We start from the raw sequence: 57,671 nt of genomic DNA, 5'->3' as shown, positions 1-57,671 counted from the left end.
GCCGAAACATAAACCTTTCCGAAGCCCATGAAGGTGCCCGTCTGCCCCGCAGTGACTGTTACGCCAGCGACGGGTGCACCGGTGTCCGCGTCCGTGATTCGCCCACTGACCGGCTTCGAGGGACCGGCGGCAAACGTGAATTTGTGGGGATAGACCGTGTCGCTTCTCTCAGCCCCGCCCATGGTACGGTCGGAGAATTCGCCGAAGCGGAGAATTTCGCCAGCGCGGGTGCGCGTTTTTACCAGGCTGGCTTCAATGTCGGGCCCCTGAATTAGCAATTTCGCGACGCGTTCCCGTCCGATGCCGCGAACGGTGAATCGTCCCTCGGCGTCGGTTTTGACATCAGGCACGATCGACGGCAGTTGCCAGGTGTTGATATTGACCGGAAGATGTTGATTGCGCAGCGTGTAAAAGTTTGCCTTGCTGTCGACGGCCGCCTGCTCCCAAGAGTCGAGAGTTCCGCCCCCCTTCGCGATGCTATTGAGCATCACGTCATGCAAGCGCACCCGAGCGCCGGCGACCGGCTTGCCTTCGATCGTCAGCACTTGCCCCACCAGAGGAACGTCGTCCCGCACCAATTGCAGCACGGATGGACCTTGTTCGGACCGACGGGCGCGAACGTTCTCGACGACTTCGGGTGACAGATGTTTTATGGCTTCGCCCGTGGTTTCGAAGTCGATCGAACGTCCCTGGGCAAAGCCACTGCCTGGGGCCGTGGCTACGATACCGCACGAATAGCGAGAGTTCTCGGCAAGTGCGTCAAAGTCCGACGTCCTGGTCGTGAAATCGAACCAACCGTCGGCGTCTGTAACTGCCAGCGGGGCCAGATCGCCGCGTGGCGCTGCTCCCTGTACCCAGTAGTGAAAGAATATCTTGGCGCCCGCCGCGGGTCGGCCGTCGGGATCAACCACGCGGCCACGATAGCGGAGCGTGAGGTCGGGCTCGGGCGTGATGACGGCCGCGATCGGCGGCGCTGCGGTAGAGTTTTCGTTCGGTGCTGATTTGGGATTAACGTCGGCTGGCTTCTTGAATTCCACGGCCGGTGGCGGATTGAGTATCACCGGCTCAGCATCAGCGTTGTCAGCAGTGCCACTAGCGGCTGCTGGGGCCGCATCCTTCGATTTGTTCGCCGACGATGCGCCTACCGCTACTTTTACAACCGGCTTCGACTTTTCGTCAGGCGGAACGAGGGTTATGTCTCCCAGGTCTTTCGTCTCGCCGGCCGTTAGGCTGAGATCGGCGAAGACCCGGCCGAGATCGTATATGTTTTCGCGTGCTTCGACGGTGTACTTTCGGCCTGGCGCTAAACCTTGAATATGGAAGCGGCCTTCCTCGTCGGTGCCGCCGCGGAAGTCTCGCTCGTCGAAGCGCGACGAGCAGATCCCCTCGCCGACGAAAGAGATGCCGGTCGCTGGTTCCCCTTGGCCATTCAACAAGCGACCTTGGACGCTGGCCGCGGGCTGTAATTGAATCGTCAGATCGTGCGGCGCCTCGCCCGCCAGGTGATAGTGCGCGGCCAGGTTCCGTTCGGGGTGGAAGAAATACAGGTCGCGCGGCTCGTCAGGATAGTAGGCCGAGACTTCGAACGAGTCTTTCTCGACCTCTCGCCACACTCCACTCAGGACCTGTCCGTTCATTACGCATCCCGGCAAGGGCTTGCCAGCGGGATCGACGATTCGTCCCGCGAATGTGGCGCCGGGAACAAGCGAAAGATTGGCAACGACCTCAGCCGCGTCAGGGGCAACGTCGATCTGCTTTACTAGATGCTTATTGTGTGAGAACAGGCCATGCGGGACGACCGGGTAGGATCGCATCATCTCGCGCTGCGAGTCCGCCGCGTGCGTCACGCTTTCGACGCCAGCCCCGCGCCGAAATCGGTCGTGCTCGCGGGCCATAAAGCCCAGGATGCCGGCGCCAGGCGGAACGGCGATCTGGAAGTTGCCCTGCTCGTCCGGCCGGCAACCATATTCGCCGCGGAATCGCGAGAAGCCCCGATAGTCCGACAGATGCGGGTTATCCCTGAACGCGTAATAGGCCACCTCGCCATCGAGCGGCTGCCCAGTGCCGGCCTCGCTGACGCGACCGCGCACCCAGATGCCGCGTCGCAACGTAAAGTCGCGCGTGGTCGGTCCTGTGCCGCTGGTCGTCACATCATCGCCGGCTGGCAAGTAGGCCGTCGCCTTCGAAGGCGTGATGTACAGCTTCGTTTCTTCGCCAATCGTCAGCCCTTCGAGCGAATATCGTCCCTCTGCGTCGGTCGTGGACGAGATATACGACTTGCCACTGCCAAGGAACATGCCGAAATGTCCGGCACTAACCTTTACGTCAGCGATCGGTGCGCCGGTTTCCACATCGGTGATGCGTCCGACGACGGGTTGAGCCGGCGCAATGACTTGCAGGAAGTCATTGGCCAGGTAGATCTCGGGGCGACTGCTGGCCGAGCCTTTGCGTTCCGACTCCCGCCACTGGTGCGGAACTTCGACCGTGTGTCCGGCCCGAGTTCGTGCGTGAATCGAAACCGTCTCTAGCCCCGGTCCGGCGATCAACAGGTCCACGACGCGCTCGCGGCCGATGCCATGCAGCGTGAAGCGTCCCTCCGCATCGGTTGTGGCGGGCAGGACAACGGGAAGCCGACTCACGCCCGCAAACAGCGGCACGACATTACGGAGTGAATAATAGTCCGCGCGATCTTCTTTCGCGGCCGCATCCCATGGCGCTAAATCACCCGCGGCGTTATACCAGACCGTTTGAACGGCCACGGTAACGTCCGCGAGTGGTTTGCCCTCCGTCGAAACTAATCGGCCCGTCAGCGGCGCGTCATCGCGCGCCAATTGCAGAACGTTGCCATGTTTTTCCGTTCCGAATTCTTCGAGCTTCTTGTCGTAATCGGAAAGTCGCTTCTGCGCTTCGCCCGTCGTTTCAAAATCCGCCGACGAGCCAGCGGCACAGCCGAAACCGTTAGCCGCGACAGTCAGCCGCGGCGAAAGCCATTGCTTGCCGATATCCAGCGGGAAGTCAGACTTTCGGGTGCTGAAGTCGAACCAGCCATCGTCCCCCGTGACAGGGCGCGGCCGCGCCATGTCATTCGGGTTGTCCTGATCGTGGAAGGAAAGCAGGAAAACTTTCGCCCCGGTCACCGGCTTACCGTCAGGGTCCAACACCCGCCCCCGATAGTGCAGCACTAGCTCGGCTTCGGGGAAATCGGCCGCCTTGGTTGTGTCATTAACCTCTTCCGCAGCCTTCGTCAGCTCGGTCGTGCCTACGGCCTCAAGCCTGACATCACCTAGGTCCTTCGCCTCGCCCGCGGCCACTGGAGAATCAAAGACCAGGTCGCCGAAAATCACGTTCGTCGCAGCACGAGCCATGTACCGCCGGCCGGGAACGAGACCTCGGATGCGAAATCTACCGTCGTCATCCGTCGAGATGGCGAGTTGTCCCAGTCGATCTTTAGGGATATCGAACCAACCGAGCCCCACGTGCGGCAGCGCGGCGCCGCTTTCGTCGAACAAGCGGCCGCGCACGCTAGCGGCCGGCGTCAAGACGACCGTTAATTCCTTGGGAGCCGGTCCTTCCAATCGATGGTAGGCAGCCAGATCTCGGTCCGAGTCATAAAAGAATAGATCGCGAGGCTCGGTTGGGTAGTACGCCAGAACATCGAAGCCTTTGCCATCGACCGTCTCCCAGTATCCGTCGCGATACGTGCTGCCGCACTCAACCTGCGACAGCGCACGCCCTTCACGATCCACAAGACGTACGGATATCGTGGCGCCGGCCTCGGGCAGAAGGTTTACGTCGACGCTCTTTGCGTCGTCGGCGGGATTTACCTGCGCGAGAATCGTGCAGTCTTCCGGCATAAAAAGGCTCGGCACGGCGGCATAGGTCGGCGGGTTGCCAGGACTCATGCGCGGCGGACGCGTGATCGTTTCGACTCCCGCGCCGCGGCGGAAGCGCTTGTAATCGGTCGCCATAAACGAAATAACGCCCGGCCCCGGCGGAATCGCGAGTTGATAATTGCCGGCTTCGTCAGGGTGGCATCGGTGTTCAGAGCTCAGCCAGATGAATCCGGGATACAGCGACAAACTGAGGTTGTTCGCGAACGCGCGATAAGTCAGGACCCCCTCCAGCGGTTGCCCGGACTGCTTCTCAGTGACTTTGCCGCGCAGCCAGACACCGCGTCGCAGTGCAAAATCACACGTCGCCGGCTTTTGGAGCGCCGTGGTGACGCGGGCTCCGATCGGTACATACGGCTCGCCGCCCGGCGGCGTGACGTGCAAAACCTCTTCCTGCCCGACGATCAGGCCGTGCAACGTGTAACGCCCTTGGTCGTCGGTCTGCGTCGTGATGCGCGGTTGAATTCCGCCCGGGCGAAGGTCAAACTTGCCACCGCTGACCAGGACCTGGGCCATCGGCTTTCGCGTTTGCGCATCAATCACGCGCCCTGAAACGGGCTGCGCGTAGGGAATAACCTGCAGGAAATCATTTCCTAAATAAACCTGTCGCGGTTCTAAAGCGCGCGGCGTGGCCGCCCATCGATACGGCAGCGTAACTGCATCTCCGTTGCGCGTGCGCACGTGCAATGGAGTGGCTTCCAACGCATCTCCCGTGATTTCGATATCCGCCAAGCGTTCGCGACCCACGCCATGCAGAGTAAAACGTCCGTCGCGATCCGTAATAGCCGCTGGCAAAATCGATACCATATCATTGGGAAAGCCGCCACGCGGGACGGCGCGATACTGCGCATCCGCGTCGGCCTTGGGCTGGCGGACACCCGTCTCCCAAGCATCCAGGATTCCCTCGGTATTGTAGTAGACGCGCCTCGCGACGACGCGTGCGCCGACAAGGGGCTTACCTTCGGTCGAGACTAACCTTCCGGTCAGTGGTGCGTCGTCGCGCACCAATCGCACGATCGGATCATGCTCGACTAATTGCTCGTCGACCCGACGTCGCGCAACATCTGACATTCGCTTGCGCGCTTCGCCCGTGGTTTCGAAGGCCAGGGACGCCGCCTGAGCGCAACCAAAGCCGTCGGCCGTGATCACGACTCCGGGCGCAAGCCAGCTTGTCGCGACATTAGGCTCGAAGTCGCTGCGGCGGGTTTGGAAATCGAACCAGCCGTCGGCGCCAGTTGCCGCCATACGTCGTGAGGTGCGATCGAGCTGCCGCCCCCAATCGTCGAACGTGAAGAAGACCGCCGCCCCGGCCAGCGGCTTGCCGTCAGGATCCAACACCCGCCCCCGATAGTGCAGCACTAGGTTTGCGTCGGGCACGGCGGCGACTGCCGTGGGAGGCGTGCCGGACGCGACACTCTTTTCGTCTGCATTCTCATCGTTAAGGGGCGCGGTCGCGGATTCGGCGTCGGTCTCAGGGGCCGGAATGCTCTCTTCGGCATTCGTGGATTCAGACGAAGTCCCTCTTCCTGCCGGCCCCAATGCTCCGGTACCCACGGTCGCCGCCAGCCCGCCGCCGACGATCAACGCCAATGCGGTCAAGCTGACCGAAAGTGACAGCCGCCGCGTGCCGTCGAGAATCCGCGCCACGCGCCGCCCCAACAGTGAACGAAACGTCACCAGCGGCACCACGGCGGACGACGCCGGCAGCCACGCGCGCTCGGCCAAACTCACCAGGATATCTGCATAGGCAGTCCGGTCCGCGCCGTGCTGGACGACATAGTCGTCGCACACTTCTTCGGCCGTGGTTTCCATGCGTCGCGACAATCGCCAGACGAGCGGCTGAAAGAATAACAGTGCCGACACCGCCTGACGCGCGACATTCCAAAAACAATCGCGCCGCCGCAAGTGCGCAAGCTCGTGAACGAAGACCGTCGCCAGCGGAACGTCAGGTAGTTCGTCCGGCAGCAGGATCGTAGAGTGCAGCACGCCGGCCAGGCACGGCCCCGGTACGAAGGGGCTCGTCAGCACGGCAGGTGGCCAGACGCCCATCTTTTCAGCGAGTTCCCAACAGAGCTGCTGTTGCTCGGCGATTGCCGGCACTGCTGCTCGACGCAGTCGCAACAAGGCGACGTGGGCAGCAGTCAGACGTAGTAGCAAATGGAATGCGCCGAAAAGCCATACAAGCGCAACCGAAGCGACGATCGTGGCCATCGACGGGTTAATGACCAATGTTGGCACCATTTCGACAATCATGTCGGCCGATTCGGCCGCGGGTCGCGTGTCGATAGGCGGGACGGCAGCCGGAGTTGGTTCGAGCATCGATCCCGGTGCGGGCGATGGCGAGCTTTCGGGTGAAAGTCCAAAGGATTGAGCTTGCTCCGTCGTCGGGCGACGTTCTGTATCAGGCGATTCATCCTCGGTACGTGACAAGCCCGCTAAATCCGGCGCTGTCGAGGGCCAGGTTTCAGACGGATTGCCGGGCTCAATCGGCGGCGACTGCGCGACGCTTACTGGATCCGCCTGGTGGTAGACGGCCACCTGTTGGATCGATGCCACACGCAAGGCGGGCAGCGAAGCGATGCCCAGCGTCAGGCCAAATTGCATCAGCAGCCATGTTGCGAGGGGACAAAGCACGGCCGCGACGAGAGCCGTGCGGTAAATGACCGATGTAAATGCGGCGCCGCGATTAGCGAAACACCGTCCGGCAAGCAAACCGACACCGATCAGCAGTGTGGATTGTACGAACCAATGCCCGGCCAGCTCGCAGATTGTGGCGGCCGATTCGAGCAGCTCGATCCACATGGACGCAAGCATCATCGCAGCGACCCTTATTTGCGTGACTGTTCGTTGACCAGGCGACGAATTTCCTTCAATTCCTCAGGCGAAACTTTTTCGTTTTTAAGCAGATAGGCGACCGTTTCGCTGACGCTGCCGCCGAAGACGCGATCGACCAACTCGCGCGTGACACTGCGGGCGACCTGACCTTCGCGCACCAGAGGAAAGAAGATGAAGGTTCGCCCCTCGACGTCATGGCCGACGGCCTGCTTGACCTCTAAACCGCGCAGCAGCGTCTGCACCGTGCTATGAGCGATTGGCTCATCGACGTTGAGGGTGTCGGTAATTTCCTTCGCCGTCGCACGGCTCTGGTTCCAGAGCACCTGCATAATGCGCAATTGCACGCGCCCGAGCCTGACAGTCATGAGAATCCCTCCTGAAATACCCTCGCCGCTACATCATCTAGTAGACTAGATTTACCAAATAAGATGATAGCCTGCAAGGAAAATTCTTAGAAAGTTTCGCGGCGTCTCAACACGCGACGCTGCCACTGCTACAGAGACGCATTATCTAGCCGAAGTAGCAGGCGACCGGATCATGGTTCGGGCGTTTATTGCCAGAACTTAATGTGAATCGCGCCGGGTTACCTGGCACGCAATCACGGGGCTGCGCGACGATACGGATGACTTTTTAGCAAGCCAGCCGTGGAGATGTCCCAGATCGGAATGCCGAGTTGTCGCGCTGGCGATTCGGGCCGCAAACGTAGATCGCCGTGATCGACGTCCACAAACAGCGGATCCGCCGACAAGCTGTGAAGCTCGGCACCGCTCGGGCGTTGTTCGTCGATATGCCTTTGCCCCCACTGAGGATCGGCAGGGCACCAGTACAAGTTGTAATCGGTGCTGGTGTTCTTCAGACGGTCGCCGGCGCCCGTGGAAAGACTGCGATGCTCGACGATCGGCCAATAATCCGCGCGCGGCGACCAAATGATGTTGCGACTGATCCGAGCTCCCTCGATCGGCCAGGTTGGGTCTGGAATCGAAATATACCCGTGGACGATGTTCGGCTTTGTGATTGGCCGGCGGCTGGGGATCACATCGACGATGATGTTGTTGATGATGTGATTCGTCTCGGTCGTCGAAATGCCTGACTGAGCGCTGCGGACTTTGTACAACACGTTGCCGTCGACGATCGTCTCGTACTGGTCGTTGTCGCAGCGGATGCCCGAGGCCACGCCGTCTCCGTCAAGATGGTGAACATAATTCTGGTAGATGTGGTTCTCTTTGCCGGTGCCGGAGATATAAATCCCGTTGCCGTCCCCCATGGTTTCCATCACGTCGTGGATATCGTTCCAGGCCACGAGATTTTTGCGGCCGTGCATGTATTTCTCTCGGGCCTGCCACCACTCGCGGTGGACGGCATTCGAACCAGTGCCGGCGCTGGGCAAGCTGTCGTAAGCCGGCAGGTCGACTTCATGCGCGCGGAATGTGGCGTCCGACTCAGCAGGCCAGCCGGTCCGGCCGCTGACCGTGATGCCCGAGTATGGCGTGTTGTGAATCAGATTGTGCGTGACCCGGTTTTCGCCGCTTTGCCACACCATGATGGCCGGCGAGGCCCAGTATATTTCACCGATGTGATGCACCCAGTTGTTTGACACGTCGTTGTGATGATTTACATCCTTCGTGCCCGGGCCGTAACCGGCGACGAGGATTCCGACCCCGCCGGTATGGGCGACCTCGTTGTCAATCACACGATTGTCCTGGCAGGTGAGATCCAGCCGCAGGCCGGTTCCACCGGTGTCGACGAACCGGCACCTCTGAACGGTACATTGTTGAGCGCCGCGCAGACGCAGCAGGGCGCTCGGCGCATCAAAATGCTCCCACTTGTGCTGCAGCCCTCCCTTGGTGTCGCCATGCCAAGGCAAACGCTCGGCACCGGTGAATGTCAGGCCTTGGAAAACGAGGCCGGTGACGGGCTTATCGGCAGGGCCTTCGTAGTCAATTTCGCCTTCGACTCGCAGCAACTCGGTGAGCAGGGGAGCGATGATTGCCTCGGACGGCGTTCCATCGACAGGCCAGAGATACAGTTTCCGATCGGTTGCATCAATGACCCATTCACCGGGCTCGTCCAGCACCTCGAGGACGTTCTCGACCCAGGCTGTTTCGTCCATGAACTTTACCCTCCCCATCGGTCGCGACGCCGGAACCGCGGTCGTGGCTATGGCGGCCGTTTCATCCACTGCGGCCAGCGGAAGCAGGCACATTTCATAATCACAGGAGGGAATGATACGAAGGTCCGCATTCTTGAGGTCGGGCCATTTCTTCATAGCCCCCGCGGGAAATGCGAATCGATTCGGTGGCGTGTTCGGCGGCACGTACGCGACCGGCGCAAAAGGTTTCGACGACGCTCGGCGAAGACGCTTTTGCCCGTCGTACATTGTGAGTACGTTCGACAACGGTGCCGGAACGTCGGCAATCCAAACGGCGTCACGAGCGACCGGGGGCAGCAGCGGCGACCGCCGTTCTGGCTTGTGCCAGCCGACAATCGGAACGCCCGACGTGAAAGTTGGCGTCTCGTCCCCATAGGCCGCATAAGTGATTGTGCCGTCGGCCGGCGCCGAATCGTCGAGTGAAAAGACGATGGTGCTATCCAAACGATAGACGCCGCCACGGACCAGCACTCGGATCTGCTTGTTATCGCCTAGTTGTTTTAAGGCTCGCACAGCGTCGCGTGCCCTGACGAGCGTGGCGAAGGGGCCATCGCTGCGGTCCGGATTGGGAGCGTTCAACTTGCCCGACCATTGGTCAGAGCCATCCGCGGCGACAAAGAAATCCGCAGCTGTTTGCTCTGCTTCGGCTAATTGGCCGACAACCGAGCTGGCCGGCATCACAACAAACAATTGGCCGCAAACCAGGACGGCAAACAACAGTGGGCACAAGTATCGTCGCAAATCAGCACCTTCCCTATTCGGAAGACAGTTCAAGTTCGCCGCGTGCCGCGGGGAATGCTCCAATTTGGCGTTACTCGATGACGCGGCTTGAGCGATATTTAATCGACTTTAGCAGAACCTATGACCTGCAGCCTTCCCTCACCTATCGCACCGCGTATTGCACCGGCGCAGTGTTCACGACCTCGGGCGGAGACCACTGGCCGGTGACCACTTCGTCTTCCGGCCAATAGACCCGCAAATAGAGCGAGAACTTCCCCGCCGGTGCGGGCAGCCAGTTATCCTGCCACTGGTCGGGCGGCGCGTTCTGCTGCACCAGGATCGTGACCGAGCCATCGGGCTCTGACTGAATCTGCGGTGTTGCAACCCCGACCGAATGCCGGTTCAAGATGTTGGGATGCAAGGTGTGGTTTTCGTTGTAGAGTGTGAGCGACCAGTGGCCTTTGGTAGGGGGGAGTTGCCCGGCCGGGAACGTGATCCGATAGCTATTGTCTCCGCTTAGCCGTTGCCCTTCGGAATCCAGATCCTGATAAAAATACTTCGTCTCCGTGGGCTGATTCACGAAGATATTCGACTTAGCGACGGCGGCGCGCGTCAGATAGTCCGCGCCGAACGTGGCGCCGTTGACCGTGGTGGTCCAATTGTGCTTCGCCGGTTGACCAAGCCGTCGAAATTCGAACAACGGCTCGATCAGCTCCTGTTCCGCGACCACGGCCGTGTCGGTTAGCAACTGTCGGACCCGCTCATCGCCTGCGGCGCGCTCGATTAACTCGCCGAAATACGCATAGAGTGATTCCTCGCCGGGCAGCGGAGGAACTGTTGCCAGCACCTCGGGAAGGACTTCGAAGAAGTTCTTCGGCACGACGCGACCGCGCGGCTTGCCACCGGACAGGCTCGGTAACCAACGCTTTCGTGACCAATCGCACGATTCGAGTCGGCCACGAAACTGGCTCAGAGGATAGATCTGGATCTGCCCGAGCGTCTTGTCCAGCGAATCCGTCTTCGAGGATTCGTCCGAAAGCAAAACTCTCGGCAGCACATAACCGATTTTCGTGGGGCAGCGCAGCACTCCGGTCACACTCGGCGGCGCGACTCCTTGCCAATCGGGGCCGGCGATCAAGTAAAAGCCGGGCTTGGTTCCGTACATCTTGCCGACCTGGGCAAAACCGTCGGTGCGCTGGTCGCCGAGTTGAAACAACCAAAATCGCTCGCCGAAATCCGGAACCTGCAGAATCACAGGGTCCTCTTGCAGGTCCAATATCCCAAATCCATAGATCACATCGGGATTCGGGCAGGCGACCGCTGTCATGCTGGACTTCACTCGATCCGTCAGCATGCAGAGGCGATTCGGGGGCGCGACGGGCGCGCCACCGCTTATGCCGCTGGTCCGCAGCCACGATAGTGCAGCGTGGCAATTCCGCACGTAGACCATGGGCCACGCCCAAAGATACGCCTGTCGTGCCGCATTGCGCAGCGCGGTATCGGAGTCCAACTTCGGAAAATTGTTTTCAGAGATCAATTGCTGAAGAGATTCAGCGACTTGCGCGGCGTTCGCCGCGCGACCAGAAACGGATTCAGCCGCGAAAACGCTTGCCGACTGCTGACCGATTGCTGGAATCACCAGCAAAGAGAACAAGATACGCGGGTGCATGTGTGTTGTAACCGTGGTAGCCGAGGAAATGACCAACGCAGGCGTTGACTACTTCTGGGCTACAACAACAACGAAACATGGCAGTTCGCGTAACGTCAGGTGATTAGGAGGTAAATTGCCTCAGCGCCGACCGGGAAGTGGTGCCCCCGCTGTCGGTCCGCAACTTTACTATACTTCGAGTGCTAGCTGAGTAAGCTTAAGACCCCTTGGAAAATGTCTTTTCGATCCGCTCGGGATCGCGGGGCGGGGTTTCCCCCAGATAGGCGGCAATTTCGCTGCGGCAAGGAGAGAGCTCCTTCCCCGGACATGCCGCTATGGAAGTTGAATCAGGTTGCGGAGTTCGTCTCGTTGACGAGCAGCGCTCGGACGACCTCTACGTCGTTGCCAACCTGCAGCTTCGTCAGCACCTTGGCCCGATGCTTGGCGGCCGTTTGAAAACTGATTCCCAGTTCCGAGGCGATACGCTTCTGCGATTTTCCGCTGACAATCGCATCCATGACTTCCCGCTCGCGCGGGGTGAGGGTCGCCAATCGTTTGCTGATTTCCGTCCTATGCACCTCTTGTTGACGGCGCTCAATGTCGGTGGCAATGGCCTGCTGGACGCGGGCGATCAGGAATTCGTCGTCGGCTGGCTTCTCGATGAAGTCGAAGGCTCCATTGCGGAAGGACTCGGTGCAGGTCGGCACGTCCGAGTGGCCGGTCATGATAATGATCGGCAATTCGATGTTGCGCTCCTTTAAGAGGCTCTGCAATTGCAAACCGGTCATCTGCGGCATGCGCACGTCGAGGATCAGGCAGCCTGGTCGCCGTGGATCGTACGCTTCCAAAAACGAAGCGGCCGAGTTCAGAGGTTTGGCAGCGAGGCTGGCCGACTCGACCAACCAATGCAACGACTTGAGGACGGCGGGGTCGTCGTCCACGAGATAAACGACCGCGTCAGTCGTCATGTTTGCCACCATCTTCACAAGACAATTGAAATCGGAATGTGGCCCCACCGCACTCGTTCGTCTCGGCGGTGAGCTGGCCGCCGTGGGCTTCGATCAGCGAGCGACTGATGGCCAGCCCCATTCCCAAGCCGTCGATCTTCGTGGTCATGAAAGCCTCGAAGACATCCACGCCATCCAGGGTGGGCAGACCGCAACCATTGTCGATGACCCGCACTTCGACCTGCCCTTTCTCCGTCCTGTTGGCCTCGATCAGCAGTAGTTTGGCGTGCGTCACGTCGTCCAGGGCGTCGAGGGCGTTAGTCAGCAAGTTAACCATTACCTGTTCGATCTGTATCGCGTCTCCCATGACCTGCAGCCGATGTCCGGAGCCATCAAAGACGACTTCCACCCCACGTTCATGTGCCTGGCCGGCGATGATTCGTAGCGCGCTCTCGACGACTTCGTTGACGTCGACAGGCACCCGTTTCGGTTCTTGCTTTCTGACGAATCGCTTGACGCTGCGAATAATCTCCGAGGCGCGCACCGCTTCTTCGGCAATGGAATCGATGACGGGCATCAACTCGTCCGTTTTGGCCACGCCGCGGTTCATTCTTCGCGCTGCACCCCGGGCGTAATTGGCTATCGCGGATAATGGCTGATTCAATTCGTGGGCAATGCCCGCGGCCATCTCGGACATGGTGTTCAGTCGCAGCATCTGCGCTAGTTCATTACGATGACTTGCCAGGTGCTCGACCGCCGTAAGCCGTCGATGCGTTTCATCGGCATGGTTCCATTGCGTCAAGTCGCGAATCGCACAGCAGACATGTGGTACCTCATCGACCTCGATCAGGCTGAGACTAATCTCGACGGGAACTTCGCCGCCGTCCTTACGCCGCGCGTACAGCTTCGTTCCCACGCCCATGCCGCGCACGCGGGGGCTGGCGAAATAACGGTCGCGATGTGCCGGATGTTCGCCTCGAAAGCGCTCGGGTAGCAGCATCTCGACTGGCTGACCTAGCATTTCGTCGGCGTGGTAGCCAAAGTAAGCCTGCGCCTGTGCATTCACGAGTACAATTCTGCCCTGCCGATTCGCGATAATCATCGCGTCAGGAGCCGACTCCAGCAGGGCATGGAACGTCGCTTCGGCACGCCGGCGATCGGTTATGTCCTGCAACTGCGCGATGAAGTAGCAAGGCTGCTGCGCGTCATCATAGACCAGTGACACGCTCAGCAAGATCCATAGCGCGTGTCCCTGCTTATGCACGTATCGCTTTTCGATATGGAAGTGCTCGCGTTTGCCGGCGAGCAATTCGCTGATCAGGCCAAAATCAAAGGGAATATCTTGAGGATGCAAGTTAGCGTCGAAGCGTAGGGACACCAATTCGTCCCGTTGGTAACCGAGGATCTGGCAAAGCGCGCGATTCGCACTCAGCAACTTTCCATTCAGCCCGACCAGTGCCATGCCAATGGCGGCATGTTCGAACGCGGCCTCGTACGCGGATGCACGCTCGGGAGATCCCTGCGACCAAGGCGACGGTATTCCATCTCTCTCAGGCTGGTCCGTTCGTAAGGCGCCGAGCAATGGTGTCAATGACTGGCTCTTCGACATTTGCATTCCCGGGACGCAGCCCACATCCCCGTTGTTGCCTCTTGATCCGTACTGCGCCGTTGCGGATGTCGCTCACGGTCGAGCTTTGGAAAAACTACGGTCGACGTGTGTCATGGCTCGTGCGGCAAATCTCGGACGCTATGGCTGCCGTCGGGGGGCCACACTAACGTCGAGCCAGTAATCCACGGGCAAGGTCGAAACTGTTCGCATTGCGAAACGTCCGGCCCGCTGATGAGCCGTTGGGGGGCGAACAATCTTCTTCGCCCTGGCGCTAGTACTACTACAAGCTACGCCTTGGCTCAATCGAGATTCGCGATGCGAAATATTCGCATATCATTGCCGGTGCCGCAAATGGGCACCAGGACGAACGCGGCGGCCGGCAATTTCCCGCCCAATCCGACGAATCAGAAAAGGCCCCCGCGTTACCGAGAAACTTGCGCCTACCGCCTGGTGGCGCCTACATTGGCGCGAATGTACTCGTCGTACTCTCGGCTAACGTCTCCCGGGGAACGAACCGCCCGAGCCAGCGTGGCCGGTGGCCGCGATTCGACGGCCTGGGCCGGATGCGAATTGCCCAGGATCCATTGCTCGCAGGCACGGATCGCCTGTGAGAGTAGCCTCTGCGCGCTGTGGCGAATCATTGACACGTTGCCCGCCTTTTTAGCTGGAAATGCCGTGGGCCTTACTGTTCGCTATTTCTCAGCCTAATCGGACGGACCGCAAATACAACAGCCAGCGGAGTATGCTACCCGCCTGCCCCGGCACCGCGTCTGATTGGGGGGCAGTCGTTCTCGAAAGTGCGAAACATTCGCATCGCAGCCATGTCCTAGGTTTGCGCAAGCGTTTTCACAAAACCAACTCGAGTTCGGGAACAAAATGACAGTCATCGACAGCCCCCTGACGCCCGGCGCGGTCCTTTACGACCTTCTGCGTGAGGCACGCGACAGCTACGAAACCGAGACACGTATCGAGATGCGCTACTCGTTCTGCAGGCTGGTATCCATTCGCGTGGGCGATACCCGCTATCCCGGTATGAGCCGCGAGATCTCGCAGTCCGGCATCGGACTGTTGCATCCCGAGAAACTGCCGCTGGAAGAGGTCGAGGTTTGTATCCGCAGCGAAGACACCGACATCTTGCTGCGGGCGCAGATCCAGTGGTGCAAGCCTCTCGGCGAGGGGTGGTATATCAGCGGCGGCGCGTTCGTGGACTTGGCGGACGCGTAAGCCTTGCGATCGACGCTGCCGCGTAATGCATCGCACGGCGTGGACGCCGCGCGTGCATATTTGTCGTGCGAATAATTCGCACGTCCCGCGCAGCGCAGCTCGTTGATCGCGATGCGATGCAACGCGCAGAGTCCGATGCGCAGCCAACTTCGGTCGCATGCGATGTACGAAGCGTGCTGCGCGACGAGGGTGAGCGTACACGTGACGTGATATTGACCACGCGCGCGGCCGCTTGTAGCTTCCGCCCCGACTCTACCTTGATCTAACTTTTCCCTGCCATTCTCGCCACGAGTGCCGCGCTCTGCGCGTCCGTCGTGGCGTGACTGGTAATTATTGCGCCCGGGCCGCAATATGCATTGTTCCAGCCATCGGAGGGCTGCCACTTTCGCCGCGAGAGCGATTGCGAGCGGTGCCGTGCGCGTCGTCTGGCCGCTGTGTATTGTCTTCGGCTTGTGTCAAATCTCTGCCGCTGACGGACCGACGCCCCGTGACACATCCGTCAACGGCACATCTCCGCAGTTAAGCCTCGAGGTGCGCGAACAGGCCGACGCGCGCGTGGTGCTCACTTTTCGCGCGGTTGATTCCGACCTGGACGTACCGAGCCTGAAGTGCTGGGGTTGGCTCGAAGCGGCTGACGGCTCGCGCACCCCTTGTCCCCCGCAAGAAACTCGCACGTCGTTGACCAACGGCGGACTCGAAGGAATCGTAGTCTGGTCGCAGCACGATGCCGCCAAATTGATTGCCCGAGTCGAGATTCGAGATATGGCCCATCATGTAACGTCGCAAGAGAAATCGCTCGTCGTACGGGGCGCCGCGCCGAACCAGTTGCAGATTCGTTTGCCCCCCTCCGCCGCGGCCGGAAAGCCTGGCGATTTTCTATTCGCCGGCATGCCACGCCTGACAGCAGCGCAAATGCCGGCCGCGGGTCCAAGCATTTCCGCGCCGTCCGCCATGGAGGGGACGGCCGAAAGCCTGGTGCCTCCGTATCCTGCCGATGACGAATTGCCGTTCGATGACAAACGCGGCGGAGGGCCGCAGCTTATCGATCCTCCGCTTGAGCTTCCCGCTCCGGAGAAGAATTTCCAGCCCTCGCCTGCCGCCGAGGTTCATTTGCGGGCCGCGCGCAACTCGGTCGCGCTGGGCAATCTGCCCGAAGCGCTAACGCGATTTGTCGAATACTTGCGTTTGCAACCCGACGATCACGCAGCCCGCTACGAATACGCAGGATTACTGCTTCAGCAGCGGCAGTTCGCTGCGGCGCAAACTCAACTCGAACGTTTGATCGCGGAGCAACCGGCGGTCGGCACGTATCGAATGCTGCTGGCGGACCTGCTGCTGCAACTGAAACATTACGACGTGTCGCGCGAGCAATTCCGCCGATTGCTGGTAGATCCGCGTTATGACGTGCAAGCCGCGGTCATGCTGGCCCGATCGTACCTGCTCGAGCATCGGCAGTCCGATGCCCAAAAGGTATACGAGGATTACTTGCGGCATGCCACGGATATGACGATCGACGAGCGGCGTTTGATGGCGCTGCTGCTCGTGGACATGAACCACGCCGCGGAAGCGATTTCGCTGCTGCAACCTCTTTATGAGGTTCATCGCGACGACGAAGGCCTGGCGATTGCTTTGGTGCAAGCGTACGTCCGCGCGAATCGGCGGTTGGAAGCTTTGGAACTGATTGGCGGGGCGGCCGCGCGGCCATCGAGCGATCGTGGTGCCTGGCTCAAGTTGGCAGAGCAATTGTATCGCGAGCAGGCTTTTCCCGAGGCGCGCGCCGTGGCCCAACAAATCCATGGTCAAGACCCGACGCATGCAACTGCGACCCAACTGCTGATTCGCACGCATTTACGTCTCTACGAAGTCGATGTGGCGCATCAACTACTGGGATCGTTCTCGGGCGATCGTGATACCAAGGATTTTCTCGGGGTACTCGCGGATTATCATACCGTGGTCGGAGACTACTCCGAGGCCATCGGCATCGGCAAGCGGCGTCTCGTCGAAGACCCGCATGACGTGCAGGCGATGATTTTGCTGGGGAATGCCTATCAAGCCTCGAGCCAGGTGCAAATTGCCGAGGAGTTGTTTCAAGCGGCTTTGCAAGAGTGCTCAGCGACGGACGAAGAAATGCGTCGCGAGATTCGCTGCCTGCTGGCCGGCAATTATCTGCGGCGACGCCTATTTGACGCCGCGCGGCAGGAGTTGGAGGAGCTGCTCGAGCAACAACCAACCGACGTGGCGGCCCGAATCCTGTTGATCGAAACGCTCATCAAGTCCGATGATTGCCCCACGGCCTTGCAGGTGGCGACCGAGGGACTGAAGGACGCAACGCCACGCGAACACGTGGCCCTCTTAAGCCAGCTCGGCTACATCTTTCTCGAACAGGGGCGCGATGGCGAAGCGGCCGAGACGTTCCGCGCACTGGCTGCCGACCATAACGCGGCGCTTCCCGAAATTGCCTACGGCCTGTACCGCTCGGCAACGACGCTCAAACAGCCACAATTGGCGCGCGAGGCGCTCGGGCTAGGCCCGTCGCCCTTGGCGCCGCCGGCAAGCTGGGGCGCCGGATTCGCGGATCGGGCCCTGTCGTATTGCGACTGTCGCTCTGCGGCGGCCGTGCTCGACGACGCCTTGAAAGTCGCGCCGGCGAACCTGAGCCTGCTCAATCGGCGCGGCGAAGCGGCGCTGCTCTGCGACTGCAGTTGCGGCACGCCCAACTGTCGCCACACTTTCCCAAAGATCTTCCACAAATTCGAACGCTGTCAGGCGGCATGCGTCTCGGCGATGACATTCTTTCAGCCGGCCGTGGCCATATCACCTACGAACATTCGCGCCCGGTTGGGCGTGGCGCGCACATTGAAGAAACGTTTGGAATACGAACATGCGCTGGCCGAGTATAAGACGTTGCTGAAGTTCATGCCGCAGGATGTCAACCTCGTCCGCGAAACGGCACGCATGGTTGAAGGCTGGAAGGGGATCGAGCGTTCGGGCAATTTCTACCTGGCGGCCCAGCAAACGCAACAACAGGGTGATTTACCCGGCCCAGAAACGGATCCCGCAGCCGGTGGTTTCGGCGTCGGCGCACTCGTGGGGTCCGATACACTAGAATCGCCAACCGGCGCCCCCCCTGCAGCTCTGTTAAGCACTGAGCTAAACGCCAAGTATCTGCGTGGCTGGAAGTTTCGGCAGGCCATTCCCCTGTATAAGGGCCTGCTCGAGATGGAGCCGACGAACGAGGCGGCTCTGTTCGATCTGGCGCAAAGCTATTCGGCGATCAACCGCACGCAGTGCGCGATTCAAACCTATCAGCAACTATTGGACGTCAATCCTTGCCACACAGACGCGATGACGGCGCTCACGCGCAACGAGATGGAATTGCGTCCCAAAGTGATTCCATCCTTCGACTTTCAGTACCAGCATGGACGTCAAGGGCTAGCAAATATCACCTGGCAGAATTACTCGCTTTCCGAGCGGCAGCCGCTCGGAGACGAAAACGAGTACTTCGAGTGGGGCTACCGCGAGCGAGTGCTCGAGCCGACCGACGATCGCCCCGACGTCGGCGAGGTGCCGTTCATGCATTGGCAGGAAAAGTACAACCTCGACTCGACGATCTATCTGGACCTGGCCGTCGAGCAGTACCAATACGGCATCAAAACGCGCCCCACGTTCAATACCGGCATCGACCTGATCAACAACGACGCCGGCACGATCACAGCCTCAGGTTTTCTGAAGAACTATTACGCCAACGGCGAGGCGATACGGCAAGACATCTACTGGGGTGGCGTGCAATTCGATGCGCTTTTTCGTCCATTGCGACTATGGACGCTGAGCGGTTTCTATCGTGTCGCGGCGTTTTCGGACCACAACTCGGTCAACTGGTTTAATGTCAACTCGGCCCATACGATCATGCAGGGGCGCAAGCAGCTACGCGGCATCATCGACTACACGTTCTATTCTTTTGCCCACCAGACGATCTTCGGCCCGAACCCAAACTCCTTGGTAGGCGCGCAGTTCCCTTATTGGTCACCGTCGGGCTATTCGTTCGTGACGTCGGGGCTAGAGTGGAAGCAATGGCTAAGCTGTGACACGTTTAAAGGGGGCAACGAGCGTTCGTACACGCTATTCGTTGGCGGCGCGGTCGACTCGAACGGCGACGGGTTTTTTCTTTCGAAATGGCGCTGGCAGCATGACTTCTCCCCCTGGGTCAGTTGGATGACCGACGGCAACCTCACCTGGTCCGCGAACGAGATCTATAACGCCGTCGGCGTCGCAACTTACGCAGTCTTTCGGATTCCGTAGTTTCGCCGTTAGCGGTTGGCCGCCGTTTTCGACATCGGCGAACGCGTGAGGTTACCCATCGCTCGCCCCACGCGTGAGGCTGGCTCGCTTGGCAAAGACTGCGGTGAAGCGTGGGCCAACAGCCATCGGTAGTGAATGTCCGCGGCCTTGAATTGCTTGGCCTGGTGCAGACCGTCGGCCAGCCGCAAACGGAGCTCGGCATCTTGTGGGTCGCGGTTCACCAGGAATTGCATCAGCGGTATGGCTTCCTGCCGACTACCGTGTTTGGCGACGGCATTCAGCAGGTTTGTAAGAAACCTGTTGTCATCATTTTGGGAGCGTTGATCGTAGATCGCCATTAGCTGCTTTTGCTGCTGGCCATCGAGCCGTTCGCATTTTGCCGCGGCGATCAAGTATCCGTTCCACAAGTCACGACGCTCAGGAAAGCGAGTGATGAGACGACTATACAGCGCGAGGCTTTCATCGAATTCTCGTTCCGAGAGCAGTACCTCGGCAAGCGTTTCTGTCACTTTGGCATCGTGCGGCGTGTGCTTGAGCACCTGTCGATAGGCTGCGGCGGCAGCGGGCCAATCCTGCCCCCAATATGAATTGTCCGCTATGCCACGCATGGCCGACAAATCGTCTGGTGATTTATCAAGGGCTTCCCGGCAAACGTTCGCAGCCCGTGCGAACTGCTTTTCCGACGAATAGAGTGACGCCAGGAACAACAGCTCCTTCGTCGATTGATCCCCACCGCGCAGTGTCGCGACGGCTTCGTCCAAGCGGCCGTCACGGTAGAGCACGCCGGCGAACTCCAACCTGGCCTCGCACGCCAGCGGCGCTAATTTCTCCAATCGCTCGAAGCGCGCGACCGATTCCGAAAAGTTCTCGAGCTGAGCCGCGTTCCGCGCCGCTGCCAGCAGCACATCACGTTGCATCGCCTCGTCAGGCAGTTGGTCGAGGTGCGTCAGCAGTTTTTCAAACGCTAGTTCGGCCTCGCCCTCGCGATGCAGCTGCTGCAAGCTGCCAGCCTTCAGGCCTAAGCCTTCAAGTGTCTTGGGAGTCATGCTTGAAACGTAGTCGTCGATCTTTGCGACATCTTCGACACGGTCGAGATCGACCATTACCTTTCGCAGCTGCAGCAGCCGTTCTTCGTCGGTCGTGCCCAAAGACTCCAGAGCATTCGCGGCCTGTGACAGTTGCTCGACCTGCAATGGCGAGACCTTGCGGCCAGCGTAAGCCCGTGCAAGCAACGCTTGCTCCTGCTGGAAATAGAGCACGCAGCCGGCTGCCACGGCTGCCGCGGCGCCGGTTGTGCCAACGACTAGGGCCATGGGCCGCTTTGTTTTCACCACCCGGCGGCGCGGTATCGAGCGGATCACGCCGGCTAAAGCCTTCGAGTCGTGATGACCTAGAACGGAATGCAGCAGGCTACGCGACTCTCCACAGAATTTGCGCAGCGCCAGACGCGTTTCCTGCACGCGTTCGCCAGCAATCGTGCGCGACTTGGCACAGGTGATTTCCGCCCAGGCTTCCAGATTGCCAAACGGAGTCGAAAATTCCAGGCGGACCAGATCGGTCGGCTGAAAACCGTCGGGCATCAGCAGGACGACCGATTCCGTGGACAAGCATTCCGTGACACCGTAAACCGGCGCTTCGGCGCCATGATGAATGCGGACGGGAAACTCGAAGGGCAATTCATTCGTGCGCGTCGGCAATCGTCGCGGCGCGGCAGACCCGAGACCAAACTGCCCTCCCTGAAACCGCTCGTAATGAAAGCTGACGGCGAATTGCGCTCCCAGCCACCACAGGACTTCCAACTGCTCCTTTGTCGGCTCGATGAATTCGATGCCGTACGCGTATGCCTGCGTCGTGCCGCCGCGTGCCGCGCGCAACTTGACCTCTTCGCGACGATGCCGGATCGCGCCGCGGCAGGTCACGCCTCGTCCCGCGGCAAGGATCGTCATTTCCACTTCGCCACACGGCGGAAACGGCTCGTAAGCCACCAGGCCCACGCCCCCTTCGTTAATGTCGCGCGTCACGCATTGTCCCGAGAAGTCCACGCCCAATTCATCGGTGCCGCGATACTCGACGTGCAGAGCAATCGGATGTCGCCAGGCTGTGCGGCGATCTTTCGAACGTAGGGCGCGTTGAACTACCAGCCAGGCCATATAGCAGTTCACGCCCACGAGCGCACCACCGACAACCAATTGCACCGGATCGTTCGAAATCGACAGGCAATATTTTGTCACGGCCCAGGCAACGGCGAATGCACTAATCGCGATCAAATAGATTTGCGGCGCCAGGTGCTTCAAAATGCCATTCGATTGACGACCGCGTTTGGCCGTCACGACGAACGTGGCCCGCTTGCGCTTGAACAACGCCCTCCACGTTGAACGGACCTGCGTCCAATAGCAGGCCATTTGCGTCAGTTCGATGGCCAGCAACCGGCCGTACCCGTTGCAGGCGACCTTTACCGCTGACCAGATCGCGATCAGATAAAGCACTGTGATGGCCAGCAATTGCCACGTCATGCGTTGGACCGGCGAGATGCCGGTCAGCAACATCGCGATCGGTGTTGCATAAATCAGCAACTTCTGTACACCGGTGGTCCACGAGAGCATCGAGCCGAGATAGCACAACCGCTGGGGGATTGTTAGTCCACGGATGGTGATCGGATTGTCGAAGGCAAAAATGCCGAGATTTCCTTCGCCCCAACGTAATCGCTGCGTGTTGAAGCTGGTGACGTCATCGGCCGCAATCGCGGCGATCAGCCGCTCGTTGACGAATAGGCTCTTCCAACCCTTGGCATGCATCCGCAATCCGGTATGCATGTCCTCGGTGATCGATTGTGTGGCGATCAGGCCGACTTCTTCAAGCGACTTGCGGCGGAACATCGCGGCGCTACCGCAAAAAGTAACGCCGTTCCAGCGATTTTTGCCGGGCTGCGTCACGTTGTAGAACAGCATCCCCTCTTCCCAGTACACCTTGCGCTTGTAGTCGAGCACTCCCTGGTAGGCATCGAAGTTGTAGAAGGCGTGTGGAGTTTGGACGAAGCCTAACCGGTCGTCGGCAAAGTAACCGATGAGTCGGTCGATAAAATGCGTTTCGGCAACGTGATCGGCATCGAAGATGACGACGAATTCGCCCTCGGTCTTTTCCAGTGCGTGATTAAGATTGCCGGCCTTGGCGTGCAGATTCGACGGGCGCGTGACATATTCGGCGCCGAGTTCCTCGCACAGCGCTGCCACTTCCGGACGCTTGCCGTCGTCCAGCACCAGCGTGCGATGCGGGTACGCGATGCGCAGCGACGCCGCGATCGTGCCGCGCAGCAGGCTGGGATCTTCGTTGTATGTGGGAATCATCACATCGACCGTACGGCCGGGCAGCGGCGGCGCCGGTTCAGGATTCGAAATGTCCCAAATCTGAAAGAAGAACAGGAACATCAAGAGTCCGCCGTACGCCTCGGCGCCGTAAAGCACCACCGACGCGACGGTAGCGTAAGGACCCGAGAAGTTCATCGTGTACAGACCGCGATAGGTCAAATACACGACGGTCATCACCGTGGCGGTGATCATTGCCGATCGTCGCACAAGCGGCTTGTTAAATACTTCGCCCATGATGATTCGCCAAGTTGAAGTGTGGCGCACGGCGTCAGAACGGCCGTGGCGTAGTTGTGCGATTGGCTAGAAACCGGGCCACTACTTGCTGCTGCGGAGCCGGATCGCGCATGTCATTGCGCGGCTGAATCGAGAGGGGATAATCGTGCCACCATTCGCCGGCGGCCCAGTAACATGCGGAAACCTTCGTGTGTTCGATCGAAGCGAGGGCGCGGCTCAGTACCTCTTGCCAGCCTGCGTCATCGCCCGGTATGCCAAACTCACCAAGGAAACCAGCGACCTGATTCCGCCGGCACCAATCGAGGAAGACGCGTAGTCGCGCGACGCCGCGCTCGGCAAGTCGCGGATCGTCGCGCAATTCGGCCACGAAGCTGTGGCGATACTTGCCGCTGGCGTCGGCATCGAAATAGCAGTGTGCTTCGTAGACCACGCGGTTCGCCGCATCGCGGATCCAAGCACGCGGACCATTGACTTCCTCGAAGCGATGGGCGTTGGACCAGCCATCGCCAGCGACAACGACCCAGGCCGTGCGATTCACTTCACGCACGGCGTCCACGCCGGCCTGCGAAATAGCCTTCCAATCCGAAGATTTCATGTCGTGCGGCTCGTTCATCAAGCCGAGTCCCATGACCGTAGCATCGCTAGCGAATTCAGCGGCCAGGCGCCGCCAGACGTCGGCAAACGCGGCGCGCGGTACCGGCACGGTACCGTCGATTTGCTCGTCGATGATCACCGTGCGCGCTTGATTCCCCTGTTTCAAGCGATAGCGGCCGTAGTTGTGCAAGTCGAGCACAACGGCGGCGTCGGATGCGCGAGCCCGATCGATGACCTCGCGCATCCGCGCCAACTCTGGGGAGGCAAGCGGTGCAAAGAGCCGTGGTTGTAGTCGCTCCCAACGAAACGGAATGCGCAGTAATCCCAGCCCGCGGGCGGCAAAATACTCAATTGTCGACCGTTGAGGATATTGATAATCGCGCCCATAAATGCCGGGATTCTGATTGGAAAAGCCGGCCCCTTCGGCGGCAAACTCGGCGCCGGCCAGCGAAACACCGCCACACAAACGCAACGGTAAGGCCACGGCTGGTCGATCGCTGCCAGTCGCGATGGCCTCGCTCGCCCACAGAGATGCACAGCCGGCGGCCGCGACGAACTCGCGCCGCGTGAGTTGATTTGCGCTATTCATGGTTGCGTACAATCAGAGGTGAACGGCCATGGTCACCCATCGCCGTGATGCTCAAACATGGGTCGCCAATCGCCGTCAAAACATGCGAAAAACTCGCAGCGGCAGGCGAATGAGGCCAAAACGCTCAAGAAGCGAGCAAGAAACGCCGAGCGACAGCCCTTTGCAGTCGGGCGGAAGTGTGGCCTACACGGTCAATGCGGCCGCTAAGCCTTAAGAGTCTTGGGGACAGGCAGGCTGGCACCGATCTTCTTGTTGAGCCGCTTGATGAAGTGCGCGGCGAGTGCAGGAGATTCCACTTCATAATTGTGATGGACGAAGAAAAAGAGCTTCTGCAATCCGGCCCTTTTCCATTTCGCGATTCTCTCAATCCAATCATCGAGACGGGCGCGATCCGATTTGGGATCGTTCGCCCCTACCCAGCGTATGAACGCCGTCGGGGTCGTCAGTCGCATATGCATCAGATCACGACGCCCCGCCGTATCGACGAGGACATTCGTAATGCCGTGTGTCTCGAGCAAATCGTAAAGTTTGGTTGAAACGGCAGGATCGTTGTACCAATCGGTATGGCGAAACTCTATCGCCAGCGGAACGTCGTGTGTCCAGTTCTCGGCGAACGTCACAACACGCTCGAAATCTTTCGGCCCAAAGTTATTGTGCATCTGCAGGAACGGCATCTCCAGCTTTTCCCGCAGATGCGACATGTTGGTAACGTTGCGTTTGACGAGTTGCTTGACGTTCTTCAAGCGTCGAAAGTGCGAGATCGTTTGTTCGAGCTTGGGAAAGAACCGGAAATCGTCCGGCACCGTAGCATTCCAGTTCTTGAAAGTCGCTGCTGGAAATAAGCGATAAAATGTGGCATTCAGTTCGATGCTATTGAACTGCGTCGAGTAGTACGCGAGTTCGTCCTTCACGCCCTTCGGATAGAGATCTTTGAGGTCCTTCTTATTCCACTTGGCACATCCGACGTAGACCTTGAATGCCTTCGCTTTCGAGGCTCGTTTCAGTACCTTCATGGTATCTGGATGATCTCGTGGGATTGTAAAATCAATTTTCTTTGGATTGTCGACCTTGCCGAATTTCACGTACGTTCCCCACTATTCACTCAGTTGGCAGACAGGAAAGCCTCGAATCTGATTATGTCGGTGGCACTGACCAATTCCAACCGCTTCGCATAGAGCGAAGATGCGTGGGGCGGCGGAAAACCAGGCGTGAACTGACGCATTCCCGCCCGTCGTCCGTTCTCGAGACAAGACGTCGCGGCGGTCCAAACAAGTTCTAAGATGGCCAATGCTCGGTTCGCCTAACCTCGGGCTACAGCGAGAGCACATCCAGCAGGATCGAGCCTTATGCCGTTGAACGCCCCGACTTGATGGCATCTGCCGAGGAGGATGGAGGTAGGTTGCGCAGACTGAATGCAGCCGGTGGTGGGCAATCAGGATTAACCCACTGAATGACGACGGCCCAACCCGCGCTGTCTTCGTCGTGTTGAAGATAGCCCTGGATGGGTCTTACGATCGTCCAGCCATCTTTTAGGTGGAGACTAAGCACGGGATCAAACTGCGTGCCATTGGCGACGGCATCAACATAACGCTCGACGCTCATGGTCGCGCTGTGCATGGCATAGCCGGGCAACCGGCTGGCCCCCACCATTCGCCAGAGACGTTCTTCTTGCACCAAAAAGCGCGTCTGATCGGTCAACGCGTGCGCAATCCCGTGATGCTGATGACCGGGATGCACCATGATATCCGCGCCGTAAAGGGTCGGTCCGGCAGGGTCGTGATCGAGAAACGTACCGCCCGACGTGAGAACGTCCCACGGGTCGTCGATGTGAAAATCGAACATTCGCAGGCGAAGCGTGAAATGCACACCTGCCACTTGGTTCAAGTCCACGTCAGCGGCGACGAACTGCCCCTGGGGAAAGACTCGGTGATGATCCTCTAGCTCCTCAACGGTATAGGGCGTCTCTGTGGGGTAGACAGTTTTGCAAATTTCGATGATCGCCGTGTAGTCGCCCGGTGCAAGGAGGCGAATCTGGTAGTTGGCCGGGAGCATGATGAGTACTACTCTCTGAAATCAACGTGGCAAACAAAGACGATCGTCGAAGTTCGCCCTATCCGAGCCGACTTCGGAATGGCCCGACGATTTCGGAAAAGTGTACCATGCTCAGAAGATTCGTACCGTTCAGTTCCGGAAACGATCGGCCCCAATCGGTGACGAGTTTTCTTCCGGGCGCTACCCCAATCGCTTCTGTCGAAGTCGCACACAATTCTTGAAAACCTACGTGCAGTCGGAAGCTGTATTGCTACAATCGGAACGAAGCATAGCGGTCGTGCGCCCTCTCGATCCCTTCCAACAGATATTGGTGTCAACATGGCCTCAGAACTCCTTCAGAACAAAGCTGAGGAATTGGTCCCCGGCACGGGCTTTACGAAAGCTCACCAACTGTTTCGCGAAACGGTGCGTCGTTTTGTCGACGAAGAGGTCAATCCCTACATCGACCAATGGGAGGAGGACGAGATCTTTCCCGCCCACGACCTGTTCAAGAAGGCCGGCGACCTGGGCCTGTTGGGGCTCTCCTACCCGGTCGAATATGGCGGATCCGGGGGCGACTACTGGTACAACATCGCGTTTGCCGAGGAGATGGCCCGCTGCAATTGCGGTGCAATTCCCATGGCGATGGGAGTGCAATCGGATATGGCCACCCCGGCCTTGGCCCGTTATGGAACGCACGAACTCAAGAAGCAATATCTCGAGCCCGCGATCACGGGCGATGCGGTGTGCAGCATCGCGGTGACCGAGCCCAGCGGCGGTTCCGACGTCGCTTCGATCCGCACCAAGGCCGAACGCGACGGGGGTGACTATGTCATCAATGGCAGCAAGATGTATATCACCAACGGCGCGCAGGCTGACTGGATCTGCCTGCTGGCCCGCACCACGCCGGGCACAGGCTATAAGGGAATGTCGCTGATCGTCGTGCCGACCGACGCAAAAGGTTTTTCGGTCAGCAAGAAACTGAAGAAGATGGGCAACTGGGCCAGCGACACGGCCGAGTTGGTCTTCGACAATTGCCGCGTGCCGGTTGCGAATTGCATCGGCGAAGAGGGAATGGGCTTCATCTATCAGATGCAGCAATTCCAGAACGAGCGATTGATCGGCTCGTTGGGGGCAGTGGCCGGTGCCGACAAGATCTTGAAGATGACCATCGAGTACTGCCGCGGCCGATCGACGTTTGGCAAGCCGCTGATCGAAAACCAGTGGATCTATTTCAAGCTGACCGAGCTAATCGCGGAAGTCGAATTCCTGCGACAGATGTGTTACCACTGCGGACGCCTGCTGGATCGCGGGTTGGATTTCACCCGCGAGGCTTCGATCGCCAAGCTGAAAGCCGGCCGCTTGGTGCGCGAAGTCGCGGATATCTGCATGCAGTTCCACGGTGGCATGGGCTACATGGAAGAATATCCGATGGCGCGCTACTTCCGCGATTCGCGCCTGATGTCGATCGGCGCCGGCGCCGACGAGATCATGCTCGGAATTATCGCCAAGTTCGAAGGAATTGCGCCCCGGCGCTAGTTGTATTAGCCGCGGTCAACAATACCCTCAAAGAAACAAAGAGCGGTTCAGGCGTCGAGGACCAACTCAGCCATGCGGGCTCGGTGGAAACTCGCGTCGCCGAAGAGGATTTCCGAGGCCTTGGAGCGCTTGTAATAGAATTGCAAGTCGTGCTCCCAGGTGAAGCCGATGCCGCCGTGGACTTGGACGCCGCGATTGGCCACCTCGCGCGAGGCGTCGGACGTATAGACCTTGGCCGTGGCGACCGCGCGTGCGGCACTTGCCGGTTCGGCATCGAGCGCCCAGGCGGCGAAATAGATCGCGGATCGCGCACTTTCGGTCCACAGCAACATGTCCGCGCACATGTGCTGCACGGCCTGGAACGATCCGATCACCTTGCCGAACTGCTGGCGCGTTTTAGCGTACTCGACCGCGTCTTCGAGAATCCATTGCATCCCGCCCAGCATGTCGGCGCATACGACTAGCGTGCCGACTTGCATCGAGCGTTCGAGTGCCGCGCAGGCCGCTTCGCCGGTAGCGAGCACATGATCGGCATCTACTGCGACATTTTCGAACGTGACGTCGTAGAGTTTGCGGGTGGCATCCAGCCCGACGGTCGGCGTGATCGAAACGCCTGCGGACTTGGCCGGCACCGCGAGCAGAATAAGCTCTTGCCCTACCCGCGCCACGCAAATCAGTAGTCCCGCTGCGCCGGCATCCGAGACGAACGACTTGCGACCACTGATCGTAAAGCCGGCGTCCTTCTTTACTGCCGCGAGTTGTACATCAGCCGGATTCCAACTGGCGTCGGCTTCGAGTAGAGCGACGGCACCTTGCAACTCGCCGGCGGTGAGCGACTGCAGGAATTTTGATTCAGGTTTTGCCTGTGCGACGAGGGTTGCCGCCCAGACCGGGCCGAGGAACGATCCGGGAAAACAGGCACGTCCCATTTCTTCAGCGACAGCGACAAGGTCTACAACGCCCAACCCCAAGCCGCCAGCTTCTTCGGGCAGATGAATACCTGGCCAACCTTGGTCTGCCACTTCGGACCATAACTCGGCATGCAGTACCTTGTCGTCTGCCAGCGACTCGCGAATGCGCGTCATCGGGCACACGCGGGCGAATAACTCACGCGCAGACTTTTGCAGCAGCTTTTGAGGCTTGGAAAGTTCAAATTCCATGATCGGAATGCCTTTGTAGGTCGAATGCCAAATGTGATTCTGTGAAGTGGACGGCGAGCTTTCGGCAGCGCGAAGAGAGCTTAGTAGCTGCGCGGGAGCCCCAACACGCGCTGCGCGATGATATTGCGTTGAACTTCGCTCGTGCCGGCTTCGATCGTGTTGCCGCGCGACCGCAGGTAGTTGTAGACGCAGCGACCGCCGTCAAAGTCCGTCAATTGCCCGTAAGGGCCAAGTACTTCCATCGCGATCTGTGCGTTGCGCTGATTCAGTTCGCTCCAGTAGAGTTTCTGGATCGATCCCTCAGGCCCGGGGACGCCGGTTTTATTCAACGTGCTCAAGCCGCGCGCCGTGTTCAGACGGAACACTTCTAGATCGACGTAGGCTTGGGCCAGTTTCTGGCGAAGCACCGGATCTTCAATGATGGGCCTGCCGTGGCGGCGCAGCGTGCGTGCCTGTTCGACCACGGCGTCGAGATTGCGTTTGAACGCCACATACAGACCAATTCCCAAGTTGGCCCGCTCGTTACTCAGAGCCGTTATGGCAACGTTCCAACCTTCGTTGACTTTGCCCAGCATGCGGTCGACCGGCACGCGTAAATTGGAAAAGAACACCTCATTGAATTCGGAATCGCCAGACATCATCTTCAGCGGGCGCACGGTGATACCCGGGCTTTTCATATCCACTAACAGACACGTGATGCCCTTGTGTTTGGCAGCGGCCGAGTCGGTGCGGACGATCAGCAGGCACAAGTCGGCGAAGTGAGCAAAGCTCGTCCAGATCTTTTGACCATTGATGACGAAGTGATCGCCGTCGAGCGTGGCCTTCGTCTGTAGCGACGCCAGGTCGCTGCCGGCGTTAGGCTCGGAAAAGCCTTGGCACCAGACCTCTTGGCCGGAGAGGATGCCGGGCAAGAAACGCTTCTTCTGTGCCTCGCTGCCGACAGCGATGATCGTCGGCCCGACCAGGCTCTGGCCGATCGTGGCCGTCTCGGGCGTATCGGCGAGCGCCATTTCTTCCTGAAATATGGCCTGTTCGATGAACGTTGCGCCGCGACCACCGAATTCCTTCGGCCAAGCGATGCCTGCGTAACCTCCCTCGAACAGCTTGCGCTGCCAATCCTTGATTTGTCCGTGGAAATCGGCCGCGGAATGCGCCGCATTCAATGCGTGCGCGCCCTTCGGCGGCAGATTATTTTTCAGCCAGGCTCGCAACTCGTCGCGAAACTTCAGTTCGCTGGCGGTGAGACTAAGATCCATAAATGTTGGCTCTCCAGATGCAGAGGTCTGTAGCTGTTACGAATGTTCTGAGGGGGTGGGGCGTTCCACGGCTTGCCAAAGCAACTCCGCCACGTCCAGGACCTGGATATCGCGTGCCCCTTTTTTCGCGTTGATGCCATCTTCGAGCATGGTCGTACAGAACGGGCATCCCACGGCCACGATATCGGCGTCGGTTTCCAGTACCTGGCGAGCGCGTTCTTGGTTGACGCGCTTGTCGGCCGGTTCGTCGACAAAGCTCATGCCACCCCCGCCTCCACAACAAAAGCCATTTTGACGACTTTGCGCCATTTCAAGGGGCGCGTAGGTCGTAGAGTGCTGTACCAACTCGCGTGGAGCGTCGTACACGCCGTTGTGTCGGCCCAGGTAGCAAGGATCGTGAAAGGTGATCTTTTTATCCAGCGGCATGTCAACGGTAAGCTTGCCTTCATGCACCAGGCGGGCCAGGTATTCGCTGTGGTGAAACACCTCGTAATGCCCACCGAATTGTGGATATTCGTTCCGCAACGTGTTGAAGCAGTGCGGGCAGGAAGTAACGATCGTTTTCGCCTGGTACCGATCGAGCGTGGCGATATTATCCTCGGCCAACTGCTGAAATAGAAACTCGTTACCGATGCGACGGGCGGGATCGCCGGTGCATTTCTCCTCGCGTCCCAGGATGGCAAACGATACGCCTGCCTTCGTTAAGAGTTGGGCCAGGGCGCGAACGATCTTCTGATTCCGCTCGACCAGTGCGCCGCCGCAACCGACCCACAGTAGAACCTGCGCCTCGCGCGCTTCGGCCATCGTTGCGATCGGCAAACCTTGCGTCCAATCGACGCGCGAAAAGGCGGTGCCGCGAAACGGATGAGCACGCGTCTCGACCGAGGTTAACGCCTGCTGCATGGTTTCCGGGAATTCGGCCTCTTCCATCACCAGATAGCGACGCGTGTCGACGATCTTCGGCATTTGCTCGATCGACACGGGGCAGGCCTCGACGCAGGCGCCGCAGGTCGTACACTCCCACATCGCCTCGGCGGAAAGTGCCGGAGTGACGCCGATGTAAGTCTGCGCGAAATCGGCGTTCTCCGTACGAGTCAACCGTTGCAGATCGAGAATGATGTCACGCGGAGAAAGCTGCTTGCCAACGCGGTTGGCCGGACAAGCCGCGGTGCAGCGGCCACACTCGGTGCAGGCATCGAAATCGAGCAGATCCTTCCAAGTGAAACCGGCGAGCGCGTGAATACCCAGTTTTTCCTCGGAATCGAAATCAACCTTTCGCAGAGTAGCGCCGATCGGCGCCAGCCGCGCCGTGTAAATATTCAGGGTCGACGTGAGAACATGCACCATCTTGGTGTAGGGGGCCCAAGCGAGAAACCCGAACACGAGCAGCATGTGCATCCACCACGTCGCCAGGTGTGCGCCCTGGATCGTCGTATCCGACATGAAACGGCGCGAGCCTCGTGCGACCAGATTCCCGAATGGCGACCATGCAGCCCATGGGTCGTTAGTGGCTGCGATGCGCCATCCCTCGACAAGGAATCCGGTCGTTAGGATGGCGAAAATAGCCGCCAGGATCAGCGATGCCTCGGTCGAATAGACAAGCTCGCGCGGCCGCGCGACCCAGCGGCGCAGCATCGCCAGGCCGACGCCGATGATCGCCAGCGCACCGAAGACATCGGTAATGAACGATTGGAAGATCAGGTAGAACCAACCACGCATGATCGGGATGCCGAAGTCGTAATCGAGCATCACGACCGTGGTCGCAATCGTGAGCACGATAAATCCCCAGAAGATCATCGCGTGCATGACGCCGGGGTACAGTTTGCGCCAGGTACGCACCTGCAAGAGAGCGTTCTTCGCGACCAACCCCAAACGCCGCAATGGCTGGTCCCACCGGTTTTCGTCGCGCCCGCGGCGCCACACGCGCACACGGCGATATATGCCATAGGCGGCGACGATCACGGTGGGCAGCAGCAGCGCGTACATCAACCACGCATGGCTGATGTTCCAGAAGACTTCGCGCGTCGCGGTGAGCGGGTCATTCATGCGTGTTGGCCGAGCTTGGCGGTCAAGGGACCGATAACCTTTTGATAGTCCTCGACCAGGCCGAAGCGGCAATGCTTGAAGATTGGCGCGTCGGGATCGCGATTAATCGCGCAAATCACTTTCGAGTCGGCAATGCCCATAATGTGCTGGCTGGCGCCCGAAATGGCGACGGCCAGATATAGCTCGGGCGCCACTTTTTTGCCGGTTTGTCCGACTTGCCAAGAGGCCGGGACCCAGCCGGCGTCACACGCAGCGCGCGAGGCCGCCATTTGCGCGCCCATTGCCGCGGCCAGCGCCTGCAATTGCTCGAACGGCCCGGGCCCCCCCAAGCCACGCCCGCCCGATACGATGAGACGCGCCTCTTCGAGTCGCACGCCTTCCTTCGCATCGGCGTGACTCGAAATCAGGCTGACGCGAGAATCCTGAGCCAGGCCCAAACTTAGCAACTCGACTTCGCCGGGTGCCCGCGCCGGGGCGGGCGCCATCGCCCGCGCGCGAATCCACACGACGGCCGGCGTCTTGGCCAAGGCAATCACGGCCGTGGCCTTTCCGCCATAGACACCGCGAGTCGCCCGCAACTGGCCGTCGGCAATCGCAACATCGACGGCATCACCCGCGGCGCTACCGCCCAAACGATGGGCAAGGCGCGCCGTCAATTCCTGGCTATAAACATCGTTGCCCAAGAGCACTGCCCGCGGCGCAAGCTGTCCACACACCGCGGTCAGAGCTGCCAAATAATTTTCAGCGTTGTACTCGGCCAGCAATTCATCTTCGACCAGCACGACCTTGTCGGCCGCGGTTCGCGCGGCTTCGACTGCCGCGGGGTCGACTGGCCCGACAACTACGGCGTGTAGCTTCTCTCCGAGGCTTTCGGCCAATCGGCGGCCCGCTCCGAGCAGTCCTTGTGCCGCGCGGTCCATGCCGGCGCGGCCCCACAAACATGCAACAACGTCTGGCACTGTATCTCTCACTATCTCGGGTGGTGATTAAATCGAACGGATGATCCCGGCTAAACGCTCGGCGAGAGCGTCGACCTTAGCTTCCAGCGTATCGCCGGACAGGAACTCGCAATGCGTTTCCTTGACGGGCACAAAAAGGTCGGCGATGTGGGAATAACCGCCGTTCGAATCGACGTCGATCCCTAGCTCAGCCAACGGCCATTTCGTCAAAGGCTTGCGGTACGACTGCATCACATCACGCGTTTTCGGAATGCGCGGCACGTTCTTATCATGGTTCGTGATCGTAATCACGAGCGGTGTCGACGACTCGAAGCCTTCCCAGCCGTTGTCGGTTTGTCGTTTGACTTGCAGCCGGCCTGGTTCGGTGCCGGGCGCGAACGACTCGGCGAACGCAATGCAGGGCGTGCTTAATTCTTCGGCTAAGAGTCCACCTGTTTGGCCTGCCCCCCAGTCGCCCGCCTCGCGCCCGACAAGCACCACGTCGAACGGCTCCAGCTTGCGAATGCCGGCGGCCAGCGTGCGGGCGACGAAAAGAGGATCGGGGTTTTCGATCGGCGATTCGAGCAATACGGCCTCATCCGCCTTCAATGCGAGTGCCTTTCGCAGCACCTCTTCCGCCTCGACGCCCCCGCACGTTACGACCGTGATTTTGCCGCCGTGGGCGTCGCGAACCTGCAGCGCCGTCTCGAGTGCGTTTTCGCAGAAAATGTTGGTAACCAAGTTGGCGCTGCCGCGTTCGGCTTGGCGTTTTGCGCCATCGACGCGAAAATCGCGAGCAGGAATCTCGGGGTCGAGAATCTGCTTGATACAAACGATGATGTTCATGCTGGCGTACTTTTGCCTTTCGATTTCAACAGTCCGCCGGTAACCAGGCGGACGATTTGTTGAACAACCTCTTCGCTGCTGAGCGTCCCTCCGACGCGAAACCATCGCGGCAGCCAAAGCAGCGTGCCGAACAAGCTGAAGGCGGCGACGGTCGTATCGACGTCGCGCAATCGGCCACGATCGTTCAACTCATCGAGCGTGCCGCGCACCAACTCGAAATATGCCCGTTTGCGGTCCAGGATCTGCTTACGATGCTTAGGTTTCAAACCGTCGATTTCATCCGTCAGCAGGGTGATCGCCTTGTTTCCCTCGGTCAGCAATTGTGCGTGCCGGGTGACGATGCTCAGTAGCCGCTGCTGGGGATCGGATAATTCGCGGGAAGGCTCGATCACCGTGGTTTCGAGTCGTTCCATGGCGAAATTGATGATGGCGTAGAGCAAGTCTTCTTTGCTTTCTACGTAGTAGTACAGTCCGGCCTTAGTGAGATCGACGGCCGAGGCAATGCTGCTCATCGAGGTGGCATCAAAGCCCCGCTCGTGAAAAATCTCGGCCGCCTTGCCGTAGATTTCGACCGCGCGATCGCGTTCGGATGCCGCCGGCGGCTTTTTGGTTTTTAACGTTGCCACGTATGTCCGTCGTCAAACCGAATCATCGAATCTCGAATTCTACCGACCGGTTAGTAGAACAGCATTTCGAGGCCGTTGTCAACTTCTAGAAACGCGAAGTGAGAAAGTGGTTCGAATCAGCGCATGCGGCGCTGAACAGTGCATGGCACGCGTATCACCCAATACGGGGCGCTGCCAGAGCGACAGAAGGTATGAGCTAGGGCACCAAAGCCGGAATTCCGTCGTCGCGAGTTGAAAGTGCCTTGAGCACGGTGACATCCATGTTGTCGTTGAGAAAGTGGACAGCGCCGTCGGCGACCGCCGCATGCACACCCCCTGGATGCGATGACACGAGGGGATTGTTCGGCCCGTGATCGTTGATAATCCCCGGTTGCGTGTAATCTCGCATATTTGGACGGTAGCGGACTGTCGTAATATTGTAACTCATCTTCGGTTTTGCGGGATCCGCTGCATACTTCGGCGGTGTGCCCAACTCGAAGGTTCCGGCAATCCATCCCAGCGGAAGACCTCCGTCGATGCGCATGGCAACTCCGTTGGCGTTGTACACGTTATCCGAACATTCGCCGACAGCGATGGTGTTCGACAACCCATCCGTCACCTCGGCATAAGCGATGCTGCGATTGGGGACGAGCATTCCGCCAGCGGATATCTGTCCCAGATTGCCGCCCGGGGCGCAACAAGTGTTAACGCGCGTCTCGGGAAACCCCAGATCGTTAGACGCACCTGAGATTCCCACGTAAGAGGGCATTTGCACTGAACTAATTCCAACCGGGTACATCTGGTCCAAAGTGCTCGAAGGGCAAGCCAAACTAGGAATTTGCAGTCCATTGACGACTTGCGCATTGCCCGCATGTAAAAGCAGGAAGCCGGTGGAAGATCCAGAATAGTCGAGGCGATCGGAAACGGCTGCTTGCTCGAGGAACGGCAACGTCGACGCCCACCAGGACATTCCACATCCCGCTTGCCCGCTGACGCCGATCGGGCCAACATGCTGCGCGTTTTCATAGCTCAGCAGCGCTAAACCGATCTGCTTGAGATTGTTGGCGCAGGTGGCGCGGCGACTTGCTTCGCGCGCCGTTTGAATCGCGGGAAGCATTAGCGCAATCAACAAACCAATAATGGCTATCGACGCCAGTAATTCAACGAGCGTGAATGCCGATCGCTGATTGCCGAGGGGCTGTTGGATCATTCGTCAAGCTCAACGATTCGGCCGCTGACGAAAATATCGCGCGCCGAAAAGCGCCGCGCCAATGGCGAGCAGCACGACCCCTGTCGGTTCCGGCGTAACGGTGAAGACATCGACAACCCCCACGGGCGCGTCGCTGAACAAGCCGAGTCCTGACGTAAATGACCTGAAGTTGAAGTTCGGAAGAGGGGTCGTAGCGGGATAAAGACTACTGTCGCCAATGAACGTGACGTTAAACAGCCCAGCGCTTCGTGCCGTGCCATTCACGACCAGCGAGGAATCGAGAGCCGGCGTTATTGCGCTGGAGAAGACGATCGAAAACTCATCTTTGACCGTGTGATCTGGCTGAACAATATTATTGACAATTTCCACCACGTAGTCGCTGGCACTGACCGTTACTCCACCGATGGTGGCATGAAATCCGTCGACAATATGCTGGTCATACCCCAAACCCGAGTTGAGCGTTCGCGTAGCGGGGGTATCGGGATCGTAGGAGAATTGGCCGGCAATAACGGTTCCAGGGATCGTCAAGCCGTAGGGCTGAAGTGGCTTCGAGAGCATCGTGCCTTGAAACGAATATGTGAGCGGCGTGGCCCACACTGAGGTTGATTGAAGAGAAACGAACGCCAACGCAACTGCCAAGAATATCGATCGTCCAAACATAGTATTGATAAGCCAATTGATTCGAAATGTTGTTGCCAAGATTCTCTGTTACGCACGGCGTCGATGCATTGCGCGGTGCGACAATCCATGGCGCTGCGCGACAACCGACGAAATCCAGCATCCAAGTAGTAAGGGGCGAATGGTGGGTCAGTCGGTGACGTGGCTGGGCTAGTTCCTGAACCAAGCGCCCAGGAAATTCCTGGAACGACACACCAATCTGACCTGAATAGTCGTCGCGCAGATGCATCGAATCATCGATGCGCGCGAAACCTCGCTACTAATGGACTACACCGATTTGAAGGTGATTTGCATTAGCCGCCGAGGAGGGAGAGCCCCCTCCCGCTGGACGAGACGAGGGGTGCAGAATTAGCGATAGTCTCACCCATCGCCTGTTTCCTGTCAAATAAAAAGCGCCGATATCTCGGGCAAGATCGGCGGCTCTGGCCTGCTCCCCAGGATTATTGGCGGACCACGATCGGGCTTTTCGGTTAACAGGATGAACGCGTCTTGTTGCTTGGGGGGCCGAGCGACTCGATGCCTCGTTTTCCTACCCTTTTCCGAGCGGTCCGAATATGCAATCGAATCAGGCAGACGGCGCAAGTCACCTCCCTATTGAGAATTATGGCTGGGACGAATCCCGTCCGACCAGCAAGGAAGGCGTCCTACCTAGTCGATCGCAGGTGACGGTCGTGGTCGTCGACAAGGAGCAATTGGTTGCTGACCTCATGGCCAGCGTGATTCGGTCATTCGGCATGAATGTCGTGGGAGCCTTTTCCAGCCTTGATCCGTTCCTGAATGCCGTTTCGCAGCGTCCGCCGTCGCTGGCGATCATCGACGCAAGATTGCCGGACGTGCAGCAGGCCATTGGAAAAGTCAGGTCCCTGACGCCGCGCGTCGCGTTTGTGGTCATGGACGACGTTTTCCGAGATTACGGACTCAATCGCGCATTATCCTGCGGGGCAGAAGGCTATTTGACCAAACAGGATCCGCTCGAAAAGCTCGAAGCCGCTCTCGACGTTATCTCTACGAACGTTGGGTCATCCCGCCTCTTAACGGCAAATCACCGGGGTAAGCGCTGCACGCGCAATCCCGCCTTTCTGAGTGAACGGGAAATTGAGGTGCTCCGGCTTCTCGCCACGGGTCTGACCCTGCCTTGCTGCGCTTTCGCACTGGGGATCAGTGCCAACGCGCTGGAGAACCATAAGGCACATATCGTTCGCAAAATTAACGCGCGCCGCACAGAGGCAGCCTGACTTTCTGGAGGTGACTCAGGACGAACTCGCTACGGCGCCGCGCGTTACTTTCCAATCATCTTCGTGGATCTCGCCGTCGCAGCTAGCAGTTTTGTGTGAAAATGAGTGGCCTATAAGGCTCGTGTTGCTGGGACGACACCACGACGCAGCCCGGTCTCCCGGGTTAATGAGTCGGACGTCTGCCGAGGATCGCTCAGAATCCTTGTGAATCCTCGGCCCCAGCAACACCGACCAGCAACTGCCCCCGGCCAAATCGACGACAGGCTACAAACGTGATTGCTTGACGAACGGGGGATCAGGCGGCGCTATCGCCTCTGGCGAATCGCAAAAAACGACGGCCAGCCGCCAATCTCGCTGCAACCTGGCATTTTTCGAACGAGGTCAAGGATGCGCCTTCCCCGGCAGACGCGGAAAACCTTTGCAAATCAAGGGTTACAGCCATTGCCACCTGGCGAGATCGAAGATAAACAAGATGGACTAGCGTCATTTATTTAGTCGTCTTGCGCCGGATCTTGTTGCATGTCACTTCAGAACTCGGTCAGCGAATGGCTTTGCTCCTTGAAAGCTGGGGAAGTTGCGCACGTAGCGAATCTCTGGGACCGGTATCGGGAACAGTTGGTTGAAATCGCAAGTCGACGCCTTGCGGGCAAACCCAAAGCGGTCGCCGATGAGGACGATGTTGCGCAGGCCGTCTTTTTTAGTCTGTGCCGGGGCGCCTTAGCCGGCCGCTTCGACAATGTAAACGATCGTGATGAGCTATGGTGGCTGTTGTTAGCGATTACCAAACAAAAGTCGGTGGATCTGATTCGCCGCAATGTTACAGCCAAACGCGGAGGCAACCGTGTGTATGCCGAGTCGGCATTAGCCGATAGTAACGCCGCGGCAGGGCAATTTTCGTTCGACCAACTTGTCAGCGACTGCCCCACGCCTGAAACACTCGCGATTCTCGAAGAGCAAAGTCGGCGCTTGCTTGGTTTGCTTCCGAATGCCGAGCTCGCTAAAATTGCAGCTCTTAGAGTAGAAGGCTATTCTGTAATTGAAATTGCTAACATTCTTTCTGTAAGTAAACGCGCCATCGAGCGTAAGCTGCATTTGATTCGTAACGCGTGGAGCCAGGAGTTAATCCATGCGAGCTAGAGAGCATAATCTTCGTCAGGCACTTGTCGGATTGAGTGTCGACCTGCAGATCGACGCCATCTGCGATCGCTTCGAAAAGGATTTGTGGGCCGGCAGCCAGCCTGAGCTAACAGATTACCTCTCCTACGTCGAAGAAGAACACCGCGGCCAATTGTTTGTCGAGCTGTTGCTGGTCGACTGGGAGCTGCGCAGTCACGATAAAGACGCGTCGGATTGGCGCGTCTACATGACCCGATTCCCGCATTACGCGTCGCAGATCGAGGAAGCTCGTTTAAAACATTCCGGCGAGCCCGCTCCGCCGCCGAACGTACTGGCCCCTTCGCGTCTTGGCCACTTTCTGCTTTTGGAAAGCATTGGCGAAGGAACGAGTGGCAAGGTCTGGAGAGCCTTTGATCCGCGGTTGCAGCGAACCGTGGCACTAAAGATCCCGCATGCGCACCGGCTGACGGACAATGCCCTGAATCGCTTTTTGCGCGAGGGGCGTGCCGCGGCACAACTTAGTCATCCCCGCATCGTGCCTGTATACGAGGTGGGCAAGGAAGGGGGCTCCGTATATATCGTCTCGGCGTATGTGCTCGGACAGAACTTGCGAGATTGGTTGTATCGATCGCGGCCTATAGCGCGCGAGGCTGCGAGAATGTGCGCATCGCTTGCTGACGCTTTGGATCACGCCCATGAGCGAGGCGTGATTCATCGCGACCTGAAGCCCAGTAACATCATCCTGGATGAGGCACTCAATCCGCACATCACCGATTTTGGTCTAGCAAAATGCGCGAACGACAGCCGCAACATGACGCTGGACGGCGAGATTGTGGGCACGCCGGCCTACATGTCTCCGGAGCAGGCTAGTGGCAAGGGGATCGCAGCCGACCGGCGGACCGACATTTTTGCGCTCGGCGTCATTCTTTATGAAATGCTGACGGGCAGCCCCCCTTTCGATGGCCCCGCTGCGGCGCTGCTTCAAAAGGTCGTCCATGCGGATCCGCTTCCGCCCAGGCGCATTAACCGCTCGATTCCACGCGACCTCGAGACGATCTGCCTGAAGGCGATATCGAAGTCGCCCGACGACCGCTACTGGTCAGCGCAAGAGATGGCCGTCGATTTGCGGCGTGTGCTGGACGGCCGGCCCATCGTCGCGCGCCGTCCTAGTCCCGTGGAGCGAGCTTGGCGATGGATTCGTCGCCGCCCTGCGGCTGCTGCCGTCGTCGGGTTGTTTGCGCTACTGGCAGCGGCGATGGGCATTGCCGCGCAATTAGCGTCCGAAAATCATGCCTTGCTTGGCCTGCGTACCGTTACCATGACAACTTCGCCAGCAGGCGCAAAGGTAACCTTCGTACCACTCGATGCCGATCTCGGTGAGCCGCTGCCGGATAAGGCGATTCGGCCGCGGCAACGCTCCCCGTTTTCGCTCGAGGTGCCCGCCGGAGAGTATCTTGTCGTCGCCGTGCTTGACGATGGTCGATTTAACGAAGTGTATCGCCGCGTACCGCGAGAGGCGGAGACTCTTCCAGGCATATACGCACATCTACGCTGGAAGCAGGCGGCCGACGGATCGATCAATTTACCGAAGATTCGCATTCCCGACGCGGACGTAACTAGCAATATGGCATTGATCGCCGCGCCCCCTAGCGCCGACCCCAAGAGCAGCAAGCATAGCAGCGACGGCGCGTTCTATATCGATTGCAAGGAGTTCACGGTAGCAGAGTACCGACAATTTTCGCACGGCAAGGACCCGATGGACAAGCGCTGGCGTCCAGTTCCCGACGATTATGCTGTCACGGTCTCGTTCGATCTTGCCCTGGCACTAGCGGAAAGTCGCGGCAAGCGTCTGCCAACGGAAAACGAGTTTGTCCTCGCTGCATCACACCGCGCGCCAGCTCCGAATCCGGAGGCAAGCACCGACGAAGGAGAGCCCGAAAACGGGGTGGGGCCGGTCGGTTTTCCGTCCGTGGACCGCACTCACACAGAACCGCAAGTGGTCGGTCTTTGTAGCAATGTCGCCGAGTGGACCGTGTCGCGGTTCACGAAGCCAAGGCCAGAAGTGGCAGCTTTTATACTTGAACCGCGCGAGCGCATCGTACGTGGCGGGAACATGCGATCGACGATGGGCGAGTCTTCGGTGACGACGATTCATAAGTCGACATTGCCCGTCGTCGTTTCCGAGGGAGCGGTCCGCCCAGGCCTGGGCTTTCGCTGCGTACGCAGCGCCACGCCACGATTCGTCAACGATTGACGAACCGTGGGACCCGCCGTCACTCGATCGCTGGCTCAATGGGCGGCCGCGCCCCCCGATCGATTTCGCCGTTGTTGGGTCCATGCCACTGGGAGCGTGTTCGCCAATAGGACTGTTTCGATGCGGCCGACCAGCAAGTGCGAGCACGATGTGATTCGACGATAATTCACCCAGGTGTTGCGTCCTTTGCCAGTCGCGATTCTCTAACCTCTGTCGCTACCGCGAATCCTGGCGCGGTGTATGTGTGATTCGGCGCGCCAAACCGTGCGACGCCGAGCAGTGCGATGTGTTCGCGAAGCTCTTCGCTTCGAAGAATCGTGCTTTTCGGGCCGCGAATGCGCGCGACCGATCCCACGACAGTGGCCTGCTATTGAAAATCTGATCCATCGGTTATGAAGGTCTTTAGCCCTTCGGGCAAGGAGACCTTTTCGATGACGAAGCGACGTAAGCGGCACAGTCCCGAGCAGATTATCAAGAAGCTGCGTGACGCGGAGGGGATGCTGAACGCCGGCAAGGCGTTGGTGTTGCAATCCCTGGAAGTGAGCCAATCGACGTACGATCGTTGGCGTGCGCAGTACGGCGGCATGAAGGCCGAAGAGGCGAAGCGGCTGAAGGAGCTGGAAGACGAGAACCGTCGGCTGAAGCAGTTGGTGGCGGATCTGTCGCTCGACAATCAGATGCTGAAGCATGTCGCCTCGGGAAACTGGTGAGCCCTTCGCGGAAGCGCGCGGCGGTCTGTGCGCTGCAAACGCAGTTCACGGTCTCCGAACGAAGGGCGTGCGTTGCCTTGGGTCAGCCGCGCAGCAGTCAGCGTTATCAACCGCAACCGCACAGCGACGAAGCGGCAGTGGTGAAACGGATGTTGGAGTTGGTTCGCGAGCGGCCGCGGTTCGGCTATCGGCGGATCGGCCGTCTATTGGCCGCCGAAGGTCGGCGTGTTGGCCAGAGCCGCCTGTTTCGACTGTGGCGTCGGGAAGGCTTGAAAGTGCCAAACAAGAAGCGGAAACGCCGTCGCCTGGGGAGCAGCGTCAACGGCTGCGACCGGCGTCGCGCCTTGCACAAAGACCACGTCTGGAGTTGGGACTTCGTGTTCGATCGCACCGCCAGCGGCAGCACGCTGCAGTGGCTGTCGATCATCGACGAGCACACGCGCGAGTGCCTGACCTTGAAGGTGGACCGCAGCATCACGAGCGAAGACGTAATCGACACACTGGCGGAGTTGTTCGCGATGCGTGGCGTGCCACAACACGTCCGCAGCGACAACGGAAAAGTTTATCGCGCTAGCCATGCGACGTTGGCTGAAGCAGGTCGGCGTGGAAACGCTGTACGTGGAGCCAGGCAGCCCTTGGGAGAATGGCTATGCCGAAAGCTTCCACAGTCGTGTTCGTGACGAGTTCTTGGCCGTCGAGGAGTTCGAGAACCTATCGGCCGCCCGGTCGCTGACGGCAGTCTGGCGAGAGGACTACACCCACCACCGACCCCACAGCTCGTTGGGCTACCAAGCCCCCAGTAAGTTCGCCGCGTGTGCTGCTTCCACTCCGGCTTCGGCTACGCCTCAGCCTGCGCTACAGCAGCACACGCGAAGAGAAGAGACCGTACCTGTTCCCCAACCAATACCTTCATAACCCCTGGTACAGAAATTCAGAGCCGGTCAGTCCAACTCGGCGTCGGCCAGCAGACGTTTCAGACGGGCGTTCTCCTTCTCCAACTCCTTAAGCCGCTTCGCCTGATCTATGAGCAGACCACCGTACTCCTTCTTTCAGCGGTAGTATGTCTGCTCCGTAACGCCGATCTTCTTCGCGACCTCGGGCACCCTCTTGCCCCGCGCAAGCTCTACTTCCGCCTCACGCAACTTCGCGATGAACGCCTCTGCTTGGAACTTCTGACCTCGTGGCATCGGTCGCCCTCCTTCGCTTGGGTACTGTTCAACGGATTATCGCTCCGTCGATCGACTCGGTTGAAGGGGGCAGGTCAAATCCCGTCGGCATTGAAATCTATTCCGCACCGACATGGGCACCCTTTTCGGCAACCGATCGCTTCATGAGGAGCACCAAAAGTGCGAGCGCTACTCCCAAGACGCCTGCCACGAAAAAGACATCGAAATAGGACATCGATTGCGCTTGTTGCTCTCTAAGGTCGGCCAACCTTTGCAGTGCCATCCGCTGCGATCGAGGGGCATCTCCTGTTATCCGAAAGAAAAATGCCTGCGTTCGGTCCAGATACGAGCTAACAGCGGAATTGAACGGATCGAGGAATTCTCCGACGCGCGAAGAATGTAACTGGTCGCGACGCACCTGCACGGTCCGGGCCATCGACGTACCAAAACTGCCCCCTTCGTTGCGGAGCAGTGCGAACATGCCCACGGCCGCGGCGCGCAAATGACGGGGGGTGTAGAGAAAAGCGGCCACGTTGAGCGGGGCAAAGGCCATCCCCAGGCCGGCGATCGTGACGACACGCGGCCAGATCGCTTGCCAGGGGGTAATCTCTAGATTCATCAATGACATTGAATAGCCGCCGAACGCCACGACAAGCATTCCGCCGCCGATCAACCAGCGGGCGTCAACGCCACGACCGAGCAAAACACCACAGATCAGCAGCATCGAGACCGACGCGAGGCCGGACGGCGACATGATCAGCCCCGAGTGAAAGGCATCGTAGCCAAATAATGACTGGAGCAATCCCGGCAGTGATGTACTCGTGCCGTACAGGATCGCGTATGCGAAGAAAATGATAAGGCAGCAGACCCAAAAGTTACGTTCGCCAAGTGGCCGAAAATTGACGACAGGATTTTCTCTGCGCATTTCCCAGAAAACCAGGCACGCTCCGCCTACCACAAATATCAACAACAACGTCTGGACCTTTCCGAAAGGGTCCCCCAACCAGTCCCATTCCTGGCCCTTGGTGATCAGCACTTCCCATGCGGACATAACCAATGCCAGTAGTGCCAGGCCGATGTAATCGAAGTTGAGCGGCATTCGCAGCAGCCGGGCACGCTCCTTACGGAGATAGTCCGGGTCTTCGACAACGAGGTAAGTCACTGCGAAGGCAAGACAGCCGATCGGGATATTGATGTAAAAGATCCAGCGCCAACTTTGATAATCGGATAGGTAGCCACCGAGCGTCGGTCCGACAACTGGCGCCGTTAACGCCGCGATGCCGAACATAGTCATCGCCATCCCCTGTTTCTCGGCCGGGAAACTGTCAATCAGGATGGCCTGGCTGGATGGCTGCAGTCCGCCGCCGGCCAGACCCTGGATGATGCGGAACACGATGATCTGCCATAGGCTGGTGGCCATACCGCACAAAGCCGAGGCGATGGTGAAGACTGCGATCGACAAGAGAAAATAGTTGCGACGACCCAGGCGAGCCGAGAGCCAGCCAGAAATCGGAAGAATCGTGGCATTCGCGGCGAGATAGCAGGTCAGCACCCATTCGGCGTCGACCACGGCCGCCGACAGGTCGCCCGCGATGTAACGCAGTGAGACAATCGCAACCGTCGTGTCCAGGACTTCCATGAATGTGGGAATGATCACGGCACCGGCGACGAGCCAGCCATTGATGGCCGGGCGACTAGTTGCCACCGATGCAACTGCGACGGTGCTCATGATCCCCGCTTCCTTTGCGATGGCCGACTAATGCCAGTTACGGTTTCGGTGCCACCGGAGATTGTGGAAGCGTAGCAAAGGGTTGCAAGAGTTCCCCGGCGTGCGGGCCCGTGGCCGGCTCCTTGACGTACACGTAAGGCACGACCGACAGGCCGATGAATAACGGGACCTTTTCGGGATCGTAGTCCGTCAGCTCGATGCGGACGGGCAAACGCTGGACAATCTTCACGAAATTGCCCGTCGCGTTCTGAGGGGGAAGCAGCGCAAGCGTTGTGCCGGTTCCCATCGTGAATCCGGTAATCCGGCCCTCGAACTCCTGTCGATGGCCATACATGTCGACCTCGCAACGCACGCGCTGGCCGATGCGTTGGTCGCGCAGTTGTGTTTCCTTGAAGTTGGCATCGATCCAAATTTCGGTGAGCGAGCGCACGGCCATCAGACTCTGACCAATTTGGACATAATTACCAGGGTTCACGTTGCGGCTGGTGACCTGACCGTCGATTTCGCTCACGATGTCGCAATAGCGAAGGTTCAACTCGGCTTGCGCGAGGTCGTCTTGGGCCTGTGCGACCTTGGCTTCGGTTTGCTTAATGGCAGGCGACTCGGGAATCAGCCGCTCGAAGATCCGGTCCAAATTCTTGTCGGGATCCTGCGAGTAAAACGCCTCCTTGAATTGTTTCGGCGTCCCACTCCAGGTCGGCGGATTGAAACCCAACTGCGTAGCGTTGCCGTAAAGTTCCGCTAATGCTTCTTGCACCACCGATGAGGTCTCATCCAAATCCTCCGGCATATCCAAGGGGTTCTCGTGATCGATCGGCAATCCGAGGCTGACGCGCGTTTGTTGAATCGATTGCTTAGCGCTGCTCACCCGATTGATGGCCACTTTCAGCGCGGCCTTGTATCGATCAAAATCTTGCTGGCTGATCGCGCCCTTCACGACAAGATTGTTGCCGCGTTCGTAATCGCTCTCCGCGAACGTTAGATTCGCTTCCTCGACCTTCAGTTGCGCGACGTTAGACTTCAGCAGTTCGATCTGATTCCGGACATCCTCCATCACATGATCGAGCTTGAAGCGACTGCGGCGGGCCTGACCGGCGAGGCCTTGCGCCTGCGCCATTGCCGTCGCCAATTCCCGTTTTGCCGCCATGAGCGCCGACGTCTTGATGTTCACCTGAACCTGGTACGGTTCCTTATCAAGCTGAGCCAACAAGTCCCCCGCTCTCACGCGCTGGTTGTCATCCACCAGTACCGCGGTCACGTATCCGGCAACCCGCGGCGCAACGAAGGTCACATGACCGTTGACATACGCATCGTCGGTGGAAACCGTATTCAGCGCGGTCCGCACCATCGGAACCACGACATATCCAGCGGCCGCCGCTCCCGCCACAATTCCCGCCAGGATCAATCGTTTGCGCGAGAAGCGCGACGGTGAGCCCGCCACGGGCGACGTCGGGGCCGCAGTCGCCGGGTTGTCTGCGTGCGTTACTTCTTCGGCCGGTGCCGCACGCATATGCACAGAGGGCTGTCCCCGATTCTCGGTAGCTGTCGCCGGGTCGGATAGGGACGCCTGGCTCCTTTCAGAGCGAGCGGATCCTCCGTCATCTACAGTTTCCATATCCTCCCCCGTTTGTGATCCAAAAGTGAATCAAACTGACGGGCGTGCCAAATCATGCTAAACGCTGCCCAACTTAGTCACGCTGCAAATGCCGTCGCTCGACGACTTCTTACAAGTCCGCAATATACGCTGGCACTCGTTGATTCTCCCTACGGACCGTAATATGTTGCGCGCCATCACCAGCGCCCTGCGCTACTGACAGTGGAGTCTGGCTCATTAGAAATCGCCTGCGACTGTGGTGTTTCGGAAATTCTTTGGGTTATATCAAAGCGGTGCAGCAATGGTAGACAACGACAAACTTTGTCGCACTAAGATCCCCCTCAACACGGGAACCGGCGCGATCCCTGCGCTCGGCTTCGGCACTCTCATTCCCGATCCCGTAATAACCCGAAACGCGACCCGGGCAGCGCTGGAGGCAGGATTTCGCTTGCTCGATACCGCCGAACGTTACAAAACGGAAAGGGAGGTCGGCGAAGCGATGCAGGAGGTGTTCCAAAAACGGGACATCAAGCGCGAGGATGTGTTCGTCATTACGAAGCTTTGGAACACGAATCACCGTCCTGACCGCGCCAGGCTCGCTTTCGAGTCCAGCCTCGAGAAACTCCAACTTGAATTCGTCGATCTCTATCTCATTCACACCCCCTTCGCGTTTCAGCCGGGAGAAGAGCAAGATCCGAGGGATGCGAACGGCAATGTAATCTATGACCAGAGCGTAACGCTGTTGGACACGTGGAGGGCTCTTGAGAGTCTGGTCGACGACGGCCGGTGCAGGGCCATTGGTTTATCCGACGTCGGCCTAGAGCAGACCCGGGAAATTTTCGAGGCGGCGAGAATCAAGCCGGCGGTTGTTCACGTCGAATCCCATCCGTATCTTCCGGAATGGGAATTGCTGGATTACTGCAAGAAGAATGGCATTGTGCTGCAAGCGTTCGCTGCTTTAGGCCATAGTAGCGAGCCCAGTTTGTTGAAAGATCCCGTCATCACGTCGATCGCCAAGCGAGTGAACAAGACTCCAGCGCAAGTCCTGCTGGCATGGGCCATTCAACGCGGGACGGCATGTCTGACTACCTCGAAGACCCCCAGCCGCATCAAGGAGAACTTCAATGTATCTGCCATTCCCGAAGACGCCCTGCGCGAGATTACTGAAGGAATCAAATCGCGCGTGAGGTTCAATGCCGTCGTCGAGACCGGCGTTCCGGGATTCATTCCGAGAGGAAAATGATGCCGGGATGTTCCGCCACCTGATTCCGCGCACATTAGGCAGTGGTCCATGAAGAGATAGTCCCTAGCTTTCGGAGAGGTTCATGAACACCGGTGCTGCCTCCGATTGGTCTATGGCAACTTCTTCACGCTCGGCTTCCGCGCTCAACCTGATCAGCGGAGCTTGGGTTGACGGGCGTGGAAACACCAGTCGCGACATCTATAATCCGGCGGACTCGGCCGAATTGGTGGCGCCGGTGCGCGAGGCCTCGACAGAGCAGGTGGACGAGGCATGCGCAGCCGCCGCCCGCGCCTTCCCTAGCTGGCGCGCAACGCCGGCGCAGGATCGGGCTCACGTTCTCTTCAAGTTTCGCGGGTTGCTGGAAAACAACTACTCGGATCTGGCACACAGCATTGTCCGCGAAAACGGCAAACTACTCAGCGAGGCGCACGGTTCGCTGCGGCGCGGACTTGACGTCGTTGAATTCGCCTGCGGCATTCTCTCCCAGCTTATGGGACAGACGCTGACCAACATCTCGCGGGACGTCGACTGCCACGCGATCCGCGAACCTGTGGGTGTGGTCGTCGGAATTCCACCGTTCAATTTCCCAGCTTTGATTCCGCTGTGGATGATGTCGATCGCCGTGGCCTGCGGGAACACGTTCGTCCTGAAACCCGCTGAGAAGGCACCGCTCACCGGCACACGGCTGATCGAGCTGTTCACCGAAGCCGGCTTGCCGCCGGGTGTCGTCGGCGTAGTGCAGGGGAGCAAGGAAGTGAGCGAACGGCTCATCGCCAACCCGCATGTTCAGGCGGTCTCCTTTGTAGGCTCGTCGGCCGTAGCGGAATCGGTCTACGGAATGGCGGCGGCACACGGCAAGCGCGTCCAGGCACACGGCGGAGCCAAGAACCATCTGGTCGTCCTGCCCGACGCCGAACTCGAGCGCAGTCTGCCCGCGCTGATTGGATCGTGCTTCGGCTCTGCCGGACAGCGCTGTCTTGCCGGAAGCGTGCTAGTGGCCGTCGGCGATCGGGCGCAACAAGACGCAGTTGTCGACGCCTTCATCCGCTGGGCGAGTGAACTGAAGCTTGGAGACGGACTGGACGATGCAGCGACCCTCTGTCCCGTGGTCAACCCGAGGGAGGAAAAGCGAATTCGGGCCACGATCGAACGCGGGTTGGAGGAAGGGGCCCGACTTCGCCTTGACGGCCGTAATCAAACGGTCCCCAACAGGCCGCGCGGCTGTTTCATCGGGCCGACGGTCTTCGACGATGTGATGCCAGAAATGTTCATCGGCCGAGAGGAGATCTTCGGCCCGGTGGTGAGCGTGATGCGCGCGCCGGACCTGGACGCGGCAATCACGTTGACGAACCGGAGTCGATACGGAAATACGGTTTCTCTCTTCACGCAATCCGGCGCCGCGGCTCGCATCTTCCGCGAACGCATCCAGGTCGGGATGCTCGGCATCAACGTCGGTGTGCCGGCGCCAATGGCCTTCTTTCCATTCGGAGGCTGGAAAAATTCGCTGTACGGCGATCTCGATGCGCAAGCTGACGCCGTCGCGTTCTATACGCGAAAGAAGGTGATCTCGGAACACTGGTTCGGCGCCGAGGCGCCGAAAGACGGTTGGGTTTAAGTCAACAGACGAGCCGGGCGCGCGCTAACGGTCGGCGTTCATTCAGCTTCTCAAGAAAAGGTAACGGCCATGGCACGAGTTGCCTTGATCACGGGAGCCAGCCGGGGTATAGGTGCGGCAACCGCATTGTTACTGGCCAAGAACGGATACCGTGTGGTCGTCAACCATCGCGCCAGCGCACCACAGGCCGAGGATGTGGTGGCGACGATCGTCGCGGCTGGCGGCGAAGCCGTGGCAATCAAAGCCGATGTCACTGTGCCCGAGGACGTCGCCGCCATGATCAGTGACATCGACCAGCGGTGGGGTGGGACGGACGTGCTCGTACACAACGCGCTGATCCCGTTTGCGATCACCTCGTTCGAGAAGCTGACCTGGGAGCAGCTAGGCGGAAAGCTGAATAACGAGTTGCACGCCGCATTCCTGATGACGAAGGCCGTTGTGCCAGGAATGGTTTCGCGCAAATACGGTCGGCTGATCTATCTCAGTGCCAACCCGTCGCGGCATCCTCGTGAGGGAATGATCACGATGGGCACCGCCAAGGCCGCCCTGAATCAGTTCGTATCCTACGTCGCTCTGGAACTGGCGCCGCACGGGATCACTGCCAACCTCATCGCACCGGCAACGGTCGAGGGGACCAGGGTGACCGAGCAGTTGACCGCTGAGAAGCTGCACCAACTCGCCGCGGCCACGCCCATGGGGCGGCTAGTCCGTCCTGACGATATCGCCAAGGTGATATCATTTGTGGCAAGTGAGGAATCGGGTTTCACCACGGGCCATTACCTACCGGTCAACGGCGGCCTGGCCATGGACTGAGCAGAGCGAGCGCGTACGCACTTTCCGAAATTCCAAGAAAAGGAGAGAGGCTATGCCGCCGATGCACACAATTGATTTGGCCTACCTTGGACGCGGTATCCACGAAGAACTAGTCGCGTACGTCGCCGATCAAGAAGGATATTTTGAGGACGAAGGCGTTCATGTCGCTGTCCGCGACGGAATCCGGTGGAAGACCGAGCGACTGCGCAGCGGTGCAGCCATCGGTTTAGGGCGGACGTTGTTGTCGCGGTTGGCCGATGGCATCCCGTGGAAGATGCTGGCCGTTAACACCCATCGTCCGCTGTTCTGGTTCCTCGGGCGTGGCGACGTGAAGTCCATGGAGAATCTGCGCGGGCGCCGACTGGCGGTCCACGCAGCTCACACGGCCCCCGGCTGTTTTGCGCGGATCGTATTACGCAAGCACGGTCTCGACCCCGATCGTGATGTGCAGTGCATCGCGCGTGCCCCCGGTGACTATCAGATGGATTTGCGCCGCCTGCGCGAGGGTTCGATCGATGCCGCCTATGTGGGCAGCACACTATCGCCCGAACAGGTGGCTGCCGAAGAGGGGTTTTTCGTTCTCTCATGGGTCGGCGACCACTTCCAGATTCCCACCGTCGGAATCGCCGTGGACTCTACGCGTATTCCGCTCGATGACCCGGCGCTTCAAGCGCTTGTGCGGGCCAATCAGCGAGCCCTTCGTGTGATTGCCGAACAACCGCAGTTGGCCGTCGATTACATTGCATTATTTCTCAATCGTCTGACTCGCGACGAAGCTCAGTACTACTACGAGCGCTACATCGGCCCGTATTTTGCGGCCGATGGTCTGGCAGATCTCAAAACCGCTCAGCAGGCGGTCGACGCCGTCGCCGCAGAACTTGGCGTCCCTGCGGTGTCCGCCGACCAGATCTACCTGGCCACGGCCGCGACGAACTAGCAATCACCTGATCATCGAATGCGATCGGGAATGAACGCCAACGGGCATGGCGGATCGTTCGTGTAGTCCACAAGCGACCGATGACGCTTCCGCACTTAGGGCGACTTGTTCTGAGTCGCCAATGGATGCTAACTGAGCGTTAATACGACAAGCTCTCGATGTACGTCGGGCTCATCAATTGCAATCGAAGTGTATCGACGTCCTTGTGCTCGATCTGCTCTTCGAACAACGAGGGGAGCACGGCCGCTGCCGCGCCAACTTGCTCCAATTGACGCAAGACATCGATCTCGCCGGTCAGTGGACAGGCCGAAACCACCACGGGATTGCGTAAGGCAAGACCAAGATAGTGCGTGCTTTAAATCAATGTTCATGTAGTCCTCTCGTTTTTCGATGATCCGCCGCTAACTTGTGCCCTGGGCGACCCACGAACAGCGATCCTGGCACATTTGAGTCGTTCTAGATCATACCCGATCTTCAAATGGACGATTTCGCCGACGATAGAAAAACGGCTTTGCGGTTTCTGCCGTCAATACATACGCCGCGACAATGACAGCGATCGCAACGAGGTAACCCCACGGCAAGGGCTGAAATTCGAAGGGGCGGCCCAATGGCGTCCAGGGCAGCACGACCGTGACCAAAACGACGATGGCGGTCGCCAGCAGTAACGCGCGGCTTGGCCGGCTACGGAAAAACAGTCGGCGGCTGCGAATCACCAAAACGATCAAGCAGGCAGATACGACCGACTCCAGGAACCAGCCAGTGCGGAACCACGTCTCGTTGGCCCCCAATCGCCAGAGCACGACGAATGTTATGACGTCGAACACCGAACTGATCGTGCCGAACACCAGCATAAATCGGCGAATCATGGGTACGTTCCACCGCTGCGGTTGTAAAACTGCCTCAGGATCCACCGAATCGGTGGCGATGAACATCTCGGGCAGGTCGGTCAGCAGGTTCGTCAGCAGAATCTGCTTCGGCAACAATGGCAGAAACGGGAGATAAATCGATGAGAGCGCCATACTCAGCATGTTGCCGAAATTGGCACTCGTGGCCATGAATACGTATTTGAGCGTGTTTGCAAACGTCTTGCGTCCCTCGCGGACGCCTTCGCAAAGCACGGCCAGGTTGTGTTCCAGCAGGACGATATCAGCGGCCTCCTTCGCGACATCGACCGCCGTGTCGACCGAGATACCGACGTCCGCCGCATGTAGCGCCGAGGCGTCGTTGATGCCGTCGCCAATGTAACCCACGACGTTGCCGGTCTTGCGCAGTGCGGAGATTAACCTCTCCTTCTGATTGGGTTCGATTTCGGCAAAGACGCCGGTGGTATTGACGCGGTTTAAGAGGGCTTCGTCGCTCAAATGCCTCAACTCGCCACCGGTAAGCAAGCCGCCGCAATCGAGCCCGACCTTGGCGGCAATGGAAGCAGCGACCGACCGACTGTCGCCGGTCACCACTTTGAGAGCGACGCCAAGTTTCGCCAGGCTTTCGACCGTGGCAGCGATATCCGGCTTTAGCGGGTCCTCCAACGCCAGCAACCCCAGCAGAATCATCTCGACCTCTGATTCTTTCGTGGCCTCCCGTGCGTCCCCCAGGTTTCGGTAGGCGACGGCCAACGCGCGCAAGCCCTTCCTGCCGAATTGTTCATATTGCTCTTCCACGCGCGAGCGGACGCTCGCCATCGGCACAACGACTCCGCCGGCGTCCTCGGCCAAAGCGCACACTTCAAGGATTTTTGGCACGGCGCCTTTGCTTATCAACAACGACGATCCGAATGCGCGCACTAATACGCTCAATCGCTTGCGAATAAAGTCGTAGGGTATCTCGTCAAGCTTTTCGTGAGAGGTGCTTTCACCCGAACAGCACGCGCGTAGTGCCGTGTCGATGGGATTAACGAATCCTGTCTCGTGGACGGCGTTCCAATGCGCAAGTAGGATCACCTTCTCCGAGGGGTGTCCGGTGACGTCAAGGGCGGATACAAGCCGCATGGTTCCTTCGGTCAGCGTACCGGTCTTATCCGAACAGAGCACGTTCATGCTGCCGAAATTCTCGATCGAGGCCAGGCGTCGCACGATCACCTTCTGTTCAGCCATACGTCGCGCGCCATGCGCGAGGTTCACGCTAATGATGGCCGGCAACAGTTGCGGCGTGAGCCCCACTGCCAACGCTAAAGAAAACATGAACGCTTGCAACACAGGCCGTTCGGAGTAGACGTTCACCGCGAAAATGACGATCACCAAGAGCAGGGTCACATTCAGCAGAAAATAGCCGAAGCGCCGTACGCCGTGCTCGAATGCGGTTTCCGGCGCGCGATGAGCGAGCCGATTCGAGACGCGACCGAATTCCGTGTTATTGCCAACTTCGACGGCGAGCGCTGTGCCTTGTCCGCTGACAACATGCGTGCCGAGAAATAGGGAATTACTGCGCGCGGCCAATACGGTGTCGCGTGGCAGGTCCGCCGGCTGCTTTTCCGCGGGGAAAGTTTCACCAGTCAGCGTCGCTTCGTCGACGAACAGATTCCGCGACTCCAGGATCCGGCAATCGCCGGGAATCGCGTCCCCGGCGGACAGTAGTACAACGTCGCCTTGTACGACCGCATTGAGGGGTAGTTCTACCGGCCGGCCATCACGCAAGACTTTGGCAGTGGTTGTGATTCGCGCCAGCAATCGGTTGACGGCGTCGGCTGCGGTGCGCTCTTGCCAGAATCCAAGTCCGGAACTCGCCAAGAGAATAAAAATGATGATTGCCGCATCGGTATGGCCGCCAAGCGCAAATGCCATAGTTGCGCACACAAACAGAATGACGAGAATCGGGCTCTTAAACTGATTCAGTAGTAGAGCCAGGTCGCTTGGGCGCGTCGCATGAAAGCGGCGCCCGGCAAGCCGTTCCCTGATAGATGCCTCGTGCGTCGACAGGCCCGTCGCGCTGGAGCCGAGTTGCTCGAGCAAGATGCTACTCGGGACACTCCAGAACTCGGCCGTCGAAAGCGCCATGCATGGGTCCCATCAGATCTTGGCGGCGAAGCATTTTGCCAGACAAGCCTACGCCATTCTAACGGCAGACTGTCTTGAGGCGTCCGCGCGCCTCGGATCTCACGGCTCGGCCAGAACTTCTTTCAACGGCCAGCATGTCGGCCGACAAGATTCACAGTGCTCGCCTGGGGCCCCTTGTCCCCCAGTTCCTCAACGAAGGTGACGTCCGCCTCCGGTTCTAATCGGTCGAAGTCCCCTTCGACCAAACTGTTGCGGTGGAAATAAACCTCCCGCCCGTCAGGAGTCCGCAGAAAGCCATGGTCTTGCCCAGGAATGACGCGCCACCCGGGCATGCGCCTGCGGTTCGTGCCTCTTGACGTCCGTTCGCTGTACGCGCACATAGTCTTCCATCTCGCGCACGGCGGCGGCGAAGGCGTCGCGGATGGCCACGCGGATATCTTGATGGCTCTTGGTTTTTCCCGGCTCTCGATTAACCACGACCTCACCACCAGGCAGCTTGATGTCAATCCGCACCTGGTAGAGGTTGCCGCTCTGATGGTGCTTGTGCGGAACATCGACGACGACGACGCAACTCATAATACGGTCGGCAAATTGGTCGAGCTGGGCGGCTCGTTCGCGGATCGCGTCCTCGATTTCCGCGAAGCGCTCTGTGTTGTGAAAACTGATTTGCAATGGGAGTTTCATATTCGTTACCTCGTTTCGCCCTATCGCTCGTCGCCACTGACCCTAGTCAACGAATTCCTCCGCCCAGCCTCGAATGCCACTTTCGCCGACGTGCCTCCAAATTGCAAACGGGTGCGACCTGAAAGGAGTCGCACCCGCTCACACACAGCAGCTGGCTGCCATATCACGCATGGACCTTGATCTTGCAGGCCTTGGCCGCGTCGGTCTTGGGGATCTTGATCGTCAGGACCCCGTCCTTGTATTGCGCGTCGACCTTGGCCTCATCAACCGAACAGGGCAATGCGACCGTTCTGGAGAAGCTGCCATGGTGTCGTTCCACTCGATGATACGTCTTGCCCTTCTCCTCCTTTTCCTCCCTGCGCTGACCGCTCACCGTGAGGATGTTGTCGGTCAGTTGGACGTCAATCTCCTCGGCTTTGATGCCGGGAAGATCCATCCGTACCTCAATGGCACCGTTGCTCTCCGACACGTCGAGCGATGGCACCATCAGGCCACGTGGCCATGCTTCGCTGACGTCGGTTAAGAAATTGGTCGCCAAATCACCGAACTCCTCACGCAAACTGGCAAATGGTTCAAGCCAACGACGACGAGCGTGCGGTTCACGAGTTGTCAAAAGACCAGCCATGATTCATCTCATTGCTTCAAAAGGAAGGTCCCTACACTTTGCTCGGCTTCATGCTTCTCGTGGCAGTCGCAGTTTTCGTGCCATTGAAGATCGCGGCTAATGGGCGGTTCAAATTGAATGGCATTACGCTGCGATGCACATTCCGCGCGATTTAGCGTGCGGATACGCCCGAAATCGATCTTGCTTCGGGCCCGTCAAGAATGAAGACATGTGAATTCGTCAAGTGAAGTCGGCATCTAAAGGAAATTCCAAGCGATACTGCCAAGCTTAAGAAATGGCCGCTTTCCGAGGCTTACGCCGGTGCTCGCCAAGTCCACGTCCCGGTCGTTTATGTCCTCGATCGCCGCTTTGGAACGCGATGCGCAAAAAGGGAACAGCCTTTGCTCCTGTTGGGGCGCCTCGTACCAGTGCAATACGGACTTAAGGTCACCGGTTAATAGCTTCCAGCCCCGCAGCCTCCCTTTCTATTAACCCACTGATCGCTTCAATCGTTCATCCTACCCGAACCCTGCGCCACATGGACTTGCATCGACGCGGCGCGGGGGCGTTGGAAGAGATCGGAGGTGGAGGCGGGGTGGCATAGCGGGTGGAGCGGCTCAACTTCGCGAAATGAGAGGTTGCCGTGGAGTTCCGAAAGTCAACGTGAGAATGTCAGTCCGAATCAAGTCGAAAGCAAGGCATGAATCCTGCGGGTCGAGACGGCTATAATGCGTCGTCGAGGTACTGCAAATGGCTACGTCTCGGAAACAGCTTCCTCCGGCCCTCGGTTCAATCCTCTTCGTTCTATTCATTCCAGGCACGGTCGTTGGTTTGGTGCCGTGGCTCCTGAGCCATTGGGAGCCTGGGGCTCCGTGGGGCGATCTTGCCTTGCTGCGTTGGTTGGGTGCAGCACTTTTTCTAGCCGGCATGCCGACCTTGCTGGAAGCGGTAGGACGATTTGTGCGACAGGGGAGAGGTACGCCAGCACCTTGGATGCCAACGGAACGCCTTGTTGCCACAGGACTATATCGTTTTGTCCGCAACCCAATGTACCTGGGGGTGCTGTCGATGATCGTCGGCCAGGGATTATTCTTCGCGAGCATTCCGGTGCTCTGTTACGCCCCCGTGGTTGCTTGCTGCTTCGTGCTATTTGTGCATCTCTATGAAGAACCGACACTAGGCCGACGCTATGGAGAGCAGTACTTGATCTATTGCCTGAACGTGCCCCGCTGGCTCCCACGATGGACGCCGTGGAATGGGAATGGAGCGGCCAAGCACAACGACTTCCAGTAGCATGAAGGGCGTCACTGTCCCCGCTCGTGGAGTCACATCATGCATGACCCTTTCGAACGCCGAGTTCAAGCAGCCGCAGTCGCCGGTTGGTGGGTGTTGCTCGCGGCCACGGGACTACTGACCTTTAGCTGGCTCGCGTACCTGTCGGCAATGGCGAGCCATCCCGAGTGGCTCATTCGACTTTGGGGGCCAGACGTAACCTGGGATTACGTCGAGAATGTCTGGTTCTGGGCGATGGTGGCCTACAAGCTGATTCTCTGGTTCTTTGTGCTGCTCGTGCTCTGGCTCACCCTGTGGGCGAGACAGATGCGAAATCATGGTGGTCGTGCATAGGACCCCGCAGATCGCTCTTTTACTCCGCTGACTCGATCTTGCCCAACAAAGTCTTGAAAGCATCTTTGGGAGTGCGGTACGCCTCGACCTTATCCCGAGCGATGGCTGACAAAAGAATGTCGTTAAGACGGAAGCCAATGTCGAATGGAGCTAGTTCTCCCTCGACGAGCCAATCCGTCGCATGCTTTATCAACTCAGTCATCGAACCCGTGACCGAACGGTGTAGAGGTCTGCCGAAGCGAACCGTGCCACTGGCTGGGGCAATAAAACGCCGGTAGACGAACTCCTGGCCATCGTAGTCCATGAATTCTCGAATATTGGTCAAAGCACGGCTGAGGAATTCGCTGTCGTTCGTGATGCCCTTGCCGTACAGAACGACCGAGTAGAGTGACGGCGTGTTGCTGAGGATGATGTACTGGGTTCTATCTGCGACGAACAGATGGGCTGACCAGTCCGCAAAGGGATTTTCATCCAAAGGCAGAGTGCGGAGCGTGCCGGCCTTGACTTTCGTGGCGAGTTTTTGCGAGAGTCGGAAAATCACCGCTCGGCTTCAGCCTTTCTGCGAGCCTTCTTCGCAACGAATGCCTTTGTTTGGTGTGACCTTCGCCCGAGCATTGCTTGTGCCTACTAGACCCAATGCGGCAAGGATGGCTTTGGTCGCTGCCCAGGGAACAATTCGAACGCATAGAAGGTACTGCTTCACGCATCGGACGGGGCTCATTCTACCGAACGCCCGATGAGCCCTGTACAATTGCTTAAGGTTATCCGTCTCACGAACAGCTTTCCAAATCCCGTGTTCGAGATATAACCGAAAGTTGTGGATGAGTTGAGTTGAAAAAGGCGGCGTACTTGGGTTTGAATTTGGTTGATTACGGACCCAATTCCCCAGGAGTACGCCACCATGCCCGAGAGTATCAATTCGACGTTGTCCTTGCCAGTC

Annotated in this window: 38 protein-coding genes and 2 pseudogenes (1 of these 40 running past the window's edge); 13 read left to right on the top strand and 27 right to left on the bottom strand. The window is 58.9% G+C overall.

The features are described 5' to 3' along the window. From VGN12_04745 to VGN12_04720, 6 genes are all read right to left on the bottom strand, one after another. Nucleotides 1-6,707: the beginning of a carboxypeptidase regulatory-like domain-containing protein gene (locus tag VGN12_04745; GenBank protein HEY4308742.1), read on the bottom strand. It extends 7,459 nt beyond the left edge of the window; the window shows 6,707 of its 14,166 coding nt (coding positions 1-6,707); the start codon lies at nucleotides 6,705-6,707; the stop codon falls past the left edge of the window. Between the two features lie 11 nt (nucleotides 6,708-6,718). Beyond that, nucleotides 6,719-7,090 carry a BlaI/MecI/CopY family transcriptional regulator gene (locus VGN12_04740; protein ID HEY4308741.1) on the bottom strand — a complete coding sequence of 124 codons (372 nt, stop codon included), beginning with the start codon at nucleotides 7,088-7,090 and terminating at the stop codon, nucleotides 6,719-6,721. 233 nt (nucleotides 7,091-7,323) lie between these two features. Beyond that, nucleotides 7,324-9,615 carry a right-handed parallel beta-helix repeat-containing protein gene (locus VGN12_04735; GenBank protein ID HEY4308740.1) on the bottom strand — a complete coding sequence of 764 codons (2,292 nt, stop codon included), beginning with the start codon at nucleotides 9,613-9,615 and terminating at the stop codon, nucleotides 7,324-7,326. Between the two features lie 142 nt (nucleotides 9,616-9,757). Beyond that, nucleotides 9,758-11,263, bottom strand: a complete 1,506-nt coding sequence (locus VGN12_04730; GenBank protein ID HEY4308739.1) for a DUF1214 domain-containing protein — start codon at nucleotides 11,261-11,263, stop codon at nucleotides 9,758-9,760. 326 nt (nucleotides 11,264-11,589) lie between these two features. Beyond that, the gene (locus tag VGN12_04725) at nucleotides 11,590-12,210 is read right to left on the bottom strand and encodes a response regulator (GenBank protein HEY4308738.1); all 621 of its coding nucleotides are present in this window, start codon (nucleotides 12,208-12,210) and stop codon (nucleotides 11,590-11,592) included. After that, a complete protein-coding gene (locus VGN12_04720) occupies nucleotides 12,200-13,798 on the bottom strand; it encodes a PAS domain S-box protein (protein HEY4308737.1) in 1,599 nt (532 codons plus the stop codon). Before VGN12_04720 ends, VGN12_04725 begins: the two co-directional genes overlap by 11 nt. Nucleotides 13,799-14,674: 876 nt before the next feature. On the opposite strand from VGN12_04720, the gene VGN12_04715 reads away from it, so the two are divergent. Further along, the gene (locus tag VGN12_04715; GenBank protein HEY4308736.1) at nucleotides 14,675-15,022 is read left to right on the top strand and encodes a PilZ domain-containing protein; all 348 of its coding nucleotides are present in this window, start codon (nucleotides 14,675-14,677) and stop codon (nucleotides 15,020-15,022) included. A gap of 414 nt (nucleotides 15,023-15,436) precedes the next feature. Continuing rightward, a complete protein-coding gene (locus VGN12_04710) occupies nucleotides 15,437-19,321 on the top strand; it encodes a tetratricopeptide repeat protein (GenBank protein ID HEY4308735.1) in 3,885 nt (1,294 codons plus the stop codon). 8 nt (nucleotides 19,322-19,329) lie between these two features. Here the strand turns inward: VGN12_04710 and VGN12_04705 are convergent, their stop codons facing one another. The 4 genes from VGN12_04705 to VGN12_04690 all read right to left on the bottom strand — a co-directional run bounded on the left by VGN12_04705 (nucleotide 19,330) and on the right by VGN12_04690 (nucleotide 26,155). Further along, complete coding sequence (locus tag VGN12_04705; protein HEY4308734.1) at nucleotides 19,330-22,920, bottom strand: glycosyltransferase; 3,591 nt, start codon at nucleotides 22,918-22,920, stop codon at nucleotides 19,330-19,332. A gap of 34 nt (nucleotides 22,921-22,954) precedes the next feature. Next, entirely contained in the window at nucleotides 22,955-24,103 is a 1,149-nt protein-coding gene (locus tag VGN12_04700) for a glycoside hydrolase family 5 protein (protein HEY4308733.1), read from the bottom strand. Nucleotides 24,104-24,306: 203 nt separating this feature from the next. After that, a complete protein-coding gene (locus VGN12_04695) occupies nucleotides 24,307-25,116 on the bottom strand; it encodes a DUF72 domain-containing protein (protein HEY4308732.1) in 810 nt (269 codons plus the stop codon). A gap of 331 nt (nucleotides 25,117-25,447) precedes the next feature. After that, complete coding sequence (locus VGN12_04690) at nucleotides 25,448-26,155, bottom strand: hypothetical protein (GenBank protein ID HEY4308731.1); 708 nt, start codon at nucleotides 26,153-26,155, stop codon at nucleotides 25,448-25,450. 318 nt (nucleotides 26,156-26,473) lie between these two features. On the opposite strand from VGN12_04690, the gene VGN12_04685 reads away from it, so the two are divergent. Beyond that, nucleotides 26,474-27,673 (top strand): acyl-CoA dehydrogenase family protein, encoded by a 1,200-nt coding sequence (locus tag VGN12_04685; protein HEY4308730.1) that lies wholly within the window; start codon nucleotides 26,474-26,476, stop codon nucleotides 27,671-27,673. 47 nt (nucleotides 27,674-27,720) lie between these two features. Here VGN12_04685 and VGN12_04680 read toward each other — a convergent pair whose 3' ends face one another. From VGN12_04680 to VGN12_04645, 8 genes are all read right to left on the bottom strand, one after another. Then, the gene (locus VGN12_04680; GenBank protein ID HEY4308729.1) at nucleotides 27,721-28,833 is read right to left on the bottom strand and encodes an acyl-CoA dehydrogenase family protein; all 1,113 of its coding nucleotides are present in this window, start codon (nucleotides 28,831-28,833) and stop codon (nucleotides 27,721-27,723) included. 80 nt (nucleotides 28,834-28,913) lie between these two features. Next, a complete protein-coding gene (locus VGN12_04675; protein ID HEY4308728.1) occupies nucleotides 28,914-30,089 on the bottom strand; it encodes an acyl-CoA dehydrogenase family protein in 1,176 nt (391 codons plus the stop codon). Between the two features lie 36 nt (nucleotides 30,090-30,125). Beyond that, the gene (locus VGN12_04670; GenBank protein HEY4308727.1) at nucleotides 30,126-32,135 is read right to left on the bottom strand and encodes a (Fe-S)-binding protein; all 2,010 of its coding nucleotides are present in this window, start codon (nucleotides 32,133-32,135) and stop codon (nucleotides 30,126-30,128) included. After that, the gene (locus tag VGN12_04665; GenBank protein HEY4308726.1) at nucleotides 32,132-33,094 is read right to left on the bottom strand and encodes an electron transfer flavoprotein subunit alpha/FixB family protein; all 963 of its coding nucleotides are present in this window, start codon (nucleotides 33,092-33,094) and stop codon (nucleotides 32,132-32,134) included. The genes VGN12_04670 and VGN12_04665 overlap by 4 nt, the downstream gene beginning before the upstream one ends. A gap of 27 nt (nucleotides 33,095-33,121) precedes the next feature. Continuing rightward, the gene (locus VGN12_04660) at nucleotides 33,122-33,919 is read right to left on the bottom strand and encodes an electron transfer flavoprotein subunit beta/FixA family protein (GenBank protein HEY4308725.1); all 798 of its coding nucleotides are present in this window, start codon (nucleotides 33,917-33,919) and stop codon (nucleotides 33,122-33,124) included. After that, nucleotides 33,916-34,545, bottom strand: coding sequence for a TetR/AcrR family transcriptional regulator (locus VGN12_04655; GenBank protein HEY4308724.1), 630 nt, complete (start codon nucleotides 34,543-34,545; stop codon nucleotides 33,916-33,918). The genes VGN12_04660 and VGN12_04655 overlap by 4 nt, the downstream gene beginning before the upstream one ends. Nucleotides 34,546-34,741: 196 nt before the next feature. Further along, on the bottom strand, nucleotides 34,742-35,734 hold the full coding sequence (locus VGN12_04650; GenBank protein HEY4308723.1) for a DUF1559 domain-containing protein: 993 nt from the start codon (nucleotides 35,732-35,734) through the stop codon (nucleotides 34,742-34,744). Between the two features lie 9 nt (nucleotides 35,735-35,743). Then, complete coding sequence (locus tag VGN12_04645; GenBank protein HEY4308722.1) at nucleotides 35,744-36,373, bottom strand: hypothetical protein; 630 nt, start codon at nucleotides 36,371-36,373, stop codon at nucleotides 35,744-35,746. A 593-nt stretch (nucleotides 36,374-36,966) separates the two neighbouring features. Between VGN12_04645 and VGN12_04640 the strand changes: the two genes are divergently transcribed. From VGN12_04640 to VGN12_04625, 4 genes and pseudogenes are all read left to right on the top strand, one after another. Beyond that, nucleotides 36,967-37,647, top strand: coding sequence for a response regulator transcription factor (locus VGN12_04640; GenBank protein HEY4308721.1), 681 nt, complete (start codon nucleotides 36,967-36,969; stop codon nucleotides 37,645-37,647). A gap of 519 nt (nucleotides 37,648-38,166) precedes the next feature. Continuing rightward, a complete protein-coding gene (locus tag VGN12_04635; GenBank protein ID HEY4308720.1) occupies nucleotides 38,167-38,784 on the top strand; it encodes an ECF-type sigma factor in 618 nt (205 codons plus the stop codon). Further along, nucleotides 38,774-41,017: a bifunctional serine/threonine-protein kinase/formylglycine-generating enzyme family protein gene (locus VGN12_04630; protein HEY4308719.1), complete on the top strand. Its 2,244-nt coding sequence runs from the start codon at nucleotides 38,774-38,776 to the stop codon at nucleotides 41,015-41,017. Before VGN12_04635 ends, VGN12_04630 begins: the two co-directional genes overlap by 11 nt. A gap of 431 nt (nucleotides 41,018-41,448) precedes the next feature. Continuing rightward, nucleotides 41,449-42,528, top strand: a pseudogene (locus tag VGN12_04625) (IS3 family transposase). 143 nt (nucleotides 42,529-42,671) lie between these two features. On the opposite strand, the pseudogene VGN12_04620 reads toward VGN12_04625, so the two are convergent. The 3 genes and pseudogenes from VGN12_04620 to VGN12_04610 all read right to left on the bottom strand — a co-directional run bounded on the left by VGN12_04620 (nucleotide 42,672) and on the right by VGN12_04610 (nucleotide 46,132). Further along, nucleotides 42,672-42,914: pseudogene (locus VGN12_04620) on the bottom strand (transposase). 97 nt (nucleotides 42,915-43,011) lie between these two features. After that, on the bottom strand, nucleotides 43,012-44,622 hold the full coding sequence (locus VGN12_04615; GenBank protein HEY4308718.1) for a DHA2 family efflux MFS transporter permease subunit: 1,611 nt from the start codon (nucleotides 44,620-44,622) through the stop codon (nucleotides 43,012-43,014). Nucleotides 44,623-44,659: 37 nt separating this feature from the next. Beyond that, nucleotides 44,660-46,132 carry an HlyD family secretion protein gene (locus tag VGN12_04610; GenBank protein HEY4308717.1) on the bottom strand — a complete coding sequence of 491 codons (1,473 nt, stop codon included), beginning with the start codon at nucleotides 46,130-46,132 and terminating at the stop codon, nucleotides 44,660-44,662. Between the two features lie 385 nt (nucleotides 46,133-46,517). On the opposite strand from VGN12_04610, the gene VGN12_04605 reads away from it, so the two are divergent. The 4 genes from VGN12_04605 to VGN12_04590 all read left to right on the top strand — a co-directional run bounded on the left by VGN12_04605 (nucleotide 46,518) and on the right by VGN12_04590 (nucleotide 50,824). Beyond that, complete coding sequence (locus tag VGN12_04605) at nucleotides 46,518-47,459, top strand: aldo/keto reductase (GenBank protein HEY4308716.1); 942 nt, start codon at nucleotides 46,518-46,520, stop codon at nucleotides 47,457-47,459. A gap of 112 nt (nucleotides 47,460-47,571) precedes the next feature. Continuing rightward, the gene (locus VGN12_04600) at nucleotides 47,572-49,074 is read left to right on the top strand and encodes a CoA-acylating methylmalonate-semialdehyde dehydrogenase (protein ID HEY4308715.1); all 1,503 of its coding nucleotides are present in this window, start codon (nucleotides 47,572-47,574) and stop codon (nucleotides 49,072-49,074) included. A gap of 69 nt (nucleotides 49,075-49,143) precedes the next feature. Then, a complete protein-coding gene (locus VGN12_04595; GenBank protein HEY4308714.1) occupies nucleotides 49,144-49,887 on the top strand; it encodes an SDR family oxidoreductase in 744 nt (247 codons plus the stop codon). Nucleotides 49,888-49,939: 52 nt separating this feature from the next. After that, nucleotides 49,940-50,824, top strand: a complete 885-nt coding sequence (locus tag VGN12_04590; GenBank protein HEY4308713.1) for an ABC transporter substrate-binding protein — start codon at nucleotides 49,940-49,942, stop codon at nucleotides 50,822-50,824. Nucleotides 50,825-50,963: 139 nt separating this feature from the next. Here the strand turns inward: VGN12_04590 and VGN12_04585 are convergent, their stop codons facing one another. The 4 genes from VGN12_04585 to VGN12_04570 all read right to left on the bottom strand — a co-directional run bounded on the left by VGN12_04585 (nucleotide 50,964) and on the right by VGN12_04570 (nucleotide 55,126). After that, entirely contained in the window at nucleotides 50,964-51,140 is a 177-nt protein-coding gene (locus tag VGN12_04585) for a hypothetical protein (protein HEY4308712.1), read from the bottom strand. 145 nt (nucleotides 51,141-51,285) lie between these two features. After that, a complete protein-coding gene (gene mgtA, locus VGN12_04580; GenBank protein ID HEY4308711.1) occupies nucleotides 51,286-53,817 on the bottom strand; it encodes a magnesium-translocating P-type ATPase in 2,532 nt (843 codons plus the stop codon). Nucleotides 53,818-54,093: 276 nt separating this feature from the next. After that, nucleotides 54,094-54,501, bottom strand: a complete 408-nt coding sequence (locus VGN12_04575; protein HEY4308710.1) for an HPF/RaiA family ribosome-associated protein — start codon at nucleotides 54,499-54,501, stop codon at nucleotides 54,094-54,096. 163 nt (nucleotides 54,502-54,664) lie between these two features. Continuing rightward, nucleotides 54,665-55,126: an Hsp20/alpha crystallin family protein gene (locus VGN12_04570; protein HEY4308709.1), complete on the bottom strand. Its 462-nt coding sequence runs from the start codon at nucleotides 55,124-55,126 to the stop codon at nucleotides 54,665-54,667. Nucleotides 55,127-55,855: 729 nt separating this feature from the next. On the opposite strand from VGN12_04570, the gene VGN12_04565 reads away from it, so the two are divergent. Together VGN12_04565 and VGN12_04560 are read left to right on the top strand one after the other, a co-directional pair. Then, nucleotides 55,856-56,398 carry an isoprenylcysteine carboxylmethyltransferase family protein gene (locus VGN12_04565; protein ID HEY4308708.1) on the top strand — a complete coding sequence of 181 codons (543 nt, stop codon included), beginning with the start codon at nucleotides 55,856-55,858 and terminating at the stop codon, nucleotides 56,396-56,398. A 39-nt stretch (nucleotides 56,399-56,437) separates the two neighbouring features. Further along, nucleotides 56,438-56,731, top strand: coding sequence for a hypothetical protein (locus tag VGN12_04560; protein ID HEY4308707.1), 294 nt, complete (start codon nucleotides 56,438-56,440; stop codon nucleotides 56,729-56,731). Nucleotides 56,732-56,750: 19 nt separating this feature from the next. On the opposite strand, the gene VGN12_04555 is transcribed toward VGN12_04560, so the two are convergent. Both VGN12_04555 and VGN12_04550 read right to left on the bottom strand, forming a co-directional pair. Further along, complete coding sequence (locus VGN12_04555; GenBank protein ID HEY4308706.1) at nucleotides 56,751-57,272, bottom strand: hypothetical protein; 522 nt, start codon at nucleotides 57,270-57,272, stop codon at nucleotides 56,751-56,753. Nucleotides 57,273-57,448: 176 nt separating this feature from the next. Further along, on the bottom strand, nucleotides 57,449-57,671 hold a 223-nt coding region (locus VGN12_04550), incomplete at its 5' end, for a hypothetical protein (GenBank protein HEY4308705.1).

This window comes from Pirellulales bacterium (assembly GCA_036499395.1).
GTDB lineage: Bacteria > Planctomycetota > Planctomycetia > Pirellulales > JACPPG01 > JACPPG01.
Note: the sequence above shows the minus strand (reverse complement) of the source record. Positions and strands in the feature narration are given on the sequence as shown.

What these genes read in the sequence shown, in the direction of transcription:
- VGN12_04740 (HEY4308741.1), bottom strand. Translation starts at nt 7,090, where the DNA reads ATGACTGTCAGGCTCGGGCGCGTGCAATTGCGCATTATGCAGGTGCTC.
- VGN12_04730 (HEY4308739.1), bottom strand. Translation starts at nt 11,263, where the DNA reads ATGCACCCGCGTATCTTGTTCTCTTTGCTGGTGATTCCAGCAATCGGT.
- VGN12_04725 (HEY4308738.1), bottom strand. Translation starts at nt 12,210, where the DNA reads ATGACGACTGACGCGGTCGTTTATCTCGTGGACGACGACCCCGCCGTC.
- VGN12_04720 (HEY4308737.1), bottom strand. Translation starts at nt 13,798, where the DNA reads ATGTCGAAGAGCCAGTCATTGACACCATTGCTCGGCGCCTTACGAACG.
- VGN12_04715 (HEY4308736.1), top strand. Translation starts at nt 14,675, where the DNA reads ATGACAGTCATCGACAGCCCCCTGACGCCCGGCGCGGTCCTTTACGAC.
- VGN12_04705 (HEY4308734.1), bottom strand. Translation starts at nt 22,920, where the DNA reads ATGGGCGAAGTATTTAACAAGCCGCTTGTGCGACGATCGGCAATGATC.
- VGN12_04700 (HEY4308733.1), bottom strand. Translation starts at nt 24,103, where the DNA reads ATGAATAGCGCAAATCAACTCACGCGGCGCGAGTTCGTCGCGGCCGCC.
- VGN12_04695 (HEY4308732.1), bottom strand. Translation starts at nt 25,116, where the DNA reads ATGAAGGTACTGAAACGAGCCTCGAAAGCGAAGGCATTCAAGGTCTAC.
- VGN12_04690 (HEY4308731.1), bottom strand. Translation starts at nt 26,155, where the DNA reads ATGCTCCCGGCCAACTACCAGATTCGCCTCCTTGCACCGGGCGACTAC.
- VGN12_04685 (HEY4308730.1), top strand. Translation starts at nt 26,474, where the DNA reads ATGGCCTCAGAACTCCTTCAGAACAAAGCTGAGGAATTGGTCCCCGGC.
- VGN12_04680 (HEY4308729.1), bottom strand. Translation starts at nt 28,833, where the DNA reads ATGGAATTTGAACTTTCCAAGCCTCAAAAGCTGCTGCAAAAGTCTGCG.
- VGN12_04675 (HEY4308728.1), bottom strand. Translation starts at nt 30,089, where the DNA reads ATGGATCTTAGTCTCACCGCCAGCGAACTGAAGTTTCGCGACGAGTTG.
- VGN12_04670 (HEY4308727.1), bottom strand. Translation starts at nt 32,135, where the DNA reads ATGAATGACCCGCTCACCGCGACGCGCGAAGTCTTCTGGAACATCAGC.
- VGN12_04660 (HEY4308725.1), bottom strand. Translation starts at nt 33,919, where the DNA reads ATGAACATCATCGTTTGTATCAAGCAGATTCTCGACCCCGAGATTCCT.
- VGN12_04650 (HEY4308723.1), bottom strand. Translation starts at nt 35,734, where the DNA reads ATGATCCAACAGCCCCTCGGCAATCAGCGATCGGCATTCACGCTCGTT.
- VGN12_04640 (HEY4308721.1), top strand. Translation starts at nt 36,967, where the DNA reads ATGCAATCGAATCAGGCAGACGGCGCAAGTCACCTCCCTATTGAGAAT.
- VGN12_04635 (HEY4308720.1), top strand. Translation starts at nt 38,167, where the DNA reads ATGTCACTTCAGAACTCGGTCAGCGAATGGCTTTGCTCCTTGAAAGCT.
- VGN12_04630 (HEY4308719.1), top strand. Translation starts at nt 38,774, where the DNA reads ATGCGAGCTAGAGAGCATAATCTTCGTCAGGCACTTGTCGGATTGAGT.
- VGN12_04615 (HEY4308718.1), bottom strand. Translation starts at nt 44,622, where the DNA reads ATGAGCACCGTCGCAGTTGCATCGGTGGCAACTAGTCGCCCGGCCATC.
- VGN12_04610 (HEY4308717.1), bottom strand. Translation starts at nt 46,132, where the DNA reads ATGCGTGCGGCACCGGCCGAAGAAGTAACGCACGCAGACAACCCGGCG.
- VGN12_04605 (HEY4308716.1), top strand. Translation starts at nt 46,518, where the DNA reads ATGGTAGACAACGACAAACTTTGTCGCACTAAGATCCCCCTCAACACG.
- VGN12_04600 (HEY4308715.1), top strand. Translation starts at nt 47,572, where the DNA reads ATGGCAACTTCTTCACGCTCGGCTTCCGCGCTCAACCTGATCAGCGGA.
- VGN12_04595 (HEY4308714.1), top strand. Translation starts at nt 49,144, where the DNA reads ATGGCACGAGTTGCCTTGATCACGGGAGCCAGCCGGGGTATAGGTGCG.
- VGN12_04590 (HEY4308713.1), top strand. Translation starts at nt 49,940, where the DNA reads ATGCCGCCGATGCACACAATTGATTTGGCCTACCTTGGACGCGGTATC.
- mgtA (HEY4308711.1), bottom strand. Translation starts at nt 53,817, where the DNA reads ATGGCGCTTTCGACGGCCGAGTTCTGGAGTGTCCCGAGTAGCATCTTG.
- VGN12_04575 (HEY4308710.1), bottom strand. Translation starts at nt 54,501, where the DNA reads ATGAAACTCCCATTGCAAATCAGTTTTCACAACACAGAGCGCTTCGCG.
- VGN12_04570 (HEY4308709.1), bottom strand. Translation starts at nt 55,126, where the DNA reads ATGGCTGGTCTTTTGACAACTCGTGAACCGCACGCTCGTCGTCGTTGG.
- VGN12_04565 (HEY4308708.1), top strand. Translation starts at nt 55,856, where the DNA reads ATGGCTACGTCTCGGAAACAGCTTCCTCCGGCCCTCGGTTCAATCCTC.
- VGN12_04560 (HEY4308707.1), top strand. Translation starts at nt 56,438, where the DNA reads ATGCATGACCCTTTCGAACGCCGAGTTCAAGCAGCCGCAGTCGCCGGT.